At 64.5% G+C, this 56099-nt stretch carries 55 protein-coding genes (1 of these 55 cut by a window edge); 35 read left to right on the forward strand and 20 right to left on the reverse strand.

What is annotated here, in order from left to right; translation table 11 throughout:
- Positions 1-385: 385 nt before the first annotated feature.
- From BG457_RS17130 to BG457_RS17145, 4 genes are all read left to right on the forward strand, one after another.
- A complete protein-coding gene (locus BG457_RS17130) occupies positions 386-1936 on the forward strand; it encodes a helicase HerA-like domain-containing protein (protein ID WP_071798825.1) in 1551 nt (516 codons plus the stop codon).
- A gap of 147 nt (positions 1937-2083) precedes the next feature.
- Positions 2084-3109, forward strand: a complete 1026-nt coding sequence (gene obgE / locus BG457_RS17135) for a GTPase ObgE (protein WP_071798827.1) — start codon at positions 2084-2086, stop codon at positions 3107-3109.
- The gene (proB, locus tag BG457_RS17140) at positions 3097-4212 is read left to right on the forward strand and encodes a glutamate 5-kinase (protein WP_071798828.1); all 1116 of its coding nucleotides are present in this window, start codon (positions 3097-3099) and stop codon (positions 4210-4212) included. Before obgE ends, proB begins: the two co-directional genes overlap by 13 nt.
- Positions 4209-5465 (forward strand): glutamate-5-semialdehyde dehydrogenase, encoded by a 1257-nt coding sequence (locus tag BG457_RS17145; RefSeq protein ID WP_071798830.1) that lies wholly within the window; start codon positions 4209-4211, stop codon positions 5463-5465. The genes proB and BG457_RS17145 overlap by 4 nt, the downstream gene beginning before the upstream one ends.
- A gap of 96 nt (positions 5466-5561) precedes the next feature.
- Here the strand turns inward: BG457_RS17145 and BG457_RS17150 are convergent, their stop codons facing one another.
- From BG457_RS17150 to BG457_RS17160, 3 genes are all read right to left on the reverse strand, one after another.
- Positions 5562-6383 carry a transferrin-binding protein-like solute binding protein gene (locus BG457_RS17150; protein WP_071798833.1) on the reverse strand — a complete coding sequence of 274 codons (822 nt, stop codon included), beginning with the start codon at positions 6381-6383 and terminating at the stop codon, positions 5562-5564.
- Positions 6384-6493: 110 nt separating this feature from the next.
- Positions 6494-8377, reverse strand: coding sequence for an acyl-CoA synthetase (locus BG457_RS17155; RefSeq protein WP_071798835.1), 1884 nt, complete (start codon positions 8375-8377; stop codon positions 6494-6496).
- 59 nt (positions 8378-8436) lie between these two features.
- Positions 8437-9654 carry an MFS transporter gene (locus BG457_RS17160; protein WP_071798837.1) on the reverse strand — a complete coding sequence of 406 codons (1218 nt, stop codon included), beginning with the start codon at positions 9652-9654 and terminating at the stop codon, positions 8437-8439.
- Positions 9655-9674: 20 nt separating this feature from the next.
- On the opposite strand from BG457_RS17160, the gene BG457_RS17165 reads away from it, so the two are divergent.
- From BG457_RS17165 to pgi, 7 genes are all read left to right on the forward strand, one after another.
- Positions 9675-10358 (forward strand): DNA-3-methyladenine glycosylase family protein, encoded by a 684-nt coding sequence (locus BG457_RS17165; RefSeq protein ID WP_245771029.1) that lies wholly within the window; start codon positions 9675-9677, stop codon positions 10356-10358.
- A complete protein-coding gene (locus BG457_RS17170; RefSeq protein ID WP_071798839.1) occupies positions 10355-11020 on the forward strand; it encodes an alpha/beta hydrolase in 666 nt (221 codons plus the stop codon). The genes BG457_RS17165 and BG457_RS17170 overlap by 4 nt, the downstream gene beginning before the upstream one ends.
- Positions 11021-11211: 191 nt before the next feature.
- Positions 11212-12681 (forward strand): ATP-binding protein, encoded by a 1470-nt coding sequence (locus BG457_RS17175; protein WP_071798840.1) that lies wholly within the window; start codon positions 11212-11214, stop codon positions 12679-12681.
- A 210-nt stretch (positions 12682-12891) separates the two neighbouring features.
- The gene (locus tag BG457_RS17180; RefSeq protein ID WP_071798843.1) at positions 12892-13476 is read left to right on the forward strand and encodes an HNH endonuclease; all 585 of its coding nucleotides are present in this window, start codon (positions 12892-12894) and stop codon (positions 13474-13476) included.
- 104 nt (positions 13477-13580) lie between these two features.
- Entirely contained in the window at positions 13581-15026 is a 1446-nt protein-coding gene (gene zwf / locus BG457_RS17185; RefSeq protein WP_071798845.1) for a glucose-6-phosphate dehydrogenase, read from the forward strand.
- Positions 15026-15697 (forward strand): 6-phosphogluconolactonase, encoded by a 672-nt coding sequence (gene pgl / locus BG457_RS17190; RefSeq protein ID WP_071798847.1) that lies wholly within the window; start codon positions 15026-15028, stop codon positions 15695-15697. Before zwf ends, pgl begins: the two co-directional genes overlap by 1 nt.
- Before the next feature lie 66 nt (positions 15698-15763).
- Positions 15764-17371 (forward strand): glucose-6-phosphate isomerase, encoded by a 1608-nt coding sequence (gene pgi, locus BG457_RS17195; RefSeq protein ID WP_071798849.1) that lies wholly within the window; start codon positions 15764-15766, stop codon positions 17369-17371.
- 65 nt (positions 17372-17436) lie between these two features.
- On the opposite strand, the gene BG457_RS17200 is transcribed toward pgi, so the two are convergent.
- The 4 genes from BG457_RS17200 to BG457_RS17210 form a co-directional block, all read right to left on the reverse strand.
- Positions 17437-18015 carry a hypothetical protein gene (locus tag BG457_RS17200; protein WP_071798851.1) on the reverse strand — a complete coding sequence of 193 codons (579 nt, stop codon included), beginning with the start codon at positions 18013-18015 and terminating at the stop codon, positions 17437-17439.
- Between the two features lie 69 nt (positions 18016-18084).
- A complete protein-coding gene (locus BG457_RS20345) occupies positions 18085-18258 on the reverse strand; it encodes a hypothetical protein (protein WP_175546821.1) in 174 nt (57 codons plus the stop codon).
- On the reverse strand, positions 18255-19370 hold the full coding sequence (locus BG457_RS17205) for a YeeE/YedE family protein (RefSeq protein WP_071798854.1): 1116 nt from the start codon (positions 19368-19370) through the stop codon (positions 18255-18257). Before BG457_RS17205 ends, BG457_RS20345 begins: the two co-directional genes overlap by 4 nt.
- Before the next feature lie 109 nt (positions 19371-19479).
- Complete coding sequence (locus BG457_RS17210; RefSeq protein ID WP_071798856.1) at positions 19480-20412, reverse strand: sulfurtransferase; 933 nt, start codon at positions 20410-20412, stop codon at positions 19480-19482.
- 354 nt (positions 20413-20766) lie between these two features.
- Between BG457_RS17210 and BG457_RS17215 the strand changes: the two genes are divergently transcribed.
- The 7 genes from BG457_RS17215 to BG457_RS17245 all read left to right on the forward strand — a co-directional run bounded on the left by BG457_RS17215 (position 20767) and on the right by BG457_RS17245 (position 25387).
- The gene (locus BG457_RS17215; RefSeq protein ID WP_071798858.1) at positions 20767-21540 is read left to right on the forward strand and encodes an SseB family protein; all 774 of its coding nucleotides are present in this window, start codon (positions 20767-20769) and stop codon (positions 21538-21540) included.
- 78 nt (positions 21541-21618) lie between these two features.
- Entirely contained in the window at positions 21619-22488 is an 870-nt protein-coding gene (locus BG457_RS17220; protein ID WP_245771030.1) for a YiiX/YebB-like N1pC/P60 family cysteine hydrolase, read from the forward strand.
- A gap of 106 nt (positions 22489-22594) precedes the next feature.
- On the forward strand, positions 22595-23056 hold the full coding sequence (gene rplM, locus BG457_RS17225) for a 50S ribosomal protein L13 (RefSeq protein WP_071798862.1): 462 nt from the start codon (positions 22595-22597) through the stop codon (positions 23054-23056).
- Positions 23057-23058: 2 nt separating this feature from the next.
- Positions 23059-23538: a 30S ribosomal protein S9 gene (rpsI, locus tag BG457_RS17230; protein WP_071799280.1), complete on the forward strand. Its 480-nt coding sequence runs from the start codon at positions 23059-23061 to the stop codon at positions 23536-23538.
- 112 nt (positions 23539-23650) lie between these two features.
- Positions 23651-24277, forward strand: coding sequence for a hypothetical protein (locus BG457_RS17235; protein WP_071798864.1), 627 nt, complete (start codon positions 23651-23653; stop codon positions 24275-24277).
- Positions 24278-24337: 60 nt separating this feature from the next.
- On the forward strand, positions 24338-24754 hold the full coding sequence (locus tag BG457_RS17240) for a universal stress protein (RefSeq protein ID WP_071798866.1): 417 nt from the start codon (positions 24338-24340) through the stop codon (positions 24752-24754).
- 3 nt (positions 24755-24757) lie between these two features.
- On the forward strand, positions 24758-25387 hold the full coding sequence (locus BG457_RS17245; RefSeq protein ID WP_071798868.1) for a 5'-methylthioadenosine/S-adenosylhomocysteine nucleosidase: 630 nt from the start codon (positions 24758-24760) through the stop codon (positions 25385-25387).
- On the opposite strand, the gene BG457_RS17250 is transcribed toward BG457_RS17245, so the two are convergent.
- Complete coding sequence (locus BG457_RS17250) at positions 25384-26100, reverse strand: DUF3592 domain-containing protein (RefSeq protein WP_071798870.1); 717 nt, start codon at positions 26098-26100, stop codon at positions 25384-25386. The two genes, BG457_RS17245 and BG457_RS17250, sit on opposite strands and share 4 nt — an antisense overlap.
- Positions 26101-26235: 135 nt before the next feature.
- Between BG457_RS17250 and BG457_RS17255 the strand changes: the two genes are divergently transcribed.
- Entirely contained in the window at positions 26236-29289 is a 3054-nt protein-coding gene (locus BG457_RS17255; RefSeq protein ID WP_071798872.1) for a valine--tRNA ligase, read from the forward strand.
- A 241-nt stretch (positions 29290-29530) separates the two neighbouring features.
- Here BG457_RS17255 and BG457_RS17260 read toward each other — a convergent pair whose 3' ends face one another.
- Positions 29531-30115, reverse strand: a complete 585-nt coding sequence (locus BG457_RS17260) for a MarR family winged helix-turn-helix transcriptional regulator (protein WP_071798874.1) — start codon at positions 30113-30115, stop codon at positions 29531-29533.
- A 97-nt stretch (positions 30116-30212) separates the two neighbouring features.
- On the opposite strand from BG457_RS17260, the gene BG457_RS17265 reads away from it, so the two are divergent.
- Both BG457_RS17265 and BG457_RS17270 read left to right on the forward strand, forming a co-directional pair.
- A complete protein-coding gene (locus BG457_RS17265) occupies positions 30213-31067 on the forward strand; it encodes an RNA polymerase factor sigma-32 (protein ID WP_071798876.1) in 855 nt (284 codons plus the stop codon).
- 57 nt (positions 31068-31124) lie between these two features.
- Positions 31125-31511 carry a VanZ family protein gene (locus tag BG457_RS17270; protein WP_175546822.1) on the forward strand — a complete coding sequence of 129 codons (387 nt, stop codon included), beginning with the start codon at positions 31125-31127 and terminating at the stop codon, positions 31509-31511.
- Here BG457_RS17270 and BG457_RS17275 read toward each other — a convergent pair.
- Positions 31473-32423 carry a DUF2125 domain-containing protein gene (locus BG457_RS17275; protein ID WP_071798880.1) on the reverse strand — a complete coding sequence of 317 codons (951 nt, stop codon included), beginning with the start codon at positions 32421-32423 and terminating at the stop codon, positions 31473-31475. The genes BG457_RS17270 and BG457_RS17275 overlap by 39 nt on opposite strands.
- 68 nt (positions 32424-32491) lie before the next feature.
- Here BG457_RS17275 and BG457_RS17280 point away from each other — a divergent pair, with 68 nt between their 5' ends.
- Positions 32492-33034, forward strand: coding sequence for a gamma-glutamylcyclotransferase (locus tag BG457_RS17280; protein WP_071798882.1), 543 nt, complete (start codon positions 32492-32494; stop codon positions 33032-33034).
- Between the two features lie 32 nt (positions 33035-33066).
- On the opposite strand, the gene BG457_RS17285 is transcribed toward BG457_RS17280, so the two are convergent.
- The 6 genes from BG457_RS17285 to BG457_RS20350 form a co-directional block, all read right to left on the reverse strand.
- Entirely contained in the window at positions 33067-33582 is a 516-nt protein-coding gene (locus tag BG457_RS17285) for a hemerythrin domain-containing protein (RefSeq protein ID WP_245771031.1), read from the reverse strand.
- Positions 33583-33687: 105 nt separating this feature from the next.
- Complete coding sequence (locus BG457_RS17290) at positions 33688-34836, reverse strand: WD40/YVTN/BNR-like repeat-containing protein (RefSeq protein WP_071799281.1); 1149 nt, start codon at positions 34834-34836, stop codon at positions 33688-33690.
- Between the two features lie 63 nt (positions 34837-34899).
- Positions 34900-36240 carry a proline--tRNA ligase gene (gene proS / locus BG457_RS17295; RefSeq protein WP_071798886.1) on the reverse strand — a complete coding sequence of 447 codons (1341 nt, stop codon included), beginning with the start codon at positions 36238-36240 and terminating at the stop codon, positions 34900-34902.
- Between the two features lie 173 nt (positions 36241-36413).
- Entirely contained in the window at positions 36414-37199 is a 786-nt protein-coding gene (locus BG457_RS17300; RefSeq protein WP_071798887.1) for a Bax inhibitor-1/YccA family protein, read from the reverse strand.
- Between the two features lie 146 nt (positions 37200-37345).
- Complete coding sequence (locus tag BG457_RS17305; protein ID WP_071798889.1) at positions 37346-38311, reverse strand: NADPH:quinone oxidoreductase family protein; 966 nt, start codon at positions 38309-38311, stop codon at positions 37346-37348.
- A gap of 92 nt (positions 38312-38403) precedes the next feature.
- Positions 38404-38685 carry a hypothetical protein gene (locus BG457_RS20350; protein ID WP_175546808.1) on the reverse strand — a complete coding sequence of 94 codons (282 nt, stop codon included), beginning with the start codon at positions 38683-38685 and terminating at the stop codon, positions 38404-38406.
- Here BG457_RS20350 and BG457_RS17310 point away from each other — a divergent pair.
- Positions 38641-39000: a helix-turn-helix domain-containing protein gene (locus tag BG457_RS17310; RefSeq protein ID WP_071798892.1), complete on the forward strand. Its 360-nt coding sequence runs from the start codon at positions 38641-38643 to the stop codon at positions 38998-39000. The two genes, BG457_RS20350 and BG457_RS17310, sit on opposite strands and share 45 nt — an antisense overlap.
- 88 nt (positions 39001-39088) lie before the next feature.
- A complete protein-coding gene (gene hisN / locus BG457_RS17315; protein ID WP_425434936.1) occupies positions 39089-39901 on the forward strand; it encodes a histidinol-phosphatase in 813 nt (270 codons plus the stop codon).
- 48 nt (positions 39902-39949) lie between these two features.
- On the opposite strand, the gene BG457_RS17320 is transcribed toward hisN, so the two are convergent.
- The gene (locus BG457_RS17320; protein WP_071798894.1) at positions 39950-40717 is read right to left on the reverse strand and encodes an alpha/beta hydrolase; all 768 of its coding nucleotides are present in this window, start codon (positions 40715-40717) and stop codon (positions 39950-39952) included.
- Positions 40701-42014 (reverse strand): MFS transporter, encoded by a 1314-nt coding sequence (locus BG457_RS17325; RefSeq protein WP_071798895.1) that lies wholly within the window; start codon positions 42012-42014, stop codon positions 40701-40703. The genes BG457_RS17320 and BG457_RS17325 overlap by 17 nt, the downstream gene beginning before the upstream one ends.
- Positions 42015-42159: 145 nt before the next feature.
- Between BG457_RS17325 and thrS the strand changes: the two genes are divergently transcribed.
- From thrS to BG457_RS17355, 6 genes are all read left to right on the forward strand, one after another.
- Positions 42160-44106 (forward strand): threonine--tRNA ligase, encoded by a 1947-nt coding sequence (gene thrS, locus BG457_RS17330; RefSeq protein ID WP_071799283.1) that lies wholly within the window; start codon positions 42160-42162, stop codon positions 44104-44106.
- Positions 44107-44224: 118 nt separating this feature from the next.
- Positions 44225-45007 carry a segregation and condensation protein A gene (locus BG457_RS17335; protein WP_071798898.1) on the forward strand — a complete coding sequence of 261 codons (783 nt, stop codon included), beginning with the start codon at positions 44225-44227 and terminating at the stop codon, positions 45005-45007.
- A 5-nt stretch (positions 45008-45012) separates the two neighbouring features.
- The gene (scpB, locus tag BG457_RS17340) at positions 45013-45666 is read left to right on the forward strand and encodes an SMC-Scp complex subunit ScpB (protein WP_071798900.1); all 654 of its coding nucleotides are present in this window, start codon (positions 45013-45015) and stop codon (positions 45664-45666) included.
- A gap of 67 nt (positions 45667-45733) precedes the next feature.
- A complete protein-coding gene (locus tag BG457_RS17345) occupies positions 45734-46894 on the forward strand; it encodes a M20 aminoacylase family protein (protein ID WP_071798902.1) in 1161 nt (386 codons plus the stop codon).
- Positions 46895-47187: 293 nt separating this feature from the next.
- Positions 47188-48153, forward strand: coding sequence for a TAXI family TRAP transporter solute-binding subunit (locus tag BG457_RS17350; RefSeq protein ID WP_071799284.1), 966 nt, complete (start codon positions 47188-47190; stop codon positions 48151-48153).
- A gap of 102 nt (positions 48154-48255) precedes the next feature.
- The gene (locus tag BG457_RS17355; RefSeq protein ID WP_071798904.1) at positions 48256-50901 is read left to right on the forward strand and encodes a TRAP transporter permease; all 2646 of its coding nucleotides are present in this window, start codon (positions 48256-48258) and stop codon (positions 50899-50901) included.
- Positions 50902-50977: 76 nt separating this feature from the next.
- On the opposite strand, the gene BG457_RS17360 is transcribed toward BG457_RS17355, so the two are convergent.
- Positions 50978-51475 carry a flavin reductase family protein gene (locus BG457_RS17360; protein WP_071799285.1) on the reverse strand — a complete coding sequence of 166 codons (498 nt, stop codon included), beginning with the start codon at positions 51473-51475 and terminating at the stop codon, positions 50978-50980.
- Between the two features lie 77 nt (positions 51476-51552).
- Positions 51553-52653, reverse strand: a complete 1101-nt coding sequence (locus BG457_RS17365) for a UDP-3-O-(3-hydroxymyristoyl)glucosamine N-acyltransferase (protein ID WP_071798905.1) — start codon at positions 52651-52653, stop codon at positions 51553-51555.
- Between the two features lie 461 nt (positions 52654-53114).
- Between BG457_RS17365 and BG457_RS20355 the strand changes: the two genes are divergently transcribed.
- The 5 genes from BG457_RS20355 to rnr form a co-directional block, all read left to right on the forward strand.
- A complete protein-coding gene (locus BG457_RS20355; RefSeq protein WP_071798907.1) occupies positions 53115-53804 on the forward strand; it encodes an SGNH/GDSL hydrolase family protein in 690 nt (229 codons plus the stop codon).
- A 25-nt stretch (positions 53805-53829) separates the two neighbouring features.
- Positions 53830-54198, forward strand: a complete 369-nt coding sequence (locus tag BG457_RS17375; protein WP_071798909.1) for a hypothetical protein — start codon at positions 53830-53832, stop codon at positions 54196-54198.
- Complete coding sequence (gene dapE, locus BG457_RS17380) at positions 54185-55330, forward strand: succinyl-diaminopimelate desuccinylase (RefSeq protein ID WP_071799286.1); 1146 nt, start codon at positions 54185-54187, stop codon at positions 55328-55330. The genes BG457_RS17375 and dapE overlap by 14 nt, the downstream gene beginning before the upstream one ends.
- Complete coding sequence (locus BG457_RS17385; RefSeq protein WP_071798911.1) at positions 55327-55752, forward strand: GNAT family N-acetyltransferase; 426 nt, start codon at positions 55327-55329, stop codon at positions 55750-55752. The genes dapE and BG457_RS17385 overlap by 4 nt, the downstream gene beginning before the upstream one ends.
- Before the next feature lie 99 nt (positions 55753-55851).
- Positions 55852-56099, forward strand: the beginning of a protein-coding gene (rnr, locus tag BG457_RS17390; protein ID WP_071798913.1) for a ribonuclease R. The gene runs 1984 nt beyond the window's last position; the window shows 248 of its 2232 coding nt (coding positions 1-248); the start codon lies at positions 55852-55854; the stop codon falls past the right edge of the window.

Below are 56099 nucleotides of genomic sequence, written 5' to 3' on the forward strand. Positions count from 1 at the left end.
CCGAAGGCCCTTGTTTCGCTTATATTTTTTTCGCTCCCTGTCGGACTGGCCGACGAATTGAGCAGACCGTAAGCGGAAATCGCGCAGTCGTCAACAAAAATCCTGGAACATAGGTTTTCCGCAACAGGCGGGGCGATTGACCAGCATTGACAGTGCCAATTCCAAGGCCCGTGGCGGCGCGAAAAAAGGCTGCACCCGAGGGCGCAGCCAGTCGGACAGGGAGGAAATGCGACAACAGCGCGAGGAGGTGCCGTTGCGCATGGCTCTATCTTGTGCCGGACTGGTAAAGATTCGCTTTCCAAACGCTCGGGGCCTGATCTACCTTGCGTATGCTGCGAAGCGGCTGCTTCGGGCCGCAACAGTTTGTGATCAGGAGATATGGGTAGTGACGGAGCAGGAACCGGTTTTCGTAGGGGGAGGCGGAGACAGCGCACGCGAGCCGCAGATCCTGCGTCTGGGATATGGCAACCGGCATGGGCTGATCGCCGGGGCCACGGGCACGGGCAAGACCATCACCATGCAGATTCTGGCCGAGGAATTCTCGAATGCGGGCGTGCCGGTCTTTCTGACCGATATCAAGGGCGATTGCAGCGGCATGGCACTGCCGGGCACCCCGCGCGGCGGGCTGGAGCGGCGCGCGGAGAGCATCGGGCTCGCGGGCTATGGCTACCGCGAAAGCCCGGTGATCTTCTGGGATTTCTTTGGCGAGCACGGCCATCCGGTGCGCGCGACCATGGCCGAGGTGGGGCCGCTTCTTCTGTCGCGCATGCTCGATCTGACCGAGGCGCAGGAGGGCGTGATCAATGTGGCCTTCCGCATCTCGGATGACGAAGGGCTGCCGATCCTTGATCTGAAGGATCTGCGCGCGATGCTGGAGTTTCTGGGCGAGAACCAGCGCGAGATCTCGCAGTCCTACGGCAATGTCACGACCGCGAGCATCGGGGCGATCCAGCGCAAATTGCTGGTGCTGGAGAATCAGGGCGCGGCACATTTTTTCAGCGAACCCGCGCTGGAGCTTGCGGATCTGATGCGCATGGCGCCCGATGGGCGCGGCACTATCTCGATCCTGCATGCTGAGCGGCTGATGCGCACACCGCAGCTTTATGCGACTTTCCTGCTGTGGCTCTTGTCGCAATTGTTTGAAGAATTGCCCGAGGTTGGCAATCCCGAGAAACCCGTACTGGTGTTCTTCTTCGATGAGGCGCATCTTCTGTTCAACGGCGCCCCCCGCGCGCTGGTCGAGAAGGTCGAGCGCGTGGCGCGGCTGATCCGCTCGAAAGGGGTGGGGGTCTATTTCGTCACGCAAAACCCCGATGATGTGCCCGATACGGTGCTGGGGCAGTTGGGCAACCGGGTGCAGCATGCCTTGCGCGCCTTTACCGCGCGCGACCAGCAGGCATTGCGTCGGGCTGCGCAGACCTATCGACCGAACCCCCGATTTGATATTGCAGAGGCGATCCGCGATGTGGGGGTGGGCGAGGCCGTGACCTCTTTTCTGGAGGAGAAGGGCAATCCCGGCATGGCCGAGCGCACCATGATCCGCCCGCCCTCGTCTTTGATCGGGCCGATTGAAGAGGGGCAGCGCCAGATGCTGATGCTGCGCTCGCCGGTGGCGGGGAAATATGAGCGCATGGTGGACAGTGATTCAGCGCATGAGATGCTGGCGCGGCGGGCCGAGGCGGCGGCGCGCGAGGCCGAGGCTGCGTTGAAAGCGGTGGAGGTGGAGCAGGAGCGCGCGCGCGAGTTCAATTCTGCCCGCCGCTACGAGCCTGGCGCGCGCAACGCGCCGCGTCAGAGCAGCCCCCGCGCGCCCGCAGCAAAGCGGGGCGATACGGTGGTGGATGCTTTCGCGAAATCCATGGCGCGTCAGATCGGCACGCGGTCCGGTCAGGCGCTGATGCGCGGGGTGCTGGGGGGCTTGCTGAAGGGCCGCTGAACTGGCTTGCGGGGGAGACCCGCGCGCAGACGGCTCCCACCCACCCGCCCCGCCGTCTGCGCGCGGGTCTGTTCCGCTGGCCGGGGGCTTTCGTTTGCATTGATCCTGCGTTAAAGGCTTGCGCCTGAAATCACGGAGTGCGCTGCGATGAAATTCCTCGATCTGGCCAAGGTCCATATCCGCTCGGGCGGGGGCGGGGGCGGCTGCGTATCCTTCCGGCGCGAGAAATTCATTGAATATGGCGGCCCCGATGGCGGCGATGGCGGCCGGGGCGGCGATGTCTGGGCCGAGGTCGTGGACGGGCTGAACACGCTGATTGATTTCCGCTTTCAGCAGCATTTCTTCGCCAATTCCGGCCAGCCCGGCATGGGCAAGGGGCGCACCGGCAAGGATGGCGCCTCGGTCACGCTGCGCGTGCCGGTGGGGACCGAGATCCTTGACGAGGATCAGGAAACCGTCATTGCCGATCTGACCGAAGTGGGCCAGAAAGTGCTGCTGGCCAAGGGCGGCAATGGCGGCTGGGGCAATCTGCAGTTCAAATCCGCCACCAATCAGGCCCCGCGCCGCGCCAATCCGGGGCAGGAAGGGGTTGAGCGCACGATCTGGCTGCGGCTGAAGCTGATCGCGGATGCGGGGCTTGCGGGCCTGCCCAATGCGGGCAAATCGACCTTTCTGGCCGCGACCTCGAATGCGCGGCCCAAGATCGCGGATTACCCATTTACCACGCTGCACCCCAATCTGGGGGTTGTGGGCGTGGATGGGCGCGAATTTGTCATGGCCGATATTCCCGGCCTGATCGAGGGGGCGAGCGAGGGCCGCGGCTTGGGCGATCAGTTCCTTGGCCATGTCGAGCGCTGCGCGGTGCTGTTGCAGCTTGTCGATGGCACATCCGAGGATGTGGCCGAGGACTGGCGCATCATCGACCATGAGCTGGACGCCTATTCGCATGATGTGGCGATGAAGCCGCGCATCATTGCACTGAACAAGATCGACGCGCTGGATGACGAGGAACGCGCCGAGAAGAAAGCCGCGCTGGAAGCGGTTTGCGGGCGGGCGGTGCATATGATTTCTGCGGTCTCGGGCGAAGGGATGCAGGATGTGTTACGCGCGCTGATGGCGCGGATCGACAAGGCTAGGCCCAAAGACGAGGATGACGAGATATGGCAGCCCTGAGCGCTGCCGCAGCGCTTGCGGGCGCGCGGCGGGTGGTGGTCAAGATCGGCTCGGCACTTCTGGTCGAGCAGGGCGCGCTGCGCGCCGAATGGCTGCGCGCGCTGGCGGCGGATGTGGCCGAATTGCGCGCGGGCGGCGCGGATGTGGTGCTGGTGTCCTCTGGTTCTATCGCCTTGGGACGGGGCGCGCTGAAACTGCCCGCGGGCCCTTTGGCGCTGGAGCAAAGCCAGGCTGCAGCCTCGGTCGGGCAGATCCGGCTGGCGCGCGCCTATGAGGAAGTGCTGGCCCCGCATGGGATCATGACCGGGCAGGTTCTGCTGACGCTGGAGGACACCCATGACCGCCGCCGCTATCTGAACAGCCGTGCGACGCTTGCGACGCTGCTGGGCTTGGGCGTGGTGCCGATTGTCAATGAGAATGACACCATCGCCACGGATGAAATTCGCTATGGCGACAATGACCGGCTGGGCGCGCAGGTGGCGGTGACGATTGGCGCGGATCTGCTGGTGCTTCTGTCGGATGTGGACGGGCTTTATACCGACAATCCGCAGACCGACCCGGAGGCGCGGCATTTCGAACTGGTCGAGACCATCACCCCCGAGATCGAGGCGATGGCGGGGGAACCCACTTCGGCGCTGTCGAAAGGGGGGATGAAGACCAAGGTCATGGCCGCGAAAACCGCCGTTACCGGCGGCTGTGCGATGATCATCACCGCAGGCGCGGGGCTGCACCCGCTGCGCGGGCTGCAGAATGGCGCGCGCGCGACGCTGTTTGTGGCGCAGGGCGATCCGCGCTCGGCGCGCAAGCGCTGGATCGCGGCGATGAAGCCCAAGGGCGTGGTGCATGTCGATGCGGGCGCGATGCGCGCGCTGGGGCAGGGCAAATCGCTCTTGCCTGCGGGCGTGACGCGGGTCGAGGGGGTATTCTCGCGCGGCGATGCGGTGACGATCATGGGGCCCCTGGGCGCTCTGGGCGTGGGGCTGGCGGGCTATGACAGTGTTGACGCCCGCGCGATTGCGGGCCACCAGTCGCGCGAGATCGCACAGATACTGAACTATCCGGGGCGCGTGGCGCTTATTCACAGGGACGAGATGGCATTATGACCGAGATCAGCCAAGACATGCTGGAGATGGGCGCGCGCGCCCGCGCCGCCGCACAGATTCTGGCCACGGCAACGCCAGAAGCCAAGACCCGCGCGCTGGAGGCCGCCGCAGAGGCGCTGCTGGCCGCGCGCGCGGAGATCCTTGCCGCCAATGCCCGCGATCTGGAAGCTGCGCGCGAGAAAGGCCTGTCGGGCGCGATGCTGGACCGGCTGCTGCTGGATGAGGCCCGCCTGCAGGGCGTGGCGGAGGCGCTGCGCGTGGTGGCGGGTCAGCCCGATCCGGTGGGCGCGGTGATCAGCGAATGGGACCGGCCCACGGGGCTGCATATCCAGCGCGTGCGCACGCCTTTGGGTGTGGTGGGGGTGATCTATGAATCGCGCCCCAATGTCACGGCGGATGCGGGCGCGCTGTGCCTGAAAGCGGGCAATGCGGTGATCCTGCGGGGCGGGTCGGAGAGCTTTCATTCCTCGCGCGCGATCCATGCGGCCCTCGTGACGGGGCTGAAAGCGGCGGGGCTGCCCGAGGATGCGATCCAGCTTGTGCAGACCACGGATCGCGCGGCGGTGTCGGATATGCTGCGCATGGTCGCGCATATTGATGTGATCGTGCCGCGCGGCGGCAAGGGGCTGGTGGGTCTGGTGCAGTGCGAGGCGCGGGTGCCGGTTTTCGCCCATCTGGAGGGGATCTGCCATATCTATGTCGATGCCTCGGCAGACCCGGAGAAAGCGCGGCGTGTGGTGCTGAACGCCAAGACCCGGCGCACGGGGATTTGCGGCGCGGCGGAATGTCTGCTGATCCACAGGGGTATCGTGGACGGGCTGGGCGCGCAGATCATCGCCGATCTGGTGGCCGAAGGGGTTGAGGTGCGCGCAGGTGAAGGCTTGCAGCATCTGCCCGGTGTCGTGCCTGCCGCGCCCGAGGATTTCGGCCGCGAATATCTCGACATGATCATCGCCGCCGCTGTGGTCGAGGATGTCGCGGGCGCGATGGCGCATATCCGCCGCTATGGCTCGCAGCATACGGAATCGGTGATCGCCGAGGATGCGGGCGTGGTGCAGCGCTTCTTTGCCGGGCTCGACAGTGCGATCCTGATGCATAATGCCTCGACCCAGTTTGCCGATGGTGGCGAATTCGGGCTGGGGGCGGAAATCGGCATTGCCACCGGCAAGATGCATGCGCGCGGGCCGGTGGGGGCCGAGCAACTGACCAGTTTCAAATATCTGGTGACGGGCGACGGGACCGTGCGCGCCTGAGCGCGCGGTATTGGCGCAACCCTGACAAACCGTGCCTGAAGGGGGGATAATCCCCCCTTGAGAAACCCCGTGCATATCCGGGCAGGCGCGTGCGGATCAGGGGTGGATGCAATCCGCCGTGACGCCCTTGCAGGTCAGGAAAATCCCGCTCATGCCGCCCAGATTGGTCGCGCCGACGGCGAAGATGCCCGCCGCCTCTTCGGCATTGGGGCCGTAGAAGGCGCCGTCCAGCATACCGCCGCCATTCACCCCCTCAAAGCTGATCCGGGTCGTATCGGTCGCAATGATCCTGTTGCTGGCCGGATCAATCGTGGCCCCGATGATCTGCGCCGTGACCGGCGAGCCGTCATCCGGGAAGCCGCCATGGAAGGTGGCGTTCAGCCGCGCGGTGTCGAAGTTCAGATCAAGCAGGACCGTGCCGCCGATCATGCCCGATTCCCCGGTGCGCTCCAGCGAGGCCCCGGCGCGAAAATCGCCGCTATAGCTTGTAACCCCCTGTGGCAGCCGCACATTTTCAGCGCCGCCGGACATGGACGGAGCATGCAGCAATTGCGTGAAATCCCGGCCCTGTGCCGCGCCGATGCTGATATTCGAGGCATAGGCATATTGCCCCTGAAGCTGCGAAAGAACTGTGGCTTTGCCGTTCACGCTGGACGGATCGCCCAGCACGGTGCAGTTCTGGCCCTGCATGTCGCGACAGAGCACGGTCGTGTCGCGCAGCGGTCCATCCTCGATCTGGACGATGAAGCCGTTTTCGTGCCGCGCCACCTGCGCCCGGCTGACCTGATCGCCACCGCTGGCCTGGGTCAATGCGTTTGGCGGGGCAGCCGGGGCGGGCGTGCTGCCGGAGCCGCCGCCACATGCCGCCAGAAGAAGCGACGCACAAGCGCCAAGCGCGACTGCGTGAAATCTGATCATGTCTGCCTCAGTTTTTATGTTTTCCTGCAGAGATCCGCTTTTGAGAATCTCCTGTCAAGGACGGACAGAATCATGCACTTTCAACGCCGGTCAGTTGCGACAGAAAAGACTCACTCTGCCTGCCATGGCGTCGTGAACTGGTCGAGCAGCGCCGCGAGTTTGGCGCGGTCGGCCTGCGCGCCCAGGGCTATATGCGCCGTAAGCCCCAGTTTCGGCTCTTCGGTCACGTCGCGGATATGCGCGTCCAGCCCCTCGGCTTTCAGCGCGGCATCAAGCACCCGGCGGATCGCAAGGCGGCGCAGATCGGGTTTGAACACCTTGCCCACGGCGGTCTTGGGCAGTTCCGGCAGCACCTCGATATGTTTGGGCAGGGCGGCGCGTTCGGAAATGCGCGGGGTGACATGTTCCAGCAGCGCCTCGGGCGTGACGCTGGCATCCGCGACCAGTTCGACATAGGCGCAGGGCAATTCACCCGCCACCGCATCGGGCTGGCCGATGGCGCCTGCGAAACTGACTTCCGGGTGCGAGAGCAGCGCCTCTTCGATCTCGGCGGGGTCGATATTATGCCCGCCCCGGATGATCAGATCCTTCTGCCGCCCGGTGATCCAGAGATAGCCGTCAGCGTCGAGCCGCCCCAGATCGCCCGTGCGCAGAAAACCGTCCGGAGTGTAGAGGTCGTGGTTCTTGGCGTCATCAGTATAGGTGGGCGCTGTGACACCGGGATTGCGGATGCAGATTTCGCCCACCTCATCGGTGGCGCATTCAGTGAAACTGCCATTGGCGGCGCGCAGGATTTTCACCTCGGTATAGGGCAGGGCAAAGCCCACCGAGCCGATCTTCTTCGCCCCGTCCACCGGGTTGCAGGAGACAAGGCAGGTGGCTTCGGTCAGCCCGTAGCCTTCGGCGATCTGCACCCCGGTCGCGGCCTCGAACCGCCGGTAAAGCTCGCGCGGCAGCGCCGCCGAGCCGGAAATGCCGGTGCGCAGACTGGCGATATCGGCATCGACCTTGCGCTGCATCAGTGCCGCCAGCGCCGTGGGCACAGTGATCATGAATGTGACGCCCCAGCGCTCGATCAGCTTCCAGAAATTGTCGAACACCCCCTCGCCGCGATAGCCCTGCGGGGTGGGAAAGACCACATGCGCGCCGGACATGATGCAGCACATCAGGATCGGATAGGCGGCAAAGACGTGAAACAGCGGCAGCGGGCACAGGAGCACGTCCTTTTCGGTGAACAGCAGTTCAGCGCCAAGCCAGCCATTATAGATCATGCCGCCATAGCGGTGCTGGGCGAGTTTGGGCATGCCCGTGGTGCCGCCAGTGTGGAAATAGGCCGCGATCCGGTCTTCCTGCGGCGGATCAAAGGTCAGCCGGTCGGCAGGCTGCAGGGCCAGTTCGCGGGCGAAATCGAGCACGCGGGCGCGGTGGCGGGGGGTGAATTTGGGCCGGATAAAGGGGACGATCCAGCTTTTGGGCGGGCTGAGATGGGGCAGCATATCCACTTCCAGAACCGTCTCGACATCCGGGGCCAGCGCTACAGCCTGCGCGACCTTCTGAGCCACATCGGTCTTGGGAAAGGCGCGTAATGTCACCACCACCCGCGCGCGGGTCTCGCGCAGGAGCGCTGCGATCTTCTCGGGCTCCAGCAGCGGGTTGATCGGCGCCACCCGCGCCGCTGTCATCCCGCCCAGAAGCGTGATCGCGGTTTCATTCAGCGTGGGCAGGACATAGGCCACAGTGTCCTCGGCACCCAGCCCGAGGCTGCGGAACAGATTGGCCGCCTGTGTCACGCGGTTTTTCAACTCGGCCCAGCTCAGTGTCTGGGCTTTCGCACCGGGGGAAGAGAACATCTGGAAGCTGATCGCCGGGCGCGCGCCATGCCGCGCCGCCACCCGTTCCAGCGCCTGATAGACCGTTACCGGCAGGTCGCGCGCCGAATAGGGCATTTCCGCCTCAAGCGCGCGCAGATCCTTGCTTGTCTTGAACTGGTGCATCTCTTGCCTCCCCTTTGGGGGCAAGCAGAGCATGGCCGGGCAGTGGGATCAAGAGGGCGTCATGCCTCGCGCGGGCGAAAGGCAAGCCAGATCAGGGCGCTGCCTGCCAGCACGAGGAAGGGCAGCATCGCCATATTCACCAGCGTCCAGCCGGTCTGCGCATCGCCGCCCGCGCAATTCATCAGCGTGCCGGAACTGAGCGAGGCCACGAAGACGCCACCAAAGACGATCATGTCATTCATGCCCTGCACGCGCCCGCGCTCTTCGGGCTTATGCGCGGCGGTCAGCATGGTGGTCGCGCCGATGAAGCCGAAATTCCAGCCGATGCCCAGAAGGATGAGCGCGATATAGAATTGCTCCAGCGCCACCCCGGTCATGGCCACAGCGCCCGCGGCGGCGAGGATCACCAGACCGGTGCCGACAATGGCGCGCGAACCGAAGCGCGCGATCAGATGGCCGGTGAAGAACGAGGGCGCATACATCGCCAGAACATGCGCCGAGACGATATTGGCCGCATCCGAAGTGTTGAACCCGCAGCCCACGACCGCAAGCGGGGTCGAGGTCATCACCAGATTCATCAGCGCATAGGCCACGGTCCCGCAGATGACGGCGACGGCGATGACCGGCACGCTCAGCAACTCGCGCCGCGTCCGGCCTGCATCCGTCGTGCTGTCGGGCCTGGGGGGCGTGGGGATATCCAGTGCGCTGAGCAGCGCCATGCCGCCGATATTCAGTCCGATCACGGTCAGATAGGTGGCCAGAAACGGGATCGGCATGGCATCGGTGGTGAAGGATACCAGTTGCGGACCGAACACCGCCGAGAGAAGCCCGCCCGCCATGACATAGGAGATGGCCTTGGGGCGGAATTCTGGGCTGGCCATATCTGTGGCGGCAAAGCGGTAAAAGCCATTCGCCGACATATAGGCACCGGTGATGAAGGATCCGAGCAGGAACAGGGTGAACGAGCCCAGCATCAGCCCATAGGCCGAGATTGCCGCCCCCACCGCGCCCGCGCCGCAGGCCAGCCAGAAGCCCGCGCGCCGCCCGTAAGCCTGCATGAAGCTTGAGAGCGGCGTGGCCGCCACCATCGAGCCCAGCACGATCATCGAAATCGGCAGGGTCGCCCAGCAGGGATTCGCGGCCAGCATCTGCCCGCTCAGGCCGCCGATGATGAAGAGGATCGGAAGCTGCGCCCCCACAACCGCCTGTGCGGCCACAAGCACCATCACATTGCGCTTGGCGCGGGTGTCATCGGGGGTTACGAAAGCATCACTCATAGGCGCAGGATTAGACCCGAATGCGGACAGGGGAAAGAGGTATTACGCATGTTCAGCAAATTGGCGCGGCGCTGATGGTGGGGCGTATCCTGATCTCCGAGGCCTGTATGGAAGAGGGCGCGGCATGGCTGGCCAGGTCCGAGCCGCGCTTTGCCCATGCGCTGCGCCTGACCGGCACGCCCCCCTTGCGGCGCAGGCCCGACGGGTTTGCGCATCTTCTGTCGGCGATCGTCAGCCAGCAGGTCAGCACCCATGCCGCGCGCGCGATCTGGGGCCGGATGGAAGCGGCCGGGCTGACCACACCCGAGGCCGTGCTGGCCGCCGATGATGACAGCCTGCGCGCGCCGGGCCTGTCGATGCAGAAAATGCGCTATGCGCGGGCGCTGGCCGCAGCCGGGATTGATTTCGACGCGCTGCGCGAGATGCCGGATGCGGAGATCGTGAAGCTTCTGGTTGAAGTTCCCGGCATAGGCCGTTGGACAGCCGAGATTTATGCCATGTTCAGCCTGGGCCGGGCCGATGTTTTCGCGCCTGCCGATCTGGCGCTGCAGGAGGCCGCGCGCCGTCTGTTCGATCTGCCCGAGCGCCCGCGCGAGGCGCCGATGCGGCGCATGTCGGAAGTGTGGACGCCCTGGCGGACCGTTGCGGCGGGGCTGTTGTGGGCCTATTACCGGGTCGAAACCGACAGGGAAGGAATCACATGACACGCGCGCTGAAATCCGAACGCCGGGGGCCTGCCTCGGGGGGCAAGCCGAAAACAGCCGTTGTTTTCGTGCATGGCTATGGCGCGGACGGGTCGGATCTGCTGGGGCTGGCCGATCCTTTGGGGCCGCATCTGCCCGACACGGTGTTCTTTGCCCCGGATGCGCCGGAAGGCTGCGTGGCCAATCCCTACGGCTTTCAGTGGTTCCCGATCCCCTGGCTGGACGGGTCAAGCGAGGAACAGGCGCTGTCTGTCCTTGCCGCGGCGGCAGAGGATCTGAACGGCTTTCTGGATAAGGTGCTGGCAGAGGAAGGGCTGAGCCCGGACCGGCTGGCGCTGGTGGGGTTTTCGCAGGGCACGATGATCAGCCTGCATGTCGCCCTGCGCCGCGCCACGCCGCTGGCCGGGGTGGTGGGGTTTTCGGGCCGGTTGATGGTGCCGGAACTTCTGGCGGCCGAGATGGTCTCGCCGCTGCCGGTGCTATTGATCCATGGCGATCAGGATGATGTGGTGCCGCTCTCCTCGCTGTCGCAGGCGGCGGATGCGCTGGTCGCGGCCGGGGTTGAGACCTATACCCATATCTCGAAAGGCACCGGACACGGCATTGCCCATGACGGGCTGTCGCTGGCGCTGTCCTTTCTGCGGGAAAAGCTGCCCGGCTAAGCCGCGCGAGCCGAATGCCCAGTTGAAACCTGCACGCAAATGTGGTGCAGTACCTTCCGCATCGCGCGTTAAGATTGTATTCGGTACCCTGGGCTATTCTGGGGCGCAGGGATCAGAAGCAGTATTACCAGTGCGGCGGTTATGGTGACTGCCGCGTGATTACAGGTCGAATTTCTTGCCAGAAGCGCCGGATGACCAAGCAGACTCCACAACTCACGAAACAGCCCTCAGTGTTTGAGCGCTTCATAAAGATGGCGGAGCGCAGCGATCCGACCATCTTCAACACGGTGATGATCATTGTCATCGTGATCTGGAGCGCGCTCTTGTCGCTGGCGCTCTGGGTGCTGGTGGTTGGCTGGTTTGGCGCGTCTGCGTCCGAGAACTGGCCGGTCCTGTCCTTCGTTCTGGCCGGTGCAGTCGCGGTGATCGTGGCCACGCCGACAGTTATTTTCGGCTATCTGCTGGTGGCGCGGGTACAGGTCATTCGCGACGATCTGCGCTGCGCGCTGGAACAGACCCGGATCGCAAATCGTGCCAAGACCGAGTTCCTTGCGAATATGAGCCATGAAATCCGCACGCCGCTGAACGGGGTGCTGGGCATGGCGCAGATTCTGGAACGCTCGGAGCTGACGCCAGCGCAACGCGAATCGCTGCATATGATCAGCGAATCGGGCACATTGCTGATGGCGATCATCAATGATGTTCTGGATCTGTCGAAGATCGAAAGCGGTCAGGTGTCGCTGGACCCCCGGCCCCAGCCGCTGGAGAAAGTGATCGCGAGCACGGTCGAGCTGTTCCGGGGGCGCGCCATGGAAAACGGGATCGAGCTGAGTTTCACCGCCGCCCCCTCGGTGCCCGATTCGGCGATCTACGATTCGGTGCGGATGCGGCAATGCGTGGCCAATCTGGTCTCGAATGCGGTGAAATTCACCCGCGAAGGCCGTGTCAGCGTTCACCTTTCCGCCGAAGAGGGGGAAGATGACTGGCTTTTGCGGCTGGCGGTGCGCGATACCGGGATCGGCATTGAACAGGCGACGCTTGCGCGTCTTTTTCAGCCGTTCGAGCAGGCGGATGCCTCGACCTCGCGCGAATATGGCGGCACCGGGCTGGGTCTGGCGCTGTCGCGCCGCCTTGCGCGGATGATGGGCGGGGATATCTCGGTCACCTCCGAGCCCGGACAGGGGTCATGTTTCACGCTCTCGCTGCGGGCCGGGAAGATCTGCCTGCTCAATGGTCAGCCAGAGCGTCGGGCGGCGGGTGAGGCCGATCTGTGCTGGCTGTCCGAGATGACGCTTCTGGTGGTCGATGACAGCCGGATCAATCGCAAGGTGGTTCAGGGATTGCTGCAGCCGCTGGGTCCGAGCTGTATCGAGGCCGAGAATGGCGAGGAAGCCTTGCAGATCCTCGACCGAACCCCGGTGGATCTGGTGATACTGGACATGCATATGCCGGTGATGGACGGGCGCAGGATGCTGGCCGAACTGCGCAAGAGGCCCGCGCCACTGGGCGCGCTGCCGGTGATCGCGCTGACGGCGGATCTGCTGAGCGGGCAGCGCAAGGAATTCCTGCAGGAGGGGTTTCAGGGCTTCCTGACCAAGCCGCTGCGCCGGGCGGAACTCGAAAGCGAACTGGCGCGTCTGCGGCCCGTACTCACACGATAATCGCGCAGCATCGGCGCGAGATGTCGCCAGCACGTTACAATTTGCGCGCAAAGTCGCGGCAGCGACATCTGGTGCGTGCGAAATGCTTGCCAGAATTCGCGCCCCATATATAGTGTTGCGCATGGCGTTGCTGTGGCGCAGCACGCTCTCGGCCCTGCGGGGCGCGCGCAAGATGTCGCCCCAAGGGCTGCCAGAACGGAGGCAGCACCTGTGGATGGTGATTTCAGAACTGATTTCGTGCGCGATCCGGCGGCGCTGCGGCAGTTTCCGGCGCTGGTGCTGAATGCCGATTATCGCCCGCTCTCCTATTACCCGCTCTCGCTCTGGCCCTGGCAGGACGCGGTCAAGGCGGTGTTTCTCGACCGGGTGGATATTCTGGCGGAATATGAGCATGTGGTGCGCAGCCAGCGCATGGAGATCCGCATACCCTCGGTGGTGGTGCTGCGCGAATTTGTCAAACCGCGCAAGCGGGTGGCCTTCACGCGCTTCAACCTGTTTCTGCGCGACGAATTTTCCTGCCAGTATTGCGGCGCCAAGCAGGATCTGACCTTCGATCATGTCTGGCCGCGCAAGCTGGGCGGGGTGACAAGCTGGGAAAATGTCGTCGCGGCCTGCGCGCCCTGCAATCTGAAGAAAGGCTCCAAGACCCTGCGCGAGGCGGGGATGAAACTGCGCAATCAGCCCATGCGCCCGCAATCCGAGCAATTGCGCAATCTCGGGCGCCGGTTTCCGCCCAATCACCTGCATGACAGTTGGCTGGACTATCTCTATTGGGATACAGAACTCGAAGCGTGACGCGCATCACGTCTGGACAGAGTGGGGCTGGCCGTGTAAACGGCACCTGATAGCGCTAACAGCCGTGCTTGTCAGCCGGACATTGCGCAGGCGAAGAGGTCATCATGGTTGCACGCGTCATTCCCGTTGAAACATTCGATCTGGTGATTTTCGGCGCCACGGGCGATCTGGCCCGCCGCAAGATCCTGCCGGGGCTGTACCGGCGCTGGAAAGAGGGCCAGATCCCCGAAGGTGCTGCGATCATCGGCGCTGCGCGTTCCGAGATGACGCGCGAGCAGTTCCGCGCGCAGGTCAGTGAGGCGCTGGAAGAATTCGTCGCCCCGCAGGAACTGACCCCCGAGGTGGTCGCATCCTTTCTGGCCATGATCGACTATGTGACTGTCGACGCCAAAGGCGATGGCGGCTGGGATGATCTGGCCGCGCGGATGCGCGAGAATGTGGTGCGCGCCTTCTACCTCTCGGTCGCGCCCGCGCTCTTTGGCGATATCGCGCAGCGCCTGCATCATCGCGGCATCGCCGACCGGGCCTCGCGGATCGTGGTGGAAAAGCCCTTCGGCAAGGATCTGAAAACCGCACATGCGCTCAATGCCGATCTGGCCGCGCATTTCCACGAGGATCAGATCTACCGGATCGACCATTATCTGGGCAAGGAAACGGTCCAGAACCTGATGGCGGTGCGTTTCGCCAATATCCTGTTCGAGCCGCTGTGGAACTCGCAATTCGTCGATCATGTGCAGATCACCGTGGCCGAGACTGTGGGGGTCGGGGGGCGCGGCGAATATTACGACAATTCCGGCGCGATGCGGGATATGGTGCAGAACCACATGATGCAGCTTCTGTGCCTGATCGCGATGGAGCCGCCGCATTGTTTCGAGCCCGATGCGATGCGCGACGAGAAACTCAAGGTCATCCGCGCGTTGGACCCGATGGGGCCGGGCGATTTCGTCCGCGGGCAGTATCGCGGCGCGGGCGGGGATGATTACCTGCTGGAAGCGGGCAATCCCGACTCGCGCACCGAAAGCTTCGTTGCGATGAAGCTGCATATCTCGAACTGGCGCTGGAAGGGCACGCCCTTCTACCTGCGCACCGGCAAGCGGATGAAATCGCGCGTCTCGGAAATCGCCGTGACCTTCAAGGAGCCGCCGCATTCGATCTTTGGCGAATCGAACCAATGGCGCGAGAATGTGCTGGTGATCCGGCTGCAACCTGATGAGGGCATGGATCTGCGGGTGATGATCAAGGAGCCGGGACCGGGGGGGATGCGGCTGAAGGATGTGGCGCTGGATATGAGCTTTGCCGAGGCACTTGGCAATGATCTGGATATGCCCGATGCTTATGAGCGGCTGATCATGGATGTGATCCGGGGCAACCAGACATTGTTCATGCGTGGCGATGAGGTGGAAGCCGCCTGGGCCTGGGTCGATCCGGTGATTCAGGGCTGGGAGGCGCGGGGCGACCGGCCGGAACCCTATGATCCGGGTTCGACCGGGCCGGAAGGGGCATTGATGCTGATGCATAAGGACGGGCGGCGCTGGCGGGAGATCCGGTGATGGAGTTGCACGAATACCCTGATCGCGAAATGCTGATGCTGCGGCTGGCGCAGCGCATCGCCTCGGAACTGGGCCAGAGCCTGCGGTCGCAGGGGCGCGCCACGCTGTCGGTGCCCGGTGGCACGACGCCGGGGCCGGTCTTTGACACGCTCAGCGGGGCGGATCTGGACTGGGCGAATGTCGCGGTCGTGCTGAATGACGAACGCTGGGTGCCCGAGGACAGCCCGCGCTCGAACACGCGGCTGTTGCGCGAGCGGCTGCTGGTGGGGCGCGCGCAAGCGGCAACCCTGCTGCCCCTGCGGATGGATGCGCCCACGCCCGAGGACGGGCTGGAGAGCTTGAGCGCGGGGCTAGCGCCGCATCTGCCGCTTTCGGTGCTGCTCTTGGGGATGGGCGAGGATATGCATACGGCTTCGCTCTTTCCGGGCGCCGATAATCTGGAGGCGGGCCTGCGCCGCGATGCGCCGCCCCTGATGGCGATGCGGGCCGAGGCGGCGGGCGAGCCGCGCATCACCCTGACTGCGCCGGTCCTGCAGGGGGCGCTGCGGGTGCATGTGCTGATCACCGGCGCGGCCAAGCGCGAAGCATTGGAGCGCGCGGTGAAGCTTGATCCGCGCGAGGCCCCGATTGCCTGCGTGCTGGATCAGGCACAGGTGCATTGGGCAGAGTAGGGCAGGCCGGGGCTGCGCGCCCCGGCTTTTGAGTATTTCTGGCAAGAAAATGAAGAAGGGTTTGCGATGAGCCTCTGGAGCGAGCTTGCGAAACACCAGCGCGCCGGTGAAGGGCGCCATATTCTGGATCTGTTCGAGGATGCGGGCCGGGCGGCGGATTTCACGGCCACGGCAGGCGAGATGCGGCTCGATTATTCCAAGACGAATATCGATGCGCGGGCGCGGGAGTTGCTGGTGGCGCTGGCCGAGGAAAGCGGCGTCGCGGCAGCGCGTGATGCGATGTTCTCGGGCGCGAAGATCAACGAGACCGAGGGGCGCGCGGTGCTGCATGTGGCACAGCGCGCGGGCGATGCGGCGGTGATCGAGGTCGATGGCACTGACGTCATGCCGGAATTGCGTGAGGTGCGGGCGCGGGCCTATGCCTTCGCCGAAGATGTCCGCGCCGGGCGGATTGTCGGGCAGGGGGGCGCGATCACCGATGTCATCAATATCGGGATCGGCGGATCAGACCTTGGCCCGGCCATGGCGACGCTGGCGCTGGCGCCCTGGCATGACGGGCCGCGGCTGCATTATGTCTCGAATGTGGATGGCGCGCATATCGCCGATACGCTGAAAGGGCTGAACCCGGAAACCACGCTGGTGATTGTTGCGTCCAAGACCTTCACCACCATCGAAACAATGACCAATGCCCGCACCGCGCGGGACTGGATGGCGGGGCTGGTGGCCGATCCGGGGGCGCAATTCGCGGCAGTCTCCACGGCGCGCGACAAGACCGCCGAATTCGGCATTGCCCCCGAGCGGGTCTTTGGCTTCGCCGATTGGGTCGGCGGGCGCTATTCGGTCTGGGGGCCGATCGGGCTGGGGCTGATGCTGGCTGTGGGGGCGGCGCGGTTTGAGGAATTTCTGGCGGGTGCGCGGGCGATGGATCAGCATTTCTGCGCGGCGGAATTTGCGCAGAACCTGCCGGTTCTGCTGGCGCTGGTGGGCATCTGGCACAATCAGATCTGCGGCCATGCCACCCGCGCGGTGCTACCCTATGACCAGCGCCTTGCCCGGCTGCCCGCCTATCTGCAGCAGCTGGAGATGGAGAGCAACGGCAAGCGCGTCGCCATGGACGGGCGCGATCTGGAGCGCCAGTCCGGGCCGGTGGTCTGGGGCGAGCCGGGCACCAATGGCCAGCATGCGTTTTATCAGCTGATCCATCAGGGCACGCGGGTTGTGCCCTGCGAATTTCTGCTGGCGGCGAAGGGGCATGAGCCCGATCTGGCGCATCAGCATCAGCTTCTGGCCGCGAATTGCCTTGCGCAATCCGAGGCGCTGCTCCGGGGCCGCTCGCTGGAGGAAGCGCGCGCGATCATGGCAGCGAAAGGGCTGGACGGCGCCGAGCTTGACCGGCAGGCGCGGCATCGGGTGTTTCCCGGCAACCGCCCTTCGACCACGCTGATCTATCCGCAGCTGACGCCCTTCACGCTGGGGCAGATCCTCGCGCTTTATGAGCACCGGGTCTTTGTCGAAGGGGTGATCCTTGGCATCAATTCCTTCGATCAATGGGGGGTGGAGCTGGGCAAGGAACTGGCCACGGCGCTGGGGCCGGTGATCGCGGGGGCGGATGCGTCCGAGAAGGACCCCTCGACGCGGGCGCTGGTCGCCTATCTGCGCGCGCATCAGGACTGAGCGCCCGGCAGCGCGCATGAAAAAGCCCCGCGCGATGCGGGGCTTTTATCGTTCTGGCGTGCGGGTCAGAAGCGCAGGATCGTCTCGAAATCGCCGATCCGGTCCTCGGCCGGGGCGATCAGATCATCCACGCCCATGCGGATCGTGGCCGAAGTGCCATCCTCGGAAATCGTGCCGGTGGAGCTTTCGATCTCGCGGCCCTTGACGGTGAAACTGACCGACATGCCCGCGAACATCTGACGCATCATTGCCAGCATCTGCGGGTCATCGCCCATCTCGTCCATGCCCTCATCCATCGAGGCGAGCGGCAGCAAGGCGCGGGTGCGGTTTTCGCCCAGATAGGTCAGTTCGCCCTGAACATCGGCGGGCGAGTCGCCGCTGGCCTCGGCAGGCATGATCTCGGCATAGGTGCCGGTCTTGTCGAAATCACAGCGCGCATGGGTGTCGGTCAGGGTCAGCGTGCCGCCTTCCTCTTCGGTGCAGAAACTGGCATCGCCGCCCGACATGTCGAACATCTGGCGCTCCATCTGCATGTATCCGGTGACGCGCGCCTCATCCTCGCCCAGAACCTCGATGGTCATATCGACCTCGACACAGGCTGCGAGGGCAAGAGCGGCGGGCAGGGTGATCAGAAGGGCGCGCATGGCAGGGACTCCGGTATCTGGGTGCCCGACCAGCAAAACAGAAATGCGCGCCTCCCGCCAGAGGCTTTCTCAGCTTCCGGTACAATGCGCCCCGGTCGGTGCCGCGCCAGAGCCCAGCGCAAAGGCCGGGGGCGCGGTGAAGAGATCGGGCGCGCCCGTGGAGGCGAGATCGAGCGCGAGGATGGCGGTCATCATCGCCAGCGCCAGCAGGGCGACAATCGGACGGGAGAGGCGCGCGCTCATGCATAGGCTCCTTTCACGCTTGCGGGGCGCAGCAGAACGGGCCGCAGGCGGATGCCGAAGCTGGAGCCTGCGAAAGCCGCGAGCAGCCAGACCCAGCCATGCAGCGAGCCGGTCGAGATGCCGCTGAAGAAGGCGCCGACATTGCAGCCGAATGCCATGCGCGCCGAATAGCCCAGGATCAGCCCCGCCGCCAGCACCGCGCCGTAGGATGCCAGTGTCAGCGCCTGGGTCTGCGCACCGGGATCGGCGCGCCAGCGCATCACCGCGAAAGCGCCGATCAGCAGGCCGATATTCGTCAGCGACGTGACATCGGTCAGGATGGATTCGGTCAGCCGCGTGGCATTGCCCTCGGCGGCCCAGAAGGCGGTCGCGCCCAGATCCATGCCCCCTGCCTGCGCAATTTTCGCGCCCCAGAGGCCCAGACCATAGACAATCCCCCAAGGCTGGCCTGCGATCACCAGATTGGCCAGCGCCAGCGCCGCGATCAGCGCGGCTGCGATCCACAAGCGGCGCGGCGGCATGCGCTTGCCCGGCGCGGCGCGGGCAAGGGTGAGACCGGCGACAAGCGCCAGCCCCGCCAGGGTGACGATCAGCCCCAGATTTGCGCCGAAGAACCCTTGCAGCGAATAGACCGGCAGCGATCCGAGCGCGGTCCACCAGCCCAGATGCAGGGAACCCGCGAAACTGCCGCCGATGAAACCCGCAAGCGCGATCAGCCCCACCAGATTGCCGCTGCCCGCATTCACGAGCGTGCCCGAGCCGCAGCCCATTACCAGTTGCATCATCGCGCCGAAGACAAAAGCGCCAAGGATCATGCCGATGCCCACAGGGGCATGGGCCGGAGCCAGTTCACCGGCATTGGCTGCAAGAAGCGGGAAGGCCACCACGGCGACCAGCGCGATGGCGATGAGTTGCGCGAGCAGCCCGCGCCCGTCGCGATCGGTGACGATCATCCGCCAGGGGCCTGCGAAGCCGAAGCGCAGCCCTTCCAGCACAAGGCCGAAGCCCAGCCCGACCATGACCAGAAGCCCCGCGCGGGGGCCTGCCATGACGAAGGCAAACAGCGTGAAGCCAAGAGCGACCAGCAGAACCGAGGCGCGGCGCAGGAACATGGGGCGGGCCCTTTCGTGAAACGCAGGCCGCGCGCCGGAAAAGCGCGCGGCGTTATTGAGTATTTGAGGCAAGAAAATGAACTGCCGCAGCTTCGCGTGCAAGCCCGTGTCAGAACAGCCCTTCGACCCAGCGCAGCGTCGAGCGCCACAGATAGGCGATCCGGCCCGGTTCATTGTCGGTCTCATGGCCGTGAATCGAGTATTCCGCCATCGACTCGGCATAGAGGCGGGTATTCTCGATCCCGGCCAATTCGCTGAGGGCAAACCAGTTCAGCGCGGCCCAATGACCGGTATTGCAGAATGACACGGTGATCGGGGCATCGATCAGGCCCTTGGCTTCGGCAATCTCGCGGGCGCGTTCGGGGCTGACAAGGCGGGTGCCTTCGAAGAAATCACTATATTCCAGATTCTCCGCGCCGCGCACTGTGCCGGGGCGGGCGATGGACCAGGTGATGCCCTCGAAAAAGCCCTTGGGGCGGCTGTCGAGGAGCCGCGCCTCACCGGAGGCCGCGAGTTCGGCAACTTCCGAGGTCGAGATATACCATTCATCGGTCCATTCGGCCATAAAGCCGCTTTCCGCGATCTCGGTGGGTGTGGTCGAGACCGGAAGCTGCGCCTCTTGCCAGGCCGCAAAGCCGCCGTTCAGCAGCGCCAGATCCTGAACGCCCAGCGATTTCAGCGTCCAGTAGACGCGGGCGGCGGTGCCCATATCGGTCTGGTCAGCGCCGGAATGGACCAGCACGACCGGCGTGTCCTCATCCACGCCCACGCGCGCGGCTTCCAGCTCATATTCCAGTTCCGGCAGCAGCGCGCCGGGGTTGGACGGACCACCGCGCCATTTTTCATAGGGCGAGAAGGCCGCGCCCGGAATATGGCCCGCCGCGAAATCGCCGCTGACATGGATGACGCGCACCGAAGGATCGGCCTCCAGGATGGCGGCGAGTTCAGCGGGTTCCAAGAGCGGGCTCCAGCCTTGCGGGGTGGCCAGCGCGAGCGAGGGCAGGGCGATCAGTGACAGGGTAAGGGCCGTGTTGCGCAGCATGGCAATGCTCCTTGAGCGGGAGGGGAGGTGTGCTTGCCGATCACCTAGTGGGGGTGTGCTGGTGTGACAAGCCTTGGCCCCCTCGCGGCGCGGGCGGGCGCGCAAACCCTGTTCCGGTGCAGCGGGGGCGCTGCGAAACCCGGTCTGCCTGTGGGCTGGCAATGGGGAAAACGTCCCGAGCCGGGGCAATTCGACTTAGAAATATTTACTTATTCGCATGCATCTTGGGCTGGCGCGGAAATCTGTTCCATCTGAAGGTCGGGCCCTGGATCCTGACATCGTCGTGCTGTCCCTTGTCAATCGCCCCCCGGCGCTTTAGCTGGCAGCATCAGCCATGCAAAGGGGGCATTCGCGATGGCAGAGACAGCGCTGGACCGGGCATGGATGGCATCCGAGGCTGCGCCGGAGGATCACGCGCTGCGGCTGGGTTTCTATGCCCGTCTGGTCGAAGGCGAGGTTTTCCTGCTGCTGGAGGAAGAGCCGCAGGGCGATCAGATCCGGCCCAAACTGTTCGAGCTGGAAGATGGCCCGATCCTGCTGGCCTTTGATCTGGAAGCGCGGCTGACCGAGTTTACCGGCCTGCCCGCGCCCTATGCCGCCATGCCGGGGCGGGTGCTGGTCGAGATGCTGGCGGGCAAGGGGACCGGGCTGGGGATCAATCTGGGGGTTGCGCCCTCGTCGCGCCTGTTGCCGCCCGAGATCCTCGACTGGCTGGCACAAACCCTGTCCGAGCGCCCGCAGGAGCTGACCTCGCGCATCACCGGGATGCATCCGCCGAAAGGCTTGCCCGAGGCGCTGCTTCTGGCGCTGGACCAGCGCCTGGCGCGGATGGAAGGGCTGGCGCGCATGGCCTATCTGGTGGGCACCAGCCATGAGAGCGGCGCGCGCGGGCATCTGCTGGCCTTTGTCGATGCCGCGCCGGGGGCCGAGGCCGCGCTGGCGCGGGCAGTGCAGGGCGCGCTCAGTTTTTCCGGCGTTGAGGCGGCGCTGCTGGATGTCACTTTCCTGAGCGCCGAGGATGGCCGCGCAGCGGATTGCGCGAAGCTGGGCCTGCGCTTTGATCTGCCGCAACCGGAAGCCGCGCCCGCGCCCGGCAATGACCCCCGGCGCCCGCCGCGTCTGCGTTAAGACGACAATTTTATCCATCGGACCGCATTGTTCATTTTTTTGCCAGTATTGAATGCATATCTTTTAAGAATGTAGCAGTTGAAGAAGGGCGTCCTGGCAATGGGACATGGGTTCGGAACATGGCTTGGCAGGTTTCTGGAGGCCGAGAGCGCCGAGTTCCAGCCCTATATGCCTGTCGATTTCGACAAGCTGGCCCGCGCCATGCGTATTGGCGATGTGCTGCTGGTCGAGGGGCGCGCGCGGATCTCGACTGCGATCAAATATCTGACCCAAAGCACCTGGTCGCATGCCGCACTCTATGTCGGCGATATGGTCGAAGGCTATGAGGGCGGCGCGCTGATCGAGGTGACGCTGCAAGGCGGCTGCAATGTGGTGCCGCTGTCGAAATACGCCAAGCATAACACGCGGATCTGCCGCGCCGACGGCCTGTCTGAATCCGAGCGTCACAAGGTCGCGCGGTTCATGATCGACCGGGTGGGCTATAGTTACGATCTGCGCAATATCTTCGATCTCCTGCGCTATCTGCTGCCCACGCCGCCGGTGCCGATCCGCTTTCGCCGCCGCTTGCTGGCTTTCGGCTCGGGCGATCCGACCAAGGCGATCTGTTCGTCGATGATCGCGCAGGCATTTCAGTCGGTGGGCTATCCGATCCTGCCCGACGTCCGGACATCCAAATCCAAGGGCAATCCCTATTCGCGCCGCGAGGTCTGGCATATCCGGCATCATTCGCTCTATGCACCGCGCGATTTCGACCTCTCGCCCTATTTCGATGTCATCAAACCCCTGACCCAGCGCGGGTTTGACCCCAGCGAAATCGTCTGGTCGCCGCCCGAGGAAGAGGCGGAGGAGCTGCCGCCGCCTGAGAAACCGAGCCTGATGGCGAGGTTTGGGGTTGCAAATGCTTGGGGTAAAATGATACCTAATTCGTATCGTGCTGATTTGCATTAGTTTTTTGTGATGTTTCTCGCTTGACCTGCGCCGCAGATAGGTTAGAAACCGCGCCAGACCGCAAGGGCTCCTTTGCGGGCAGATTCAATTGTCTCAGGGTCTCATCATGAAAACCTACTCTCTCAAAGCCGGAGAGATCGACAAGAAATGGATCCTGATCGATGCCGAAGGTATCGTTCTGGGCCGTCTTGCTTCGATCATCGCCATGCGCCTGCGCGGCAAGCACAAGGCCAGCTTCACCCCGCATATGGATATGGGCGATAATGTCATCGTCATCAATGCCGACAAGGTTCAGCTGACGGGCAACAAGCGCGCCAAGCCGAATTACTGGCATACCGGCTATCCCGGCGGGATCAAGTCGCGCACCACGGGCCAGATTCTTGAGGGCAAGTTCCCCGAGCGCGTCGTGATGCAGGCCGTCAAGCGCATGCTGCCCGGCGGGCCGCTGTCGCGCCAGCAGATGACCCATCTTCGCGTCTATGCGGGCACTGAGCATCCGCATGAAGCACAGCAGCCCGAAGTGCTGGATGTGCGCGCGATGAACAAGAAAAATACGCGGAGTGCATGAGCATGGCTGAAGATCTCAAAACCCTCGACGATCTGAAATCCGCGGTCAGCCCGGCAGCCGAAGCTGCACCGGCCCGCGAGCCGGTCCGCGACGAGCTGGGCCGCGCCTATGCCACCGGCAAGCGCAAGGACGCGATTGCCCGCGTCTGGATCAAGCCGGGTTCCGGCAAGGTCACGGTGAATGGCAAGGAAATGGATGCCTATTTCGCGCGCCCCGTGCTGCAGATGATCCTGCGCCAGCCGTTTCAGGTGGCCGGTGTCGTCGATCAGTTCGACGTGATGGCCACTGTCGTCGGTGGCGGTCTGTCCGGTCAGGCCGGTGCGGTGAAGCATGGTATTTCGAAAGCGCTGCAGCTTTACGATCCGTCCTTGCGCGGCGCGCTGAAAGCGGCAGGCTTCCTGACCCGCGACAGCCGCGTGGTCGAGCGCAAGAAATACGGCAAGGCGAAAGCCCGCCGCAGCTTCCAGTTCTCGAAGCGCTGATCTCTTCGCAACAGGTTATGGCCATCCGCCCCACGGGGCGGATGGTTTTTTTATGCCCGCGCGGCGCCAGATGCGCCTTGCCCGACTCAGGCCCCTGCCGCACAGTTCATGCATGAGCGTGCACGATGAAAGCTGGCGACCCTATCTTGACCCGGAGGAAGTGATCCTCTGGCAAGGCCGCCCGCGCCCCGGCTGGTCCTGGCGCGCAGGCGAGAATGGCACGATCCTGCTTGGCGCTTTCATCCTCGGCTTCCTGATCTTTGCGGTCGCGGACAGCCTTGCTGCAGGTCAATCCGGCCCGATTGGTGGTCTGGTCGTTTTCGCGCTCATCGCTCTGGTGATCGGCGCATCCGGGCCCTTGGCCATGGCCGTCATCCGTCAGGGCACATGGTACACGCTGACCGACCGGCGCGCGCTGATCGCGCATTGGCCAACCGTTGCCGGGATCACGCTCTATCGCGGTGTGGATTGCTACCCGATCACCGAAGTCGCGCTTGTTCCGGCCGATCTGCGCGGAATGCAGACCGTGCAGGTCGCGCGCCTCAGCAACCGCTATACGTTCCATGACGGCTGGCGCTATGCGGGCGGCAGGGGGCGGGACAGTTCGCAGGGGCGTCACCGTGATCCGCCGGTCGGGTTCGAGCGGGTCACGGATGGGCCGCATGTCGCGGAACTCTGCCGTCAGGTGCAGCAGACACGCTGCGGAAAGCTGCCCGACAATCTGACTCCCACACGCTAAGGGCTTGCCGCGTCTCTGCTTTCCTGCTCTGATCAAGGAAAGAAGCGCAAAGGAGGGGCCATGTATACCCATCTTCTGATCACCGTCGGCTATCACGAAGGGCAGGATGCGGACCAGTCGCTGAAAATCGCCCGCAAACTTGCCGCCCCCGGCGCGCGAATCACGCTTCTGCATGTGATGGAGCCCGCGCCGGTTTTCGCGCTCAGCTACCTGCCCGATGGCTGGCGCGAGGATATGCGCAGCGCGATCGAAGCCGATCTGGTGCATCTGGCCGAAGGGCTGGAGAATGCAGCATCTGTCGTGACCGAGGGCGATGCGGCGCATGAGATTCTGGATTTTGCAGATCTGCAGCAGGTGGATTGCATCGTGATCTCGTCGCACCGTCCCGGCACGCAAAGCCTGATGCTTGGCTCGACCGCCAGCAAGGTTGTCGGGCGGGCGCAATGCGCCGTCCATGTCGCGCGGCGGCGTGGCTGAGCCATGCTGACCGGGTTTGCGGGCAGGCGCGTGCTGTTCCTGATGGCGGCAGAGGCCGAATATGGCCCCTGCCTGCGCGCGCAATTCACGCCGGTCATGACCGGTGTCGGCCCGGTCGAGGCCGCCGTGGTGGCCACCGCCACGCTGGCAGACCTGGACCGGCAGGGCGCGCGGCCCGATCTGGTGGTCTCGCTGGGCTCCGCAGGTTCGGCGCGGCTGGAACACTGCGGGGTCTATCAGGCGACCGCGCTGGCCTACCGGGATATGGATGCCTCGCCGCTTGGTTTCGCGAAGGGGGTAACGCCGTTTCTGGATCTGCCTGCGCGGGTGGATCTGGGCGATCAGATCCCCGGTCTGCCGGGGGCGAGCCTGTCGACAGGTGCGAATATCGTCTCTGGCCCGGATTATGCGCGCATTGCCGAGGATATGGTCGATATGGAAAGCTTCGCCATCTGGCGGGCCTGCCAGCGGTTTGATCTGCCGCTGATCGTGCTGCGCGGTATTTCAGACGGGACCGCGCCGCTGGAAGGGCTGCATAGCTGGACCGAATATCTGCATATCATCGACGAAAAGCTGGCGCAGGCCGTCGGACAGTTGCGCGATGCGCTTCAGGCCGGGGAGGTGCGGGGCTAGATCTGCGCCTCCCACCAGCCGCGCCCGGTTTTCGGGTCGATATAGACCACGATCACACTGCCGATGGGGTGGTGCATCAGGCTTGCCTGCGACTCCATCATCGAGCTGCCCTTCTGGCCTGCCGCATCTTCCCAGTCGATGACATATTGCTGGACCTTGTTTTTCTGCACATTGGTCCGGCGCAGCCCGGTGACACGCGCCTCGCGCACCTCGCCCCGGCGCAGCGCGCGCAGGACCGACAGCTTGCGCGAGATCATCCATCCGCCCAGCCCCAGCGCCACCACCGCGCCAATGCCGCCGAAGACCCCGAAGAGGATCAGCCCGAACCGGTCATGGCGCGCATCCACCGTCGCGCGCTCTGGCCGGGTCCAGGCATAGGTGACCGGGATGACCTGCCCTTCCTGCACCTGATCATAGAGCCTGCGGCTGACGCTCTGGCGTTTCACCTGCCTTTGCGCATGCCCCTCGGGCAGATAGCTGTAGCGCAGGTAATAGGTCACGCTTTCCTTGCCGTCGGAATCGCGCCGCCGCTCGATCTGGCGGGCGATCACTTCGGCCTCGCCGGTGACACCATCGCGCGCGAGCAGAATCATCTGCGCCCCCATGCTGATCGCCACCCCGCCAAAACCCAGCGCGAAGATCAGCGGCAAGCCGAGCCAGAAGAGGCCGAGACGGCGCGCGACGCGCCAGAATGAAAAAGGCTTTCGTTCCATGAAAAATATCCGGCGCCTGATATGCCGTGAATTTACACCGCAGCGGGGGCCATTGTCACCTGTCCCGAGGGGCTTTCCCTTGGCCGCGCGGGGCGCTACAACCTGCCAGGATTTCAGGACGATGGGGCCGGACAGATGGCGATGGACAAGACTTTCGACGCAAAAGCCGCAGAGGCGCGGATCGCCGCCCAATGGGAAGCGGCAGGCGCCTTTCGCGCAGGCTCTGCCAGGCGGCGCGACGAAAGCTTCTGCGTGATGATCCCGCCGCCCAATGTGACGGGAAATCTGCATATCGGTCATGCCTTTAACAACACATTGCAGGATATTCTGGTGCGCTGGCACCGGATGCGCGGGTTCGACACGCTTTGGCAGCCGGGGCAAGACCATGCCGGGATCGCGACGCAAATGGTGGTCGAGCGGGAACTGGCGCTGAGCCAGAAGAAGCGCACCGATTTCACGCGCGAGGAATTTGTCGGGCTGGTCTGGCAGCAGAAACAGAAATCCGGCGGCACGATCATCGAGCAGTTGAAACGGCTTGGCTGTTCGCTGGACTGGTCGCGCAATGCTTTCACCATGTCGGGCGCACCGGGGGCCCCTGCGGGGGAAGAGGGCAATTTCCATGATGCGGTGATCAAGGTCTTTGTTGATATGTATAACAAGGGTCTGATTTACCGGGGAAAACGGCTGGTCAACTGGGATCCGAAATTCGAGACCGCGATTTCCGATCTGGAAGTCGAGAATATCGAGACCGACGGGCATATGTGGCATTTTAAATACCCGCTGGCGGGGGGCGAGAGCTATCGCTACATTGAGAAAGACGCCGAAGGTACTGTGATCGTTGATGAAATCCGCGATTACATCTCGATCGCGACCACGCGGCCTGAGACCATGCTGGGCGACGGGGCGGTGGCCGTTCATCCATCGGATGAACGTTACGCGCCAATTGTCGGAAAACTATGTGAAATTCCGGTCGGGCCGAAAGCGCATCGCCGCTTGATCCCGATCATCACCGATGACTACCCGGACCCCGATTTCGGCTCTGGCGCGGTGAAGATCACCGGGGCGCATGATGCCAATGACTATGGCGTCGCCAAGCGCGGCGGGATTCCGATGTACCGGCTGATGGATACGCGCGCGCAGATGCGCGACGATGGCGCGCCCTATGCCGAGACGGCGGCGATTGCGGGCGCGGTGGCGCGGGGGGAGCGGGTGCTGTCCGAGGCCGAGGCGGATGCGCTGAACCTGGTGCCGGATCATCTGCGGGGGTTGGACCGCTATGACGCCCGCGCGCGTGTGGTTGAAGAGATCACGGCCGAGGGGCTGGCGGTGATGACGCGCGCCGACGATCCGCGCTTGGGTAGGGTGCGTGAATCACGCACCCTACCAGAGGGCGACGCGCCGGAACTGGTGCCGCTGGTCGAGGCGAAGAAGATCATGCAGCCCTTTGGGGATCGGTCCAAGGTCGTGATCGAGCCGATGCTGACCGATCAGTGGTTCGTCGATGCCGAGAAGGTCGTCGGGCCTGCGCTGGAGGCCGTGCGCTCGGGCCGCGTCAAGATCGTGCCGGACTCGGGCGAAAAGACCTATTATCATTGGCTGGAGAATATCGAGCCCTGGTGCATCTCGCGGCAACTCTGGTGGGGGCATCAGATTCCGGTTTGGTATGGGCCAAACTTGAAGGAAATAAAGAATCCTGACATCGGGATGGTCTCACCTGATGGCACATCGCGCATGTTTTGTGCGGCCTCATTTGGTGATGCTCGTAGGATGGCAAACCAAGCATATGGTTGTGAAGTCAGTGAGCGTGAGATCGAAAGTTCCGCCCGTCGGCGCTTCAGCTTTACAACACATGACACTGGCCGCTTGATCGAAGTTGGTCTGGGCCGCGACCCCGACGTCCTCGACACCTGGTTCTCCTCCGGCCTCTGGCCCATCGGCACGCTGGGCTGGCCCGAACAGACCGAGGAGTTGCAAAAATACTTCCCGACCAGCGTCCTCGTCACCGGGCAGGATATCCTGTTCTTCTGGGTCGCGCGGATGATGATGATGCAGCTTGCGGTGGTGGGGGAAATCCCCTTCCGCGAGGTCTATCTGCATGGGCTGGTGCGTGACGCCAAGGGCAAGAAGATGTCCAAGAGCTTGGGCAATGTCATCGACCCGCTGGAGATCATCGACGAGTATGGCGCCGATGCGCTGCGCTTCACCAATGCCGCGATGGCCTCGCTTGGCGGTGTGCTGAAACTCGATACGCAACGCATTGCGGGCTACCGGAATTTCACCACGAAACTCTGGAATGCCTGCCGTTTTGCCGAGTTGAATGGCGTCTGGGAGGGGCATGTCACGCAAAGCGCGCCCCCTGCGGCGGAGGCGACGGTGAACCGCTGGATCATTGGCGAGACCGCCAAGGTGCGCGAGGCGGTGGATGCGGCGCTGGACGAATACCGGTTCAATGATGCGGCCAATGCGCTTTATGCCTTTGTCTGGGGCAAGGTCTGCGACTGGTATGTGGAGTTTGCCAAGCCCCTGTTTGACGGCGATCAGGCGGCAGAGACCCGCGCGACCATGGGCTGGGTGCTGGATCAATGCATGATCCTGCTGCATCCGATCATGCCCTTTGTTACCGAGGAACTCTGGGGTCTGACCGGGAGCCGCGACACGCTCTGCGCCCATGCGGAATGGCCTGAATGCGGCGCGGAACTGGTCGATGACGCGGCGATGCGTGAAATGCGCTGGGTGATCGGGCTGATCGAGGATATCCGCTCGGCGCGTGCGCAGCTTCGCGTGCCGGTGGGGCTGAAGCTGAACATGGTGCAGCTTGATCTGGATGATCAGGGCCGCGCGGCGCTGGCGCGCAATATGGCGCTGGTCACGCGGCTGGCGCGGATTGCGTCGCTTGAGGAAGCGTCAAGCCTGCCCAAGGGCTCGATCACGGTCACGGTGGAAGGGGGCACATTCGGGCTGCCGCTGGAAGGGGTGATCGATATTGCCGCCGAACGCGAGCGGCTGGAAAAGACCTGCGCCAAATCCGAGAAGGAATTGGGCGGGATTTCCGGGCGTCTGGGCAATGCGAAATTCGTCGAGAGCGCGCCGGAAGAGGTGGTGGCGGAGGCGCGCGAACGGGCCGAGGCGCTGCGCGAGGAAATCGCACGGCTGAAAGCGGCGATCGCGCAGCTGGGCGCTGTCGCCTGAGGGTTGCGCGCGGGGTGCAGGCGCAGGCCGGGCTTGCCCCCCATCGAGGGGGGCGCACCCGGACGGGCCTGCGGCCCTTGGGCGCTTAGCTCTGGCCGGGGGGCGGGCAGGCTATGTCGCACGCGCTGTTGACGGGGGACGGGCCTTGCGGCCCGTGGCCACTCAGTGAGAGTATTTTTCGGCAAGATGAAGTCTCGGGGGCGTGCAAGCGGGCTCTGGCGCAGGCTGATCGGGACCGGCGCTAGCTCTGGCCGGGGGGGCGGGCCGGCTGGAAATCGACGCAGATCGACTGCATTTCCGGCTGGGTGAGCAGGCTTTGCGTGCAATGGCAATAGCTGGCCTTGCTGTCGAGATGGTTGCAATCGCCACAGGTGCCGAAAACCGGGGCCGCGCGCAATCTGGCGAGATCGGCAATCGCCTGCGCCAGCGCATCGGCGAGCGCGGCGCGTGATGCGCCCGGCAGGGCCGCCAGCACGCCGCGCAGATCGCGCAGGGGATCGCGGCGCAACTGGGCCTGTCCCGCCTCGGTAACCTCGATCAGGGTGCTGCGCCCGTCGCTGTCATGGCTCTGGCGGGCCAGAAGCCCCATCGCGACCAGCGATTTCACTGTCTGCGAGGCTGTCCCGCGCGTGGTGGCATGAAATTCGGAAAAGGCGGAGGGCGTGCGCGAAAACCGGTTGGCGCGCGCGAAATAGCGCAAAGCGGTCCATTGTGCTGCGGTCAGCGCGGTCGCCCCCTCGGCATGGCCGCAGGACTGACCCAGCCGGGCCAGATGCACGATCAGATCGGCAAGGTCAGTGCCCTGGGGTGCGGTGTGCTCACTCATGGCGGGGAAATAGGCCGCGTTGGTGAACTTGACAAGCCCGGTGATTAAATGGTAGCGATACGATACTATATCGAGTCGAAACAAAAGGTCCGGTCAGATGCAACCACGGGATCCGCGCACCAGCCAGTTCATCCGCAGCTCTATGGCGCGCGAGATGCTTGATGCCGAGACCGAGCACCGGCTTGCGCTGGCCTGGCGCGACCAGCGCGACGAGGCGGCGCTGCACCGGCTGATCGAGGCCTATACGCGGCTGGCGGTTTCGGTGGCGACGCGCTACCGGCGCTATGGCATGTCGCTGGATGATCTGATCCAGCAGGGCAATCTGGGGCTGATGCGCGCGGCGGAGAAATACGACCCCGAGAATGGCGCGCGGTTTTCGACCTATGCGGCCTGGTGGATCCGCGCCTCGATGCAGGAATATGTCATGCGCAACTGGTCGGTGGTGCGTACTGCGACCAATGCGGCGCAGAAGAAGCTGTTTTTCCATCTGCGCAAGACGCTGATCAAGCTGGAGGATGGCGAGATCCGGCGCGAGGGGCTGTCGCGGACCATCGCGCGCGAGCTGGATGTGCCCGAAGAGCAGGTCGAGATCATGCTGGGGCGGATGTCGGGGCAGGATCTGTCGCTGAATGTGACGCAGAATGGCGAAGAGGACGGGCGCGACTGGATGGACGCGCTGGAGGATGACACGGTTGCGACCGAGGCGCAGGTGCTGAATGATCTGGAAGCGCAGCGCCGCCGTGCGCTTCTGCATTCAGCGGTGCAGGAATTGCCCGAGCGCGAACAGCGGATCATCACCGAGCGCCATCTGAGCGAAAGCCCGAGGACATTGGCCGAGATCGGGGTGGATCTGGGGATATCCAAGGAACGGGTGCGCCAGCTGGAAGAGCGGGCGGTGACGCGGATCACCAAAGCCGTTCAAGAGGCCGCGAGAGTAGAGGTTCCGGCTTGAACCCTTGGCCCATGCATGCGACCTGCGCGGAGTGATGCCAGCGCGGGGACAGATGTGGTGCAGAGATTACGGGTTGCAGAGATTGTGGGATATGGGCTTTCGATCATACTCGCGATGATCGGAACATGGCTGATGCTCGCTCCTGCCGGACCCGAGATGCCGCCGCCATTTCCGCATTTCGACAAGGTAGCGCATTTCGTGGTGTTTTTCCTGATTGCCTTGCCGGCCGTTGCAGTACGGCCGCGCGCATGGGCCGGGATCGTACTCAGTGCAAGCGCTCTGGGGGGTGCGATCGAGCTGATCCAGCCCTTTGTCGGGCGCGAGCGGGAATTTGCGGATTTCGTGGCGGATGTGCTCGGCGCGCTGGCAGCGGTGCCGGTCGGCCATGCGCTTGCGCGCGGCCTGTCAAAACTGCGGCAGGCGGGCGAGGGCAAACGGGCCTAGCGACAGCACCTGCGCCCGCAATTCCAGCGGCAAAGTCACGGCATGCGTGCCCGGTGCGGCCTGTCCGGCGAGAAACATCCCGGCAAGCATTGCCGCATCCGGGGGCAGGGCCCCCTGGGCGAGCAGCAGCGCATGGAAGGGGCGCCAGTCCTGCAGCTCTAGCTGGATCTGGCCATTCATCGTGCCGCTGGCGCTGCGCGCGAGCCTGCCGGTCATGGAAGCCTGCAACGCGCCCCAGTCGAGAATGCTCCCGGTCAGGTCCAGCGCCTGCAGATCAGGCCATGGCGCGTGCAGGGGCAGCCCATGCGCGAATTCCGCCTCTGCCGTGATCGCGACGCGGGCGACAAGATCGGGCAGATCCGTCTCGGAGCCGACAAGGGTCAGGGTGCCCGGCGCGAGGCTGAGATCGTTGATCTGCGCCTCAACCGCGTAGCGCGCGCCCTCGATCTGGCGCAGGTTCAGCGCGGATTGCCCGGCCGCGCTGAGGGGGGCTGCGGGGCCGAATTCCGCGCCACCGAGTTGCAATTCCACCGCGCGCAGGGATTGATCGGCACCGAGCGCCAGTGCGCCGGTCATGTGCTGCGTATCTACTGCCATGTCGGTCCCGCCGAGCCTGAGCACCTGTGCTGTGGGGAAATCGGCGCTGATCCGGTTGGGCTGATGGCTGGCTGCGGCAAGCGCCAGCTCGGCGGCTGACCAGCCCGACAGCCCGTCACGGCTGCGCCAGAGCGGGGCCTCGATTGTCGTGCGAAAGGCGCGGGGAAAGCCGGTGACGGGTTGCATCTGCCCGCCAAGCTGCGCGGACCGGGCGAGGAGTGCCGTGCCCTGACGCTCGATCATCTGCGCGGCAAAGACCCAGTAGCCGCCGAACAACAGGGTGGCGGACAGGATCAGAAGCAAAAACAACCGCATCGACCGGGCCTCTCTTTTCTTGCGCTGCAAAGCCTAATACACCCGGAGCGCAGGAAAGGACCAGTCACATGCGCGCGCGGGACTCGCTTTGGATATTCGGCTATGGATCTTTGATCTGGGAGCCGGGCTTTGCCTATCAGAGCCGCCAGATCGCGCGGCTGGAGGGCTATCATCGCAGTTTTTGCATGCGCTCGATCCATCATCGCGGCACTGTGGAGCGTCCCGGTCTGGTGCTGGCGCTGGATGCGGGTCCGGGTGGCTGCGAGGGGGTGGCATTCGAGGTGCCACTGCGGATTGCAGAGGAAAGTCTGGAATATCTGCGCGCGCGTGAATTGATTTCGGCGGCCTATCTGGAATTGCACGCGCCGGTAGAGTTGCGGGACGGGCGCCGGGTCGAGGCGGTGACCTATGTGATTGATCCGGAGCATGATCAGTATTGTGCGGGGCTTTCGCTGGAAGAGCAGGCGCAGATCATTGCGCGTGCCTCGGGCGGGCGGGGGCCGAATTGCGCCTATCTGTTCAACACGGCGGCGCATCTGGCGGAACTGGGGCTGCGCGATCCGGATCTGGACTGGCTGGCGGCGCGGGTGCGGGCGTTGCGGGAAGGGTAGGGTGCGTGCTGGAGCACGCACCTTACAGTCTGTCAGAAGCGGAGCGCGTGATGCAGGATCACCGGGACGACAAGTTCCTCTTCATCGACCAGATGGCGGTCGAGGAAGCGCTCGAACCCCTCCAGGTGTTTCAGCATCATGCCTGCGCTGGCTTTCATGTCCGCGTTGCGGTCCTGAAGCGCGCGCAGATGGGTATTCGCCGCCTCGGTCAGCCCCGCAAGCTGGCTGTCGAGCGCATGATGATCGGCATCGAGCAGCTCGAACCCATGCGCGAGGCGCGTCTCGGCGGCGGCAAGGGTCGGGAAATAATGCGCATCCTCGATCTGGTGATGGCCGTGCAATTCATTGATCAGGAAGCCGCCGATCCGCGCGGTCATCTGCCCATGCGCGCGGGCGTCGCGCCCCTTGTCGAGAAAGCCGCGCGTATCGCTCTGCCATTGCGCCAGCGCGTCGCGGAACATCAGATGTCGTTCCAGCCAGAAGCGGGTCAGCCCGTCGAAATTCCGGTGGCTCTGCCAAAGCGCGCGCGGATATTGTTCGAGCAGCACGCGCAGCGCATCGGGCAATCTCTCGCGGCGGGCCAGATCGGTCTGGGTTATGGGGGCGTGCCTTTCGTCAGCGGTGCCTCTCAGCTAACCCCCTGACCGGCAGGGTCAATCGCAAATCGCCTCGACGCTCTGGATCGTGGGCAGGTGGCGGGCGATCTCGATCCAGCTTGCGCCTTCGTCGAAACTGCCGAAGACCGATCCGCTATTGGTGCCGAAATAGATCGCCGGATTCACCCCCTCGTCGCTGGCCATGGCCTGACGCAGCACAGTGAAGAAACAGAATTCCTGCGGCAGGCCGTTGCGTTGCGCCTGCCATGTCTCGCCGCCGTCAGAGGAATGCCAGACCGCCGCCTTGGCCTCGGGCGGGAAGCGCCCTTCCATATCGCCATTCAGCGGAAAGACCCAGAGTTTCTGCGGGTCATGCGGATGGAGCAGGATGGGAAAGCCGAAGGTCGAGGGCAGCCCCTCGGTCACATCCTCCCAGGAGCGGCCGCCGTCGCGGCTGCGCCAGACCCCGTGATGGTTCTGCTGATAGAGCAGATCGCCCGCCGCCGCCGGGGCGCGGGCAAGGCTGTGCACGCAATGGCCGATCTCGCCGCCCGAGGGCGCGGCCGGGTGGTGGTGATGCGCGCAGGCTTCCGCATTCGACAGCCGGTTGCGCCGTTCCCAGCTTGCGCCGCTATCTTCGGTGGCAAAGACGCCCGAGGCGGAAATACCCACCCAGAGCTTGCCGGGATTGCCGGGTTCCGAGGTGATGGAATGCAGGATCAGCCCTGCCGCGCCGGGTTGCCAGTCGGGCCGCGAGGGGTGCGCGCCCAACCCCTCGACGCGGGTGAAGCTGGCGCCATCATCGCGGCTTTCCAGGAGATCGGCGGGTTTGGTGCCGACATAGAGCCGGTCCTCCGCCCGGTGCAGCGACCAGATCTGCGACAGATCCTTGTCGAAGGGCAGATCCGTCTTCTGCCAGCCGATCATGGCGGCGAATTCGGGATCCTGTGCGGCCCAGTCATCCATCTGCCCCGGCGAGAGCCGGGTGAGGGTCCATGTCTCGCCCCCGTCGGCCGAGTGCCAGACGCCCGCGCCGAACCATTCGCCGCCGCCCCCGGCCCAGAGCTTGCCCGTGCCCGGCTCGCCGATCACATGGTTGATGGACCAGCCGTCGCAATGCGGGCCGGTGACGGTGAAACTGCCAGTCTGCTGCTGGTGCAGCACGAAGGCCCCTTTGGTCGTTCCGATCAGAACCCTGCGCGTCATGACACCCTCCTGCTGCTGATGCGGCAGGATGTCGCACGGCACGGGGCTGCGTCAAGCGGGGTTTCAGCGCCCGGCGTAAATCTGCGCGATCCGGTCCACCGCCGCCTCGGGCGAGATTTCTTCGCTCTCGCCGCTGCGGCGGCTGGTCAGTTCGACCACGCCTTTCTCCAACCCGCGCGGGCCGACGGTGATCCGCCAGGGCAGGCCGATCAGATCCATCGTGGCGAATTTCGCGCCCGCGCGTTCGGCGCGGTCATCATAGAGCGGCTCCAGCCCCTTGGCCGTCAGCGCCTTGTAGAGCCCCTCGCAGGCCGCATCCGCCGCCGCGTCGCCCTGTTTGAGGTTCACGATCCCGCAATGGAAGGGGGTTACGCCCTCGGGCCAGATGATGCCGCGCTCGTCATGGCTGGCCTCGATGATCGCCCCTAAGAGCCGCGAGACGCCGATGCCGTGGCTGCCCATATGCACCGGGGTCCGCTGGCCGTCGGGGCCGACGACGGTTGCGCCCATCGCTTCGGAATATTTGGTGCCGAAATAGAAGATCTGGCCCACTTCGATGCCGCGCGCCGTGCGGCGGCGGGCTTCGGGCACTTGGGCGGCGAAGGCGGCCGCGTCATGGGTCTCGTCGGTGCGGGCATAGCGCGAGGTGAATTCTTCGAGCACGGCCTGACATTCGGGCACACTGTCATAATCCACCGCACGGTCGCCGAATTTCAGATCGGTGATTGCGCTGTCATAGAAAACCTCCGATTCGCCGGTCTCGGCGAGAACGAGGAATTCATGCGTGTAATCGCCGCCGATCGGGCCGCCATCGGCGCGCATCGGGATCGCCTGCAGGCCCATGCGCTCATAGCTGCGCAGGTAGCTGACCAGATGGCGGTTATAGGCATGCAGCGCCGCGTCTTTGTCGAGGTCGAAATTATAGCCATCCTTCATCAGGAATTCGCGGCCCCGCATCACGCCGAAACGGGGGCGGATCTCGTCGCGGAATTTCCACTGGATATGGTAGAGCGTCAGCGGAAGATCCTTGTAGCTCGAGACATGGGCGCGGAAAATATCGGTGATCAGCTCTTCATTGGTCGGACCATAGAGCATGTCGCGCCCGTGGCGGTCGGTGATGCGCAGCATTTCCTGACCGTAATCATCGTAGCGCCCGCTTTCGCGCCACAGATCCGCCGATTGCAGCGTGGGCATGAGCATGGGGATATGACCGGCGCGGATCTGTTCCTCATGCACGATCTGCTCGATCCGTTTGAGAACCTTGTAGCCCAAGGGCAGCCAGGAATAGATGCCTGCGCTGGCCTGCTTGATCATGCCCGCGCGCAGCATCAGGCGGTGGCTGACGATCTGGGCCTCGGACGGGGTTTCTTTCAGGACGGGCAGGAAATAGCGGGTCAGGCGCATGGATCAGCCTTTGCTTCAGGGGGCATGTTGCGCATGGGTTTAGGCGAGGTTGCGGGCAGGGGCAAGGTCGCGCGACGGGTAGGGTGCGTGCTGGAGCACGCACCTTACGTCCGGTCCAATGCAAAAGGGCGCACCCATGGCGCGCCCTTCGCAAGTCTGGCGGGTTGGCAGGATTACTCTTGCTGGCCCAGGAACATCAGCAGGAACTGGAACATGTTCAGGAAGCTGATATAGAGCGACAGCGCCCCGTCCACGGCGGCCTTGTCCAGCCAGTCCTGATCGCCCGCTGCGGCATGGGCCACATATTCCGACTTGATCGTCTGGGTGTAGAAGGCTGTCAGCCCGGCAAAGATCAGGATGCCGATGGCCGAGATCGCGAACATCATTGCAGGGGATTGCAGGAAGATGTTGATGATCATCGCCACGATCAGGCCGATCACGCCCATGATCAGGAAGGTGCCCATGCCCGACAGGTCTTTCTTCGTGGTGTAGCCATAGAGGCTGAGACCGGCGAAGGCGATGGCGGTCACGAGGAAGGTCTGCACGATCGAGACGCTGGTGAACACGAGGAAGATCGAGCTGAGCGACAGGCCGATGGCGGTCGCGAAGACGAAAAAGCCCAGTTGCACACCGGCGGCCGAGGCCCGGCGCATCAGCGCGCCCCAGCCGAACAGGATGAAGGCGAGAGGTGCGAACATGATGACCCAGCGCAGCGGCGAGAGATAGATCGTCGCGCCAAACTGGTTCAGCATCGTGCCATTGCCCAGTTGCGCGACAGCCGCGCTCGGATCGGTGGTGGTGGTCAGGCCCGCAATCGCCCATGCCGCAGCCGCCGTGATCAGCATGCCGACGGACATGGTGCCATAGACCTTGTTCATATGGGCGCGCAGCCCTGCGTCGATCTGTGCGGCGCGGGTCGTGCTGATCGTTTGTGCGCGCATGGTGTTGTATTCTGCCATGTGGTACCTCCGTGAATGACTGTTCCCCTGCGCGGGCGCGCAGCGACTTGCCGGTAATATCGTCAAGCTTGCCGGGAGTTTCAAGGATTTCCGGTACGATATGGACCGGAATTGATCGCTTTCCCGTTATCCTGCGGCAGGGTGGCTCAGGCGGTCAGGTCGATGACCACCTTGCCGGTCGATTTCCGGTCCCGGAGCAGGGCAAAGCCATCCGCGACCCGCTCCAGCGGCAGGACATGGCTGACATGGGGGGCGATCCGGCCCGCGGCATACCAGCCCATCAGTTCGGCGAGCGATCCGGTCAGGGCGTCGGGTGCGAAATTCAGATAGCCGCCCCAATAGAGCCCGATCACGGTCAGGTTCTTGACCAGCAGGATATTGGCCGGAAATTGCGGCACTGTGCCACCGGCGAAACCGATGGCAAGGAAGCGCCCTTCGGGGCGCAATGCGCGCAGGGCGGGGGTGGCGAGCGGCTCGCCGATCGCGTCATAGACCACATCCACCCCGCCAAGGGCCTTGAGTTCCGCGCGCAGGTCGATCCCGTCACTGTCGAGGCAGATGGCGGCCCCTTTCGCGCGGGCGATGGCCAGTTTTTCGGCACCGCGCGCGACGGCGATCACGCGCGCGCCCATCGCCGCCCCGATCTCGACGGCGGTCAGCCCGACGCCCCCTGCCGCGCCCAGCACCAGCAGGGTTTCGCCCGGCTGCATCCGCGCGCGATGCGCCAGCGCCAGATGCGAGGTGCCGTAGGCGACCAGAAACCCGGCGGCATCGGTGAAGGACATGGTATCGGGCAGGGGCACGCAGCGGCTGGCCGGGCAGGCCACCTGTTCGGCGAGCCCGCCCTGGCCGGTGAAGGCGGCAACGCGCTCGCCCTTGCGGAACTGTGTCACGCCGTCACCTGTGGCGATGACGGTGCCCGATATCTCCATGCCCAGAACCAAAGGCAGGGGCGGGCGCTCCTGATACTGGCCGCGCTGCATCAGCAGGTCGGCGAAATTCAGACCGCAGGCGGCGACGGAAATCAGCACCTCGCCCGCTGCGGGCCGGGGGGCGGGTATCTCGGAGAGCCGGGGGGGAGAATCGATCTCCTGCAAAACGAGGGCGCGCATGAGCTGTCCTTATTTGATCATGAGGCGAAGGTGCCGCGTGGCGCGGGCGAGTGCAAGCCCGTCTCGACGCGGGCGATTGCATGATGCAACTTTCAGCCAGAGGTTGTTTGCAAAATGCAATGCAATTTGCAAACATGGCGGTTGTGCCGGGGCTGGATCGCTATTTCGCGTGCATTTTGGCGTGTTTTCACTACATCTGGAGCCAAGCCGTTTCGTGGCGTGTGCATGATCAGCGTGCTTTGTGACGTCAGTTTCTTGGGGTGCGGCTTGTTCTGGTTGTAATTTTCCGCGGCAATAGGCTGCGGCACAAGATAAGGCAGGGTAGCACTGTGAGTCATATTGTAGATACACATGTTGGTCAGAAAATCCGTCATCGCCGCTGGCTTGTCGGCATGACCCAACAACAGCTTGCAGACGCGGTAGGCATAAAATTCCAGCAGATCCAGAAATATGAAACCGGGGCAAATCGTGTCTCGGCCTCTCGGCTTTGGGATATTTCGCAGGCGCTTGACGTCATGCCGAGTTACTTTTTCGAAGGGTTGCAGCAGGATGATGCTGCTTCGGAGCATGAGGATAATCTGCTGAACCGCAAGGAGACGCTGGAATTGCTGCGCACCTATTACGCGATCCCCGAAGGGCAGCGCAAACGCCTGTTTGATCTGGCGCGCGCTCTGGGGCAGGCGGCGTAACCGCACCGCACCAATTCAGGCGCGCTTGCCAAGCAGGGCAAAGCATGGCAACGGCGCGGGGTCTTCCCCCGCGCCGGAGTTTTTTCAGATGGACCGACATTCGATCACCTCGGAAGAGCAGGCCTATTTCCTCGGGCTGATCGAGATGCTGGCCGATCTGGCGCGTCCCCGGACGCTTGAATGGTTCCGGCACCCGGAACTGAGCGCGGGCAACAAGCGGGCGGACGGGTTTGATCCTGTAACCGAGGCCGACCGGGCCACCGAAGCGGCGATCCGCGCCTGTCTGGCCGCGCGCCGTCCGCAGGATGCGGTTCTGGGGGAGGAGCTTGGGCGGGCGACGGGCACATCTGGTCTGACATGGATCATCGACCCGATCGACGGCACGCGCGGCTATCTGGCGGGCACGCCTTGCTGGGGGGTGCTGATCGCGCTTGCCGATGCCGAGGGGCCGTTTCTGGGGGTGATCGACCAGCCCTATATCGGCGAGCGTTTCCTGGGTGGTCCGGGGGTGGCGCGCATGACCGGGCCGCAGGGGGAAAAGCCGCTTGGCACCCGCGCGACAGAGAGGCTTGACGCGGCGATCCTGTTCACGACATTCCCCGAAATCGGCACCGGGGCCGAGCGCGCGGCTTTTGAGCGGGTTGCGGCGCGGGCGCGGCTGACGCGGTTCGGGATGGATTGCTACGCCTATGCGCTTCTGGCCGCCGGGCATGTCGATCTGGTGATCGAGGCGGGGCTGAACCCCTATGATATCGCCGCACCTATTGCCGTGATCGAAGCGGCAGGCGGGATTGTCACCAATTGGCAGGGCGGGCCTGTGGGCGAGAGAGGCCAGGTGATCGCGGCGGCCAATGCGGGGCTGCATGCACAGGCTTTGGCGGTTCTGAACGCGCAAGGCTGACGCGTTGCACGGGCTGTCCGGGGTAGGGTGCGTGCTGCAGCACGCACCTTACGGCGCGGGATCTTTTCCGTCGGGCTGTTCACTGACCTCGGTGATGGCCTGTGCGATCAGATCCAGACAATCCGGCGTCGAGAAGCGGTGATCGGCGCCTTTCACCAGCGTCAGGCGCATATCGGGGCAGTCGGCATGGTCCAGCAGGCGCAGCGGCACCGATGTCGCGACCGCCTCATCGCGTGTGCCCTGCACCAGCCGCACGGGGAAGGGCAGCGAGAGGGCGTCGCGCAGCACAAGCTGGTCGCGCCCGTCCTCGAACAGGCGCCGGGTCAGGATATAGGGGCGGTCGTCATAGCTGTTGGGCACTGCGACCCGGCCCTTGGTGGTGATCTCGTGGCGCTGCGCCTCGGTCAGGCCGGGCCACATGCTGTCTTCGGTGAAATCGGGGGCGGCGGCGATGCCCACGAGCCCGGCCACCCGCTCGGGCATGCGCCGCGCCAGCAAAAGCGCGATCCATCCGCCCATGGAGGAGCCCACAAGGATTTGCGGCCCCTCGGTCAGAAGGGTCACGGCGTGACAGGCATCCTCGGCCCAGTCGCCGATGCAGCCTTCCTCAAAACGGCCCGCGCTTTCGCCATGCCCGGAATAGTCGAAGCGCAGGAAGGCGCGGCCCTGACGGCGTGCCCAGTCCTGCAGCCAGACGGCCTTGGTGCCGGACATATCCGACATGAAACCGCCCAGAAACACGATCCCCGGCCCGCTTCCCGCCATGCGGTGATAGGCGAGGCTGCGCCCCGAAGGTGTTTCAATCCGATCTGCCATCGCCCAGTTCCTTCAATCCGTAAGCCGTGACCGCGCCCGCAACGGCCATCGCGGCAAAAAACGCCAGTGTCGTGGCGGCGCCAGCCAGAGCAGCCAGCGCGCCGAATACCCCGCTTGCGAGCAGGATAATGCCAATGACCGTGTTGGCAATCGCGGTATAGACCGCGCGCAGCTCGGGGCCAACCATATCGACCAGATAGGTCGCGCGCCCCAGCCGCACGCCCTGATGCGCGATCATCAGGACGAAAAGCGCAAGCGGCATGGCCCAGAAGCTGCCCGCAAGCCCGGAAGCTGCGAAAGCCAGTGTGAGCGCCATCGCGACAGCCCCGCTGAGCCCGGTCAGGATCAGCACCCGGCGCGAGGACCGGTCGGCAAGCCGCCCCCAGATATAGCTCGATACCAGCGCGGCAAGGCTGGAGGCCAGCACCAGCGCCCCCAGCCCTTCGAGCGCGGCGCCGCTCTCGCCGGAGGCGAGCACGACCAGATAGGGCGGGGCCAGCGCAGTCGAGGTCAGAAGGCCCCGCGCGAGGATGAAGCGGGCAAGCTGGCGATCCTCGCGCAGATAGCGCAGATTGGCGAGGGCCTCGGAAAAGCTGGTCTTGTCGCTATCGGTCGCGGTTTTCTCTTCGGTAAGCCCGGCAAAGACCGCGCCCGCCATGACCCAGCCCAGCGCGGCCAGAGCCAGTGCGGCGGTCACGATCACCGCGCGATTGTCTGAGAAGACGATAAGCACCAGGGCGAAGGCGATGACCACCAGTGCAGACCAACTGCCCGCGACGCCGGTCACTGTGCCGCGCTGGCCCTTGTCGATGGTCTTGCCCAGCACGTCCTTATAGGCGACTGATGCCACCGAGCGCGACAGCGCCAGCACGGCCAGCCCGGCAAGGATCACCCCGCCCGCAAGCGCGCCCTGCAGGGTGAGGGCGGCAAGGAAGATGATGACCGCGCCGATCCCCTCGCCAAGGGACGCTGCGGCCCAGGCGTATTTGCGTTGCGGCAGAGCGCGGATGCGGGCGGCGGTGAAAAGCTGCGGCAGGAGCGATCCGGCCTCGCGCACCGGCACCAAGAGCCCCACCAGTGCCGCAGGGGCGCCAAGATGGGTCATCAGCCAGGACAGGACCAGCTTGGGGTCTGCCAGACCATCTGCGGATTTCGACAGGCCCAAAGCGATGCTGTGGCGCATGAAATTCTGCGGCTGCGCCTTGCAGGCGGCATCGGGGATATCGCGGCAGGCGCGAGTGTCATCCCCGGCGGTCAGAGCCTGATAGGCGCGTGTGACGGTGGTTCGCTGGCGCAAGCCTGTCTCTCCTGTCCGCTGGCAACATGGGCACGCTTTTTCAACGCCCCCGGCTTGACTTTCGTTCCGCGCCCCGCGAATGACTGTGCCCGACATAACCCGCAACCGGGCGTTCCGTGGGCGCCAAAACGACGAGGACCGGCCAATGGCCCAGATTTCCCTGACATTCCCCGATGGCAATAAGCGCGACTATGAGGCGGGTGTGACGCCTGCACAAATCGCCGAGAGCATCGCGCCCTCGCTGGCGAAGAAAGCGATTTCCGCCAGTGTGGATGGCGCGCATTTTGACCTGCAATGGCCGATCCTGGAAGATGCCGCCATCGCGATCCATACGATGCAGGATGATGCGCAGGCGCTGGAGCTGATCCGGCATGATCTGGCGCATATCATGGCGCGCGCGGTGCAGGAAATCTGGCCGGATGTGAAAGTCACCATCGGCCCGGTGCGCGACAAGGGCTGGTTCTATGATTTCGACCGCGCGGAGCCGTTCGTGCCCGAGGATCTGGCGCTGATCGAGGCGAAGATGCGCCAGATCATCGAGGCGCGCGAGCCGGTGACAACCGAGGTCTGGGACCGGGCGCGGGCGATTGCGCATTACGAGGCTGCAGGCGAGCCGTTCAAGATCGAGTTGATCAACCGCATCCCCGAGGGAGAGGATCTGCGGATGTACTGGCACGGGCATTGGCAGGATCTGTGCCGGGGTCCACATCTGCAGAACACGGGTCAGGTGCCGGTCGATGCTTTCAAGCTGATGTCGATTGCAGGCGCCTATTGGCTGGGCGACAGCACGCGGCCGCAATTGCAGCGGATCTATGGTGTCGCCTTCAAGAATCGCAACGATCTGAAAGCGCATCTGACGATGCTGGAGGAAGCGGCAAAGCGCGACCATCGCAAGCTGGGGCGCGAGATGGATCTCTTCCATATGCAGGAAGAAGCGCCGGGGCAGATTTTCTGGCACCCGAATGGCTGGAATATCTACACGGTGCTGCAGGATTACATGCGTCGCAAGCAGCGCGCCGATGGCTATGTCGAGGTGAACACGCCGCAGGTGGTCAGCCGCAAGCTTTGGGAAGCGTCCGGGCATTGGGACAATTATCAGGAGAATATGTTCATCGTCGAGGTCGAGGAAGATCATGCCAAAACGAAGACGATCAATGCCCTGAAGCCGATGAACTGCCCCTGCCATGTGCAGGTGTTCAACCACGGCCTGAAATCCTATCGCGATCTGCCGCTGCGCATGGCCGAGTTTGGCTCGTGCAACCGCTATGAACCGTCAGGCGCGCTGCACGGGATCATGCGGGTGCGTGGCTTTACGCAGGATGATGCGCATATTTTCTGCACCGAGGATCAGATCGAGGCGGAATCGAAGAAATTCATCGATTTCCTGTCGGGGATCTATGCGGATCTGGGGTTTGACAATTGGCGTATCAAGCTTTCGACCCGCCCCGAGAAACGTATCGGCAGTGATGAAAGCTGGGACCGGGTAGAGGCCGCGCTTGGCAATGCCTGCAAGGCTGCGGGCCATGAGTATGAACTCTTCCCCGGTGAAGGCGCGTTCTATGGCCCGAAGCTGGAATTCGTGCTGACCGATGCCATCGGGCGCGACTGGCAATGCGGCACCTTGCAGGTGGACCCGAATCTGCCGGAGCGGCTGGAGGCCACCTATATCGGGCAGGATGGCGCGAAACACCGCCCCGTGATGCTGCATCGCGCGGTGCTGGGCAGTTTCGAGCGTTTTATCGGGATCCTGATCGAGGAACATGCGGGCAAGCTGCCTTTCTGGCTGGCCCCGCGTCAGGTGGTTGTGGCCTCTATCGTGTCGGATGCCGATGACTATTGCCGCGAGGTGCTGGCGGGTCTGCAGGCGGCGGGGATCCGCGCCGAGCTGGATCTGCGCAACGAGAAGATCAATTACAAGGTGCGCGAGCATTCGCTGGGCAAGGTGCCGGTCATTCTGGCCATCGGCGCGCGGGAAGTGGAAGAGCGCACGGTTTCGGTGCGGCGGCTGGGGGAACAGCGGACGCAGACCCAGGCGCTGGATGCGCTGATCGAGGCGCTGGCCGTGGAAGCGACACCGCCGGATCTGCGCTGACATCCGGCCCGGCCCGCCCTGACTGCGGGCCTGAAGGGGGGAGCGCGCGCCTGCGGCCCCTGCTGGACAGGTCCGGCCCTTGCGCGCTATCCTGCGCCCGGCAGAAAAGGCACGGCATATGACAGATGACTGGGACCAGCCCGATCCAGTGGCGACCCGGCGCGAGGCCGAGGCGCTGATTGTCGATGTCGAGGGCTATGAGGGCCCGCTCGATCTGCTGCTGACACTCTCGCGCAGCCAGAAGGTCGATCTGCGGCGGATCTCGGTCTTGGATCTGGCCGAGCAATATCTGGGCTTCATCGAGCGCGCCCGCGCGCTTCGGATCGAACTGGCGGCGGATTATCTGGTCATGGCGGCCTGGCTGGCCTTTCTGAAATCGCGCCTGCTGCTACCGCCTGATCCGAGCGAGGAGGGGCCGACGGGCGCCGAACTTGCCGCGCATCTGGCCTGGCAGCTTGAACGGCTGCAGGCCATGCGCGAGGCCGCTGCGCGGCTGATGGGGCGCGACCAGAAGGGGCGCGATTTCTTCGCGCGGGGGGCGCCCGAGGCTGTGGCCGTCACCCGCAAGACGCTGTTTGATGCCAGCCTGATTGATCTGATGCGCGCCTATGCAAGGCTGCGCACCCGCGACGAGTTCCGCCCCTATGCGTTTGACCGCTCTGACATCTACCCCTATGAGGCCGCGCTTGCGCGTCTCTCGGCGCTGCTGCCCGGCATGAGCGACTGGACCAGCCTGCAGACATGGCTGCCCGAAGGCTGGCGCGGCGCCCCGCAGCGGCAGCGCTCGGCCATTGCCTCGACCTTTGCGGCGACGCTGGAACTGGCGAAACAGGGGCAGATCGAGCTGCGCCAGTCGGGCACTTTTGGCCCCTTGCATCTGCGCCCGAAATCCGGTTCCTGAGCGCCATGCCCGACGATCAGAGCCCCGCCGCGCCCAGCCTGTTCCCCGCGCCGCCCATGGCCGAACAGGAACGCATGATCGAGGCGCTGCTGTTTGCCTGCGCCGAACCGCTGACGCTGGCGCAGATCTCTGCGCGTCTGCCCGAAGGCTGTGACGCGGCTGAGGCGCTTGGCCATCTGCGCTCGCGCTATGCCGGGCGCGGGGTGGTGCTGATGCGTGTGGGGGATGGCTATGCGCTGCGCACCGCCCCCGATCTGGGCTGGCTGATGCAGGCGGAGCGGGTCGAGACCCGTAAACTGTCGCGCGCGGCCATCGAGACGCTGGCGATCATCGCCTATCATCAGCCGGTCACGCGCGCCGAGATCGAGGAAATCCGCGGTGTGGCGGTGTCGCGGGGCACGATTGACCAGCTTCTGGAAATGGACTGGATCCGGCTGGGGCGGCGGCGGATGACTCCGGGACGGCCGGTTACTTTTGTCGTGACCGAGGGGTTCCTCGATCATTTCGGGCTGGAATCGGCGCGCGATCTGCCGGGGTTGAAGGAATTGCGCGAAGCGGGGCTGCTGGACAGCCGGCCCATGCCCGGCAAGGCGCCGGAGGATCCCTCGGAGGACGAGGATGAGGGCCAGATCGGGCAATCCGAGCTGTTCGAGGATTGAGCCGCCCCTTGCCGCGCCTGCAGCATGGGTCTAGCTTGGGCCGGTGACCCAAGCCCACAGGAAAACCATGCCCGTTCGCAACCGCTTTGCCGAGATGATGCCAGACCTGACCGAATGGCGGCGCGATTTTCACGCCCATCCCGAACTTGGCTTTGACTGTCACCGCACGGCGGGCATTGTCGCCGAGAAACTGCGCGGCTTTGGCTGTGACGCGGTGCATGAGGGGATTGCTGTCACCGGGGTCGTGGCGCTGATTCATGGGCGGGCGCGCGATTCGGGTCGGGTGATCGGGCTGCGCGCGGATATGGATGCGCTGCCGATCCATGAGGCGACGGGCAAGCCCTATGCCTCGACCCGTCACGGCAAGATGCATGCCTGTGGCCATGACGGGCACACGACGATGCTGCTGGGCGCTGCGCAATATCTGGCCGAGACGCGCAATTTCAACGGCACGGTCGCGCTGATCTTCCAGCCCGCCGAGGAAGCCGGGGCCGGGGCCAAGGTGATGTGCGACACCGGGCTGATGGCGCGGTTCGGCATTGCCGAGGTCTATGCCATGCATAACCGCCCCGGTCATCCGCTGGGCGAGTTCAACATCCGCGCGGGCGCGTTTTATGCCGCTTGTGACGAGTTCCGCATCACCATCGAGGGCAAGGGCGGGCATGCCGCGAAGCCGCATATGACCTGCGATCCGACCCTTGTGGCCAGCCATGTGATTCTGGCGCTGCAATCGGTGGCGAGCCGCAATGCCGATCCGACGCAGAATATCGTGCTGTCGGTCTGTGGCATGCGCACGGATAGCGAGGCGTTCAATGTCATCGCGCAGCGCGCCGCTTTGCGCGGCACGATCCGCACCCATGACGCGGGGCTGCGGGCGCTGGCGGCGGAACGGTTGCGCGCGATCACGACCGGCACGGCCCGCGCTTTCGGGGCCGAGGCCGAGATCGAGTTTCTGGAGGGCTATCCGGTCATGGTCAACCACGCGCATCAGACCGGTATCGCCCGGCAGATCGCGCTGGACGTGTCGGGCCAGTGCCTTGAGGCGGGTTACAACATGGGCGGCGAGGATTTCGCCTATATGCTGGAAGAGCGGCCCGGCGCCTATATCGTGCTTGGTGCGGGCGAGGGGCCGGGGCTGCACCACCCGGAATATGATTTCAACGATGACATCATGCCCTATGGCTGTTCCTGGTTCGTGGGAATCGCCGAAAACCGCCTGCCGCTGTGACGGCGCGAGCGCCGCTGGCGGCACCTGCCAAAGCGTCGCGCCTGTCCGAGTTCTGGCCCGGCGGGGGTACGGGGCGGGCATATGCCGCTCCGCGCAGTCGATCATACAAAAGAATTAAGGAAAATCATATATTTACATATGGCAGAGATCTCAAACCGCTTTGAGGCTTGACTCCGGGCTTTCGTCGCAGTCCATTTGAGCCATGGGGTTTCCGCGCCTGCGCGATAGAGGCAAGGCCCGGAAAAACCGCGAAAAGCTGTCACGTATGAACAGTGCAATACATGGAGGATCTCATGAGAAAATCATTTGCAACCGGGATTATGGGCGCAGCCCTGATGCTGGGGACGACCGCGCTGGCGCAGGAGACGTTCATCTCGATCGGCACCGGCGGCGTCACGGGTGTCTATTACCCGGCAGGCGGCGCGATCTGTCGTCTGGTCAATCGCGACCGGGCCGAGCACGGTATCCGCTGCGGCGTGGAATCCACGGGCGGGTCGATCTTCAACATCAACGCGATCCGCTCGGGCGAGCTGGAATTCGGCGTGGCGCAGTCGGACTGGCAGTATCACGCCTATAACGGCACCTCGCAATTCGAGGAAACCGGGGCTTTCGAGGGGCTGCGCGCTGTCTTCTCGCTGCATGCCGAACCCTTCACCGTGGTGGCCCGCGCCGATAGCGGGATCACCAGTTTCGATGATCTGGCGGGCAAGCGCGTCAATATCGGCAATCCCGGTTCCGGGCAGCGCGGCACGATGGATGTCGTGATGGAAGCGATGGGCTGGACGGTCGACACATTCGCGCAAGCCACCGAATTGCCGCCCGCGGAGCAGTCGCTGGCGCTGTGCGACAACAATGTGGACGCAATCGTCTATACGGTAGGCCACCCCTCGGGGGCGATTCAGGAAGCCACGACCGCCTGTGACACGGTGCTGGTGAATGTCGATAATGACGCGATCCGCGCTCTGGTCGAGGAGCGGCCCTATTACCGGATGGCGACCATTCCGGGCGGCATGTATCGCGGCACGGCCGAGGATGTCACGACATTCGGTGTCGGCGCGACCTTTGTCAGCTCGGACGCAGTGAGCGAGGACGTGGGTTACGAGGTGACCAAGGCGATCTTCGAGAATCTGGACCAGTTCCGCGCGCTGCATCCGGCGCTGGGAACGCTTGATGCGGCAGAGATGGTCAGCGACGGCCTCTCGGCCCCGCTGCATCCGGGCGCAGAGCGGTATTTCCGCGAAGCCGGTCTGATGGACTGAGACTGATCCGCGCGGCGCAGCGATGCGCCGCGCCTTTCCGCGCCGCTGGCCGGTGCGCATCTGCATTCCTGACACATATTGATCGAGACGGGGGATCGCCGCATGTCTTCTGCGCAAAACCAGCCGGAGGGGCGCCAGTTCACGGATGAAGAACTGCAGGATCTGGTGGCAAGCGCTGATTCGGGTGGGCGCGACCCCAGCAACCGCGCGGTTGCCCTGTTGATCGCGGTGGTGGCCTTTGCCTGGTCGGCCTTCCAGATCTGGATTGCCGATCTGCAATTCCAATGGGCGCAGCATATTCCTTTTGTCCGGGTCATCGGTTCCGACATGACGCGGCCCATGCACCTGACTTTCGCGCTGTTTCTGGCCTTTCTGGCCTATCCCGCCTTCAAGACCTCGCCGCGCCGCTACATCCCCTGGTATGACTGGATCCTCGCGGTGCTGGCGGCGGGCTGTGCCTTCTACATCTTCTGGTTCGCGCGCGAACTCTCGTCTACTGCGCGCTCGGGCCTGCCCACCCAGCAGCAGATCATTGTCGGCACCATCGGGCTGGTGCTGCTTCTGGAAGCCTCGCGCCGCGCGCTTGGTCCGGCCCTGACCATCGTTGGCGGGATTTTCCTAGCCTATAGCTATTTCGGGCAGGGCTGGCTGATTCCAGATCTGATCGCCCATCAGGGCCGCAATTTTGAAGCGATCATCAACACGCAATGGCTCTCGACCGAGGGGGTGTTCGGCATCCCGCTGGGCGTCTCGACCGCTTTCGTGTTCCTGTTCGTCCTCTTCGGCGCGCTGCTCGACAAGGCGGGCGCGGGCAATTACTTCATCAAGATGGCCTTTGCCGGGCTTGGGCATCTGCGCGGCGGTCCAGCCAAGGCGGCGGTCGTGGGCTCTGGCGCGACGGGGCTGATCTCGGGCTCTTCCATCGCCAATGTGGTGACGACCGGCACCTTCACCATCCCGTTGATGAAGCGTGTGGGCTTCACCAGCGAGAAAGCGGGTGCGGTCGAGGTCTCTTCGTCCGTCAATGGTCAGATCATGCCGCCGGTGATGGGCGCTGCGGCCTTTCTGATGGTTGAATTTGTCGGCATCTCCTATCTTGAGGTGATCAAGCACGCTTTCATCCCGGCCGTGATCAGCTATATCGCGCTGATTTATATCGTGCATCTGGAGGCGCTGAAGAACGGCATCCCGGCGCTGGGGCAGGGTGCGAGCCTCTTGCAGATGCTGCTCAAGACCGCGATCGGCTTTGTTGTCGCGGGTGCCGCGTTCTACGGGGTGATTGCGGCAATCGGTTTTCTGCGCGATGTCGCGCCTGCGATTTCCGGGCCGGTGATCCTGATCGCGTTGCTGGGTATCTATCTTGCCTGTCTCTGGGTCGCCTCTGGCCGTCCGGAACTGGAACTCGATGACCCGAATAACAAGAAGATCGTGCTTCCGGTCATGCGCGAGGTCGTGCCCACGGGGCTGCATTTCATCCTGCCCATTGTGGTTCTGGTCTGGTTCCTGATGGTCGAGCGCCAGTCGCCCGCGAAATCGGCCTATTTCGCTGTGCTGGTGATGCTGTTCATCATCCTGACCCAACGCCCGATCAAGGCGCTGATGCGCGGCGAGGGCAATATCATCGGCGAATTGCGCCGCGGCGTCGGGGATCTGGTTGACGGGATGATCACCGGCGCGCGCAACATGATCGGGATTGCAGTGGCCACTGGTGCGGCAGGTGTGATCGTGGCCACTGTGACGCGCACGCCCATCGGCACCGAACTGGCGGGGCTGGTCGAGCTGCTGGCCTTCGGCAATCTTTTCCTGATGCTGCTGCTGGTGGGGCTCTTCTCGCTGGTGCTTGGTCTTGGCCTGCCCACAACGGCGAATTACATCGTGGTCTCGTCGCTGATGGCATCGGTGGTGGTCAGCCTTGGTGCGCAGGAAGGGCTGCTGGTGCCGCTGATTGCCGCGCATCTATTCGTGTTCTATTTCGGGCTTATGGCCGATGTGACGCCGCCTGTGGGGCTTGCGAGTTTCGCGGCCTCGGCGGTCTCGGGGGGCGATCCGATCAAGACCGGCTTTCAGGCCTTCTTCTACAGCCTGCGCACCCTCGCGCTGCCCTTCCTGTTCATCTACAATCCGACACTGATCCTCTATGGCGTCGATCTTGGCACCACTGCCGGGGTGTTGCAGGCGGTGCTGATCTTCTTCATCGCCACATTCGCGATGCTGCTTTTCGCGGCGGCGACGCAGGGCTATTTCCTCGCGCGCTCGAAACTCCACGAATCCGTGGCGCTGCTGCTGGTGGCTTTCACGCTCTTTGTGCCGAATTTCTGGCTTGACCGTATCCAGCCTGAATTCGAGCGCATGGCAGGCACCAGTTTCGAGGAGGTGTTGAGTGCGGCCGCGCCGGGCGACCAGTTGCGTCTGGAGATTCGGGGCCCCGATTTCGCCACGGGCCAGATGCGCAGCACCACGCTGGTGCTGGATGTGGATGACACGCCGGGGGCGCAGCGGCTGGCCGATACTGGGCTGTTCCTGATGCCAGAGGATGACCGGATGGTGCTGGATGAGCCGATGTTCGGCTCGCCCTTCCAGCGGGCGCTTGGCGGGTATGATTTCTATGGCCGCCAGCAGGTCGAATTGCAGTATGTCCTGCGCCCCGCTGACCGGATGCCGGAACAGTTGTTCTACATTCCGGCATTGCTACTGCTCTTCGGGGTGATCTTGCTGCAACGTCGCCGTCAGACGCAACCGGCCTTCTGAGGCGGGCTTGCAGGGCTGCGGGGGGGGGCGGGCGGCTTCCGCCCCCTCTGGCGGTTTTCGGAGCGTGCGCGCGGCCTCAGCCTGCGTCGATGGCGCCATAATGGCCGGAGAAGAAACTCAAGCCCGCGCCCCTGCGCGTGCTGACCCGCGTCACCCGCCCGACGACGATCACATGATCCCCGCCCGGATAGACCGCGTGGCGCTGGCATTCGAAGCGGGCGAGGCAGTCGGGCAGCAATGGCACGCCGCCCGCGCCCTCGCAGATCTCGGGCAGGTCGAAATCGCCGCCATTGGCGGCGAAATGCCGCGCAAGTGCCAGTTGATCCTCGGCCAGAACATGAATAGCGAAATGCTCGGCCTCGGCGAAGGCATCAAAACGGCGCGAGAATTTGCCCGGCGCCCACATCACCAGCGCCGGATCGAGCGAAAGGGCCGCGAAACTGTTCGCCGTGATCCCGATGGGCCCGGTCTCGGTGCGTGTCGTGATCACGGTCACGCCGGTGGCGAAGCGCCCCAGAGCATCGCGGAAATCGCGCTTATGGGCCGCGTCCGGGGTGAAACTCGTCTCGCTCATCCTCGCACCATCCATCTGCCGCCCCCGGTTTCGCGCGTTTGCGGCGGAAGTAACGTTCCGCTTGCGCCGGGCAAGGCTCAGTCCTTGTCTTTCACGGATTGCTTGCCGAAAACGGCCTCTTGCAGGGCCGCGACATGCGCGCTCAGACGCGGCAGGCGGCGCAGCACCTTGCGGATTTCAAGCTGGGTTTCCAGCTTGGTCGCCGGATCGCCCAGCACAGTGCGGCCCGCAGGCACATTGGTATAGACCCGGCTTGCGCCGCCCACGATCACATCATCGCCGATGAAGATATTGTCATTCACCGCGACCTTGCCCGCGAGCAGCACGCGATTGCCGATCCGCGCCGACCCTGCGACACCTGCCATGCCGCACATCATGCAATCTTCGCCCATCTGCACATTATGGCCGATCTGGCAGACCGAATCGATCTTGGTGCCCGAGCCGATCACCGTGTCGCGGATCGTGCCCCGGTCGATGGAGCTGTTTGCGCCCAGTTCCACATCATCGCCGATCCGCACTGCGCCCAGAGACTGAATGCGGTGCCATTTCTGCGCCCTGAGCAAGCGCTCGCCCGAGAGCGTGGCGCGCACATCTTCCGCGCCCGAGGGTTCCGGCGTGACGAAGGAAAAACCGCAGCCGCCCACGACCGAATTCGGCTGACCGATATAGCGATCGCCGATGACGCAGCGCGCCCCGATCCGGGCGCCGGCATGCAAGATCACATCCGCGCCGATCACCACATCCTCGGCCACGGTCACATTCGCCGCGATCCGCGCGCCGGGGCCGATCTTCGTGCGCGGGCCGATGCTGGTGAAAGGGCCGATCTGCGCGTCGGCGCCGATTTCGGCGCTGGGGTGGATGAAAGCCTGCGGATGGACGCCGCCACCGAAATCATAGCCCGGATCGAGCATCTCGCAGATACCCGCCATTGCCCAGCGCGGGCGCGGCGCGAAAATCGCGGCCTGAAGCCCCATCGCGCGCCAATCCGCACCCGCCCAGACCATCGCCGCGCGGGCCTGACCCTGCGCCAGCCCGGCGGCATATTTCGGAGTCGTGGCCATGGCCAGCGCGTCGGGCCCGGCACTGGCGGGCTCGGCGGCATGGGTGATCGTCAGGTCCAGCGCGCCTTCGGCGCTCAGACCCAGCGCGCGGGCAATCTCGGCAATCGTATGGGGCATGGCACGCCTTCCGGTAGGGTTTGGCCGCAGTCATAGCGAAAGGTCGCGTCCGGTGCCAGCCCTGCGGGGTGACAGAGGGGATGGCAGGGGCATTTGAAACGCCCAGATCGCGCGCAAGCTTCTTTTGCGCGGGGAGCGCTCCCGCGTTGGTTCTGGTACGCCCTTGCCCGCGAGAGGCTTGCCACGACCTCTGTATAACCCCGCTCCGCGACAGAGATGAGGGCAGCGCCTGCCTGGGTAGGCGCTTATGCGCTGCGGGGAGGTCTGGAGGGGCGTCAATGAGGTCGCAACGTCGCGCCCGTTCGCAACGTTTGAAGCGCCTGCCGGGGGGCAGGCAGGCGCTGCCCGGCGGTGCCGGGCGGGACTCCCGCTGCGGTGGGGCGTTGGGCAGCGGTCTCTTGGGGCCAAATCCGACAGCCCTGCGGGGTGACAGAGGGGATGGCAGGGGCTATCTCAGGGCCATGCGCCTTGCCGACCTCGCCCTTTCGCCGCTTTATCTTGCGCAGGCCCTGCGTTTCATCGCGCGCACCGAACGGCTGCCAGAGGCGGCTGGGCCGCGCGAAGGTCAGATCGGGCAGGGGCCGGGGCTGCGGCTGCTGATCCTGGGCGATTCCTCGGGCGCGGGGGTCGGGGTCGCGCATCAGGATCAGGCGCTGGTGGGGCAGATGCTGCGCCATCTTGCGCCCGTCGTCCCGGTGCAGTGGCAGGTCATCGCGCGCTCCGGCGCGACCACAGCACGGGCGCGCCGGATGCTGCACGGGGCGGGGGCGTTCGACATCGCCGTGCTGGCGCTTGGCGTGAATGATGTGCTGCGCCAGACCTCTGCGCATCGTTTCGCGCGGCAACAGGCGGCGCTGATGGCGGATCTGCGCGCGCGGCATGGCGTGCAGCATATCCTTGCCTCTGCCGTGCCGCCCTTTGGCGGTTTCACGGCCCTGCCCGACCCGCTGCGCGGCTATCTGCACGGGCGCGCGACCCGGCTGGATGCCGTGCTGCGCGGGGTTTGCGCGCAAGCCGGGGCGTGCCATGTGCCATTCGATCTTGCGCCTGACATGGCGTGGCTCGCGCGGGACGGGCTGCATCCGGGGCCTGCGCTTTATGCCGAATGGGGGCAGCGGATGGCGGGGCTTGCCTTGGCGCGGCTTTCCTGACAGGACGGGGCGAAAGGACAGAGCCATGCCCAGATCGCCGAAACCCCCTGAAAACACCGCGAAAGCCGAAAAACGCGCGCAGCAGGTCTATACGCTGCTGGTGGAACTGGGCCGCAGCCCGGATGATGGTTTGCCCAAAGGCGCGACCGGGGCGGGGCTGCTTCTCTATGCGACCGGCGTGGACGAGGCCGAGGCGGTGCGCGAATCCGTGGCGGTGCTGAAAACCGCCGGGCTCGCGCCGCTGGATGTGACGAGCTACGGCACGCTGGAGGAACGCCTTGCCGCCGGGGATACGATCCCCGAAGAGGAACGCGAATTGATGGCCCGCGCGCTGGCCGAGAATGCGGTAATCGTGGCGCAAAAGACATGGTTCAGTGATGATGACAGCGATTGACCCGGTTGCGCTGACCGCCGAACTGATCCGCTGCCCGTCGATCACCCCGGAAGACGGCGGCGCTCTGGTCCTGCTGGAGCGCGTCCTGTCGGATGCGGGCTTTGCCTGCACGCGGGTGGACCGCAACGGCACGCCCAATCTGTTCGCGCGCTGGGGCGCCAAGGGCCATGCGCGGACATTCGGCTTCAATGGACATACCGATGTGGTGCCTTTGGGCAACCCGGATGACTGGACACGCGCACCTTTCGGGGCCGAGATCGCCGAGGGCCGCATCTGGGGGCGCGGGGCCTGTGACATGAAATCGGGCGTGGCGGCTTTTGTCGCGGCGGCGGTGGATTTCGTGCAGGAGACACCGCCCGATGGCGCGGTGATCCTGACCATCACCGGCGATGAGGAAGGGCCGGGACAGGACGGGACTGTGGCGCTGCTGGACTGGATGGCGGGCGCGGGCGAGGCGATGTCGGTCTGTCTGGTGGGCGAGCCGACATGCCCCGATGTCATGGGCGAGATGATCAAGATCGGGCGGCGCGGCTCCATGACTGTGACGGTCACCGCGACCGGGGTGCAGGGCCATGCGGCCTATCCGCATCGCGCGAAGAACCCGCTGCCGGTGCTGGTGGGGTTTCTGAACGCACTGGCGCTGCATGAGCTTGATCAGGGCTCCGAGCATTTCGACGCCTCGACGCTGGCGCTGACCACGATTGATGTGGGCAATCCGGCCTCGAATGTGATCCCGGCCAGTGCGCGGGCGATGTTCAATATCCGCTTCAATGATCTGCATTCCGGCGCGTCGCTGACGGAATGGGCGCAGGCATTGGCTGATAAATATAGCAAAAACAGTGGTGTGCGGCTTGATCTTGATGTGAGCATCTCGGGCGAGAGTTTCCTGACCCCGCCCGGCCCGCTGGTCGATCTGGTGGCGCAGGCGGTCGCGCAGGAGACGGGCGTGACGCCGGTCCTGTCCACCTCGGGCGGCACATCGGATGCGCGTTTCGTCAAGAACCATTGCCCGGTGGTGGAATTCGGGCTGGTGGGCCGGTCGATGCATCAGGTCGATGAATATGCAGAAGTGGCGGATATTCATGCACTTAAGGCAGTATATTCACGCATTCTACGGGGTTATTTCGCATGAGCCTTGAGGTTGGTCTGACCGAGGATCTGGCACTCTGTCATGCGCTGCGGCGGCGCGTGTTCATCGAGGAACAGCAGGTGCCCGAGGTCGAGGAAGTCGATGGGCGCGACGGTGATGCGCTGCATCTCCTTGCAAAGAAAGGTGGCGAAGCCATTGGCTGTGCGCGGATTTTGCTGGCGGGAGATCTTGGCAAGATCGGTCGTGTCTGCGTGCTGGATGCCTATCGCGGCCAGGGTGTCGGGGTGGCGCTGATCGAGGCGGCCTTGCAGGTCTTGCGCGACCAGCCGGGCGTGACGCAGGCGAAGCTGGGTGCGCAGACCCATGCCATCGGGTTTTACGAGAAGCTCGGCTTTCGGGCCATCGGGCCGGAATATCTGGATGCCGGGATTGCGCATCGCGACATGCTGCGGGATTTGCCGTGACGATATGTCCTTGGCGTGCTAGGGGCCGGGCATGATGAGCATTCTTTCCGGCCCGCCCCTGTCACGCCTCCTCCACCAAGCCCCGTCAGGATTTCGGCGATGAAACAGCTTCCCTCGCTGGATCAGTTGCGCGACTGGATCGCGGAAAACCCCGGTGCGACGCGGCGCGAGATCGCGCAGGCTTTCGGGATCAAGGGCAGCCTGAAGATCGACCTGAAAGCGATGCTGCGCGAGTTGGAGGTCGATGGTACGCTCAAGCCCCGGCGCAGCAGCGCGGGTGGGAAGCTGCCGCCGGTGACGGTGCTGGATGTGCTGGCCCCCGATGCCGAGGGCGATCTTTTCGCGCG

The organism is Natronohydrobacter thiooxidans, assembly GCF_001884735.1.
In the GTDB taxonomy this organism is placed as follows: Bacteria; Pseudomonadota; Alphaproteobacteria; order Rhodobacterales; family Rhodobacteraceae; genus Roseinatronobacter; species Roseinatronobacter thiooxidans_A.

Excerpts from the sequence above, each read along its gene's own strand:
- obgE (WP_071798827.1), top strand. The coding sequence starts at position 2,084 with ATGAAATTCCTCGATCTGGCCAAGGTCCATATCCGCTCGGGCGGGGGC.
- proB (WP_071798828.1), top strand. The coding sequence starts at position 3,097 with ATGGCAGCCCTGAGCGCTGCCGCAGCGCTTGCGGGCGCGCGGCGGGTG.
- BG457_RS17145 (WP_071798830.1), top strand. The coding sequence starts at position 4,209 with ATGACCGAGATCAGCCAAGACATGCTGGAGATGGGCGCGCGCGCCCGC.
- BG457_RS17150 (WP_071798833.1), bottom strand. The coding sequence starts at position 6,383 with ATGATCAGATTTCACGCAGTCGCGCTTGGCGCTTGTGCGTCGCTTCTT.
- BG457_RS17155 (WP_071798835.1), bottom strand. The coding sequence starts at position 8,377 with ATGCACCAGTTCAAGACAAGCAAGGATCTGCGCGCGCTTGAGGCGGAA.
- BG457_RS17160 (WP_071798837.1), bottom strand. The coding sequence starts at position 9,654 with ATGAGTGATGCTTTCGTAACCCCCGATGACACCCGCGCCAAGCGCAAT.
- BG457_RS17165 (WP_245771029.1), top strand. The coding sequence starts at position 9,675 with ATGCGGACAGGGGAAAGAGGTATTACGCATGTTCAGCAAATTGGCGCG.
- BG457_RS17170 (WP_071798839.1), top strand. The coding sequence starts at position 10,355 with ATGACACGCGCGCTGAAATCCGAACGCCGGGGGCCTGCCTCGGGGGGC.
- BG457_RS17175 (WP_071798840.1), top strand. The coding sequence starts at position 11,212 with ATGACCAAGCAGACTCCACAACTCACGAAACAGCCCTCAGTGTTTGAG.
- zwf (WP_071798845.1), top strand. The coding sequence starts at position 13,581 with ATGGTTGCACGCGTCATTCCCGTTGAAACATTCGATCTGGTGATTTTC.
- pgl (WP_071798847.1), top strand. The coding sequence starts at position 15,026 with ATGGAGTTGCACGAATACCCTGATCGCGAAATGCTGATGCTGCGGCTG.
- pgi (WP_071798849.1), top strand. The coding sequence starts at position 15,764 with ATGAGCCTCTGGAGCGAGCTTGCGAAACACCAGCGCGCCGGTGAAGGG.
- BG457_RS17200 (WP_071798851.1), bottom strand. The coding sequence starts at position 18,015 with ATGCGCGCCCTTCTGATCACCCTGCCCGCCGCTCTTGCCCTCGCAGCC.
- BG457_RS20345 (WP_175546821.1), bottom strand. The coding sequence starts at position 18,258 with ATGAGCGCGCGCCTCTCCCGTCCGATTGTCGCCCTGCTGGCGCTGGCG.
- BG457_RS17205 (WP_071798854.1), bottom strand. The coding sequence starts at position 19,370 with ATGTTCCTGCGCCGCGCCTCGGTTCTGCTGGTCGCTCTTGGCTTCACG.
- BG457_RS17210 (WP_071798856.1), bottom strand. The coding sequence starts at position 20,412 with ATGCTGCGCAACACGGCCCTTACCCTGTCACTGATCGCCCTGCCCTCG.
- BG457_RS17215 (WP_071798858.1), top strand. The coding sequence starts at position 20,767 with ATGGCAGAGACAGCGCTGGACCGGGCATGGATGGCATCCGAGGCTGCG.
- rplM (WP_071798862.1), top strand. The coding sequence starts at position 22,595 with ATGAAAACCTACTCTCTCAAAGCCGGAGAGATCGACAAGAAATGGATC.
- rpsI (WP_071799280.1), top strand. The coding sequence starts at position 23,059 with ATGGCTGAAGATCTCAAAACCCTCGACGATCTGAAATCCGCGGTCAGC.
- BG457_RS17235 (WP_071798864.1), top strand. The coding sequence starts at position 23,651 with ATGAGCGTGCACGATGAAAGCTGGCGACCCTATCTTGACCCGGAGGAA.
- BG457_RS17240 (WP_071798866.1), top strand. The coding sequence starts at position 24,338 with ATGTATACCCATCTTCTGATCACCGTCGGCTATCACGAAGGGCAGGAT.
- BG457_RS17245 (WP_071798868.1), top strand. The coding sequence starts at position 24,758 with ATGCTGACCGGGTTTGCGGGCAGGCGCGTGCTGTTCCTGATGGCGGCA.
- BG457_RS17250 (WP_071798870.1), bottom strand. The coding sequence starts at position 26,100 with ATGGAACGAAAGCCTTTTTCATTCTGGCGCGTCGCGCGCCGTCTCGGC.
- BG457_RS17255 (WP_071798872.1), top strand. The coding sequence starts at position 26,236 with ATGGCGATGGACAAGACTTTCGACGCAAAAGCCGCAGAGGCGCGGATC.
- BG457_RS17260 (WP_071798874.1), bottom strand. The coding sequence starts at position 30,115 with ATGAGTGAGCACACCGCACCCCAGGGCACTGACCTTGCCGATCTGATC.
- BG457_RS17265 (WP_071798876.1), top strand. The coding sequence starts at position 30,213 with ATGCAACCACGGGATCCGCGCACCAGCCAGTTCATCCGCAGCTCTATG.
- BG457_RS17275 (WP_071798880.1), bottom strand. The coding sequence starts at position 32,423 with ATGCGGTTGTTTTTGCTTCTGATCCTGTCCGCCACCCTGTTGTTCGGC.
- BG457_RS17280 (WP_071798882.1), top strand. The coding sequence starts at position 32,492 with ATGCGCGCGCGGGACTCGCTTTGGATATTCGGCTATGGATCTTTGATC.
- BG457_RS17290 (WP_071799281.1), bottom strand. The coding sequence starts at position 34,836 with ATGACGCGCAGGGTTCTGATCGGAACGACCAAAGGGGCCTTCGTGCTG.
- proS (WP_071798886.1), bottom strand. The coding sequence starts at position 36,240 with ATGCGCCTGACCCGCTATTTCCTGCCCGTCCTGAAAGAAACCCCGTCC.
- BG457_RS17300 (WP_071798887.1), bottom strand. The coding sequence starts at position 37,199 with ATGGCAGAATACAACACCATGCGCGCACAAACGATCAGCACGACCCGC.
- BG457_RS17305 (WP_071798889.1), bottom strand. The coding sequence starts at position 38,311 with ATGCGCGCCCTCGTTTTGCAGGAGATCGATTCTCCCCCCCGGCTCTCC.
- BG457_RS20350 (WP_175546808.1), bottom strand. The coding sequence starts at position 38,685 with ATGACGGATTTTCTGACCAACATGTGTATCTACAATATGACTCACAGT.
- hisN (WP_425434936.1), top strand. The coding sequence starts at position 39,089 with ATGGACCGACATTCGATCACCTCGGAAGAGCAGGCCTATTTCCTCGGG.
- BG457_RS17320 (WP_071798894.1), bottom strand. The coding sequence starts at position 40,717 with ATGGCAGATCGGATTGAAACACCTTCGGGGCGCAGCCTCGCCTATCAC.
- thrS (WP_071799283.1), top strand. The coding sequence starts at position 42,160 with ATGGCCCAGATTTCCCTGACATTCCCCGATGGCAATAAGCGCGACTAT.
- BG457_RS17335 (WP_071798898.1), top strand. The coding sequence starts at position 44,225 with ATGACAGATGACTGGGACCAGCCCGATCCAGTGGCGACCCGGCGCGAG.
- scpB (WP_071798900.1), top strand. The coding sequence starts at position 45,013 with ATGCCCGACGATCAGAGCCCCGCCGCGCCCAGCCTGTTCCCCGCGCCG.
- BG457_RS17345 (WP_071798902.1), top strand. The coding sequence starts at position 45,734 with ATGCCCGTTCGCAACCGCTTTGCCGAGATGATGCCAGACCTGACCGAA.
- BG457_RS17350 (WP_071799284.1), top strand. The coding sequence starts at position 47,188 with ATGAGAAAATCATTTGCAACCGGGATTATGGGCGCAGCCCTGATGCTG.
- BG457_RS17355 (WP_071798904.1), top strand. The coding sequence starts at position 48,256 with ATGTCTTCTGCGCAAAACCAGCCGGAGGGGCGCCAGTTCACGGATGAA.
- BG457_RS17360 (WP_071799285.1), bottom strand. The coding sequence starts at position 51,475 with ATGAGCGAGACGAGTTTCACCCCGGACGCGGCCCATAAGCGCGATTTC.
- BG457_RS17365 (WP_071798905.1), bottom strand. The coding sequence starts at position 52,653 with ATGCCCCATACGATTGCCGAGATTGCCCGCGCGCTGGGTCTGAGCGCC.
- BG457_RS20355 (WP_071798907.1), top strand. The coding sequence starts at position 53,115 with ATGCGCCTTGCCGACCTCGCCCTTTCGCCGCTTTATCTTGCGCAGGCC.
- BG457_RS17375 (WP_071798909.1), top strand. The coding sequence starts at position 53,830 with ATGCCCAGATCGCCGAAACCCCCTGAAAACACCGCGAAAGCCGAAAAA.
- dapE (WP_071799286.1), top strand. The coding sequence starts at position 54,185 with ATGACAGCGATTGACCCGGTTGCGCTGACCGCCGAACTGATCCGCTGC.
- BG457_RS17385 (WP_071798911.1), top strand. The coding sequence starts at position 55,327 with ATGAGCCTTGAGGTTGGTCTGACCGAGGATCTGGCACTCTGTCATGCG.